This is a genomic window from Pseudoalteromonas sp. SR43-7 (assembly GCF_014163785.1).
GTDB classification, from domain to species: domain Bacteria; phylum Pseudomonadota; class Gammaproteobacteria; order Enterobacterales; family Alteromonadaceae; genus Pseudoalteromonas; species Pseudoalteromonas distincta.
In genome coordinates this window covers 1-57,671 of the sequence record NZ_JACJDY010000018.1, presented here as the reverse complement: position 1 = coordinate 57,671, position 57,671 = coordinate 1, and the positions used below count along the sequence as shown (strand labels likewise).

Sequence of the window (57,671 nt, the reverse complement as noted above, 5' to 3'; positions counted from 1 at the left end):
CACCTACTCTTGTTGGTGTTTTAGGCGGGGTCGGCCAGTTAAATAGTTCACCAAAGTCACAGTCTTTAAAGTAATTCTTATCAAACCCTACTATGAAAACGCGCTCTCGGTTTTGAGGGGCGCCAAAATCACCCGCCCTAAGTACTTTATAATCAACCCAATAATTTAACTTCTCTGATAGCGCATGTCTTGTTTCTTCACTTAAAGGCACATCTTCTGGAATTTCTAAATCAAAGTTACCTCTTAAAATATCTAAGATAGTATTTAAAGTACGGCCTTTGTCATGCCCCTGAAGTTGCTTTACGTTTTCAAGAACGAAAGCTTTAGGCTTTTTCTCAGTGAGTATCCTTTGAATTTCAAAAAACATGGTTCCACGGGTATCACTAAAACCTTGTTTGAGGCCAGCTTGAGAAAAAGCTTGGCAAGGGAAGCCACCTAAAAGTATGTCATGATCAGGAATATCTGATGCAGCGATTTGAGTAATATCGCCATTAGGCATTTCCCCAAAATTAGTTAGATATGTTTTTTGCGCAAACTTATCCCACTCAGAGGTAAATACACAGTGTCCACCGAGCTTTTGGAAAGGCAATCGGATCCCACCAATCCCTGCAAATAAATCTATAAATGTAAATTCAGATTCTGATAAAGGTTTCTGTTTAAAAGGTGCATTGTCTAAATGAGATTTTAACTCTGACTCTAGGTTAAGTATATCAGTTAGTTTTTTTGCTGTAGGCTTGTGTTCACCAGTTTCCCACCCTCTAACTGTTCGCTCACCGGTAGAAGCCATGCCAAGTAAGTTCGCAAATTCTGTACGTCCTAAACCTAAGTTTTCTCGTATACTTTTGATTTGTCTTGCTATATCGTTATTCATTGAAACAGTACTCATTATGCTGTTTTACTTATCCGGTTTTAATCCTGGTAGGATAGCACTGTATAAATGATCAGACAATATGTGAGAGGGAATTTTGCTACAAAATCTCAATACCTTAATTGATAAATGTCAAAATCAATTCACCAAATTGAATTATTCTAGTGATGTTCAAATCGATGAAGAGCTAAAAGCACGACTAATAAAAGCTCTCGGCAATGTTGATTCGTCTGGAACACACGTCATAAACCCATTCTCAATCACGTTTATTGGGAAGGCAGGCCTACGTGCAGATGTACCATCGTCTGGGTTGTGGTATGCCCTTTGCTTTAGTGACTTATATGGTGCTATTTTTGAGTATAAAAGTGTTATAGATGAGATCAAAAAAGGTTTAAGAGCAGAAGGCTATAACGCAAAAGATATTGATACCTACTTGAAACAATTTCCAAGTGAGCTTTGGGGGAGTCAAGGTTCAGAAATAGAGAAAGACTTTATCGAAATTTTGGATACCCTCATCACTAATACAGATGAGAAAGACTTTTTTATAAAGTTTATGTCAGATCGTGATTGGTGGATAAAAACTGGTCGTAAGTCTGAGGCTGCCAAAGGTAAAACTTTAGATCGTAGTGATGTTTATGAATCAAGTATCGCATTAGCTTGTAATTTAGTAGTAGCTAACTCGTCAAAGCTTAAAGTCCTTATAAATGCCTTTAATCAAGATATAGATGTAAAGACATACTTCTCGAAAATGAATGTAGAAGAGTTTGAGATCAAAGATAATACCATTACAGAGTTACAAACAACTTATACAACTAATAACTTAAAAGCCATAAATAAAATTTACTATGGTTCGCCAGGGACAGGGAAGAGTCATCGTATAAACAAAATAACTGAGTACCATTGTCGCTACACAACGGTTTTTCACCCTGACACACAGTACAGTGATTTCGTAGGCGCTTTAAAGCCAGTTATGATAGATTCGAATGGTGAAAAAAAGATTTCTTATGAGTTTAGACCTGGGCCATTCACTAAGGCATTGATAGAAGCCTTAAATGATACGAGTAAACATGTTTTTCTTGTAATTGAAGAGCTTAATAGAGCACCAGCAGCAGCTGTTTTTGGTGAGATATTTCAGCTACTAGATCGAGATATGAATGGTGAAAGCCAATATAAGATAGAAGCTTCTGATCCCGATATGTTGCTTCATATTAAAGAAAATCTAAAAGAATCAGATAAGTTTAGTGAACTTTACTTACCTTCCAACCTGTCAATTCTTGCCACTATGAATAGTAGTGACCAATCAGTCATGCCAATGGACACCGCCTTTAAGAGGCGTTGGTTATTCGAATACTTACCTATAGACTTGAATCAGGCAGGAGATGGCAGTTTTAAACTCACGTTTGCTGATAGTTCTAAACCTGAAGTGCCTTGGAAAGTATTTGCTGAAGTTGTTAATGATACTTTGTCTTTTTTGCAAGTACCGGAAGATCGTCTTTTAGGCCATCGCTTTGTTTCCGATGAAGAGCTTACTACTATTGAAGAAGCTAATAATACTCTAAAAGGTAAAATATTAGTTTATCTCTGGGATGATGTACTTCGTCATGGAAAGCGTGATGTGATTTTTAATACATCAGTGGCAGGTACTTTCGGTCAGCTGTCACATCAATTTGGAGAAGGTAATCCTATCTTTTCTGAAAGTTTTGAGGCTAAGTTATTAGAAGCATTAACCGAAGCGCAAAAAGACCAAGAAGTTGTCGCAGATGAACAACCAGAATAGATGTAATTAAAAATGCGTAAATTACATCTATTTGAAGATAGGCAAAACATTGTTAAAGCTATGCCCAAGAAGCTAGTTCAAAATTTGAATAAGCAGGGGCTACTTTACGGTAATGGACAAAAAGTTATGTTTTGCGGCTTAATTAACTTTGATGATCAAATTGCTGTATTTCTTCCCCGAAATAGTGACTATGAAGAAATCAATGAATCAACCTCGAAGAAGGTATGTGCAACTTTATTGAAAGCACTTAAACGTTATTTAGATGATAAAGACAATGCTATAAGTGCTGATGAATTAGTTGATGAAGGCATTCATGGGCAAGAGTACCTAGGTTTAATATTTGCTTTATTTGAAGACTACTTCAACAACGGCCTTTTTACACGTCGAGTATCTGAAAGGAAAGTAAACTCAGGGAAAGTAGATTGGAACCGTACGATTAAGCAATCTATACCGTATACGTCTGGTGATAGTCCTGTTTACTTAGAATTAGCAGGTTATATCAAGCGAGTATATTCCAACTGTGAGACCGCGAAAATTCATGCGGAGGTTTTACGTAATTTAGATCAGAAAGTCGGCTGGTTAATTAACGATGATGAAGCTATAACTAAGCAGCTTATCAATGTTCCTGCCTCATTAATGGATAATGATGGGAAGATTTATCACCTAAACAATGAGTTAACACGTGCTTACTCTGACCGTGATATCTATCTGATTAAACAATTAATTAGCTATCTTAAATTAGAAAGTATGTCACAACAAAGTGATTTTTCTATAGGAATAAAAAGGTTTGAGGGTATGTGGGAGCATATGCTATCAAAAACGCTGAAAAACGTTTTTCCTATTAATAAAAAACTAGCTAAACCAGTATATAAAATAAATGGTGAATTGAGGTTAGCGAGTAGGAAAGGGCAAAGAACTGATATAGTCCTTAGAGATCCCGAAACAGAACATTTTACAGTTATTGATGCTAAATATTACGCTGCGAAAAGTTTAGAAACAGCGCCAGGTTGGCCAGATTTAGTTAAGCAGTTTTTTTATGCTAAAGCTATAAAATCAGTTTATCCTGAAAATAAAGTCTCCAATATGTTTATTTTCCCTGGTAACTACGGAGTGATTGAGTCAGCCCATATGGCTGAACCAAGTAAACATGGTATTCAAGATAAAGATTTGCTTGCAGCCTACGGTGATATTAATTGCTTATATAAATGCCCATTGGCGATACTTGATTTATATAATAAAAACCAAAAAGAGGACCTTAATAGTGTAACTATTATCTAATGAGCTAGCGTATCTTTTTAGAAATACTTCAATTCTAAGTCTGTATTCTTTCTAATTTCGCTGAACCATGTTAAATCATCAGTGAACGGTGAATTACTACCAACAATCCATATTCCACTACAATGTTCAGTGCCCAGATATAAAGGATATCGGAGTAATTGACCTATAGCGGCTTCAATATCTTCTTTGCATTTAATCACTCAATTGTATTACGGTTGATTAGTATTTTATTTTTAGAAGCACTATACCTCTCTTCTGTAGTAAACTTACTTATTATTACGAAAAGTACAAAAGCATAGTTTTACTTTTAGTACCCATATTAGTACCAATAGGCTGCGGCCTTTAATTAAAGGTCATATAAATCAAATGAGTAGAGCAGGAATACAGTGGTTTCCTGGGCACATGAATAAAGCCCGTAATGAAATTAAAGAAATAATGCCACAAATGGATGTGATCATTGAAGTGCTTGATGCGCGCATTCCCTACAGTAGTGAAAACCCGATGGTGGCAACCTTGCGTGAAGGTAAGCCGGTCATCAAAATTTTGAACAAAGCTGATTTAGCTGATCCTAAAATGACTCAAATCTGGAAAGATTATTTTGAGCAAGAAAACGGTGTTAAAGCGATTTCTTTTGGTCATGATAAAGCAGCTGAAGTAAGTCGTATAAATGAGCTTTGTAAAAAGTTAGTGCCGCATAAAGTGGGTGCCGATAAGCAAATTAAAGCCATGATAATGGGTATTCCTAACGTGGGTAAATCTACGTTAATTAATGTACTGGCTGGACGTATAGTTGCAAAAACAGGTAATGAGCCTGCTGTTACTAAAGCACAACAACGCATTAAGCTTGAAGACGGTATTATGCTTTACGATACGCCTGGTATGTTGTGGCCAAAAGTAGAAAACGAAAACTCAGGTTATCGTTTAGGCGCTACCGGTGCCATTCGTGATACAGCACTTGAGTATGAAGAAGTAGCAAGTTATACCGCTGAGTACCTATTACGTGCATACCCTGAGCTTTTAAAAGCGCGTTATAAAATAGATGAATTACCAGAAAGTGATTGGGAATTTGTTGAAATGGCGGGTAAAAAACGTGGCTGTATTCGTGGTGGTAACCAAATAGACACATACAAAATGTCTGAAATACTAATCAACGAATTACGCGACGGCATCATTGGCCGTATTACTATGGAAACTCCGCAAATGCGTGAGGAAGAAGAAGTAATGGTTGCTGGTTTACGCGCTGCAGCAGAAGCTAAAAAAGCAGCTAAAGAAGAAGAGAAAAAACAACGCCGAGCACGCGCACGTAAAAACCGTCGTTAATGGTTGAATTTATGTGAGTATGCGACTCACTAAATTACAGACATAAAAAAAGCCCGTAAGGGCTTTTTTAGTTTCATATCTACCGTCACCGATATGAGCAATGTAGCAAGTAAAATAGTAGGGCGGTTACTCATCATCAACATCAAGGGGCGTTGCGGTTCATAACAAGTAGCCATAGCTGTTTACGTGCGCCACACGTTGTTTCAGGGTCGAGAAACAAATCAATTCATTCCTTAACAAGTGGTATGCAATCCGTCTTGTTGATATTGATTATCAGTTAGATCTAACTATCTGTCAACACCTAAATGCAAATAATTCTTATTATTGTGATGCTTGTTTTTTATTCATATATAAATCGGTTAGTTAGCACTGCCATTTAATAAAAAATAGATGCTTAATACTTATTAAATAATTTGATGTGGATTTTTATTATAAAAGCATCGCTTGGAAAACCTTAGCCCCTAAAGATCAACAGCCTTTAATTTATGGCTAAAAATATTCGTACTTAATTGGATATTTTAAGCCACTAACGCACTTTATTTGCTGTTATACGTAAATTAATCTGCTCCACTAGTACTTTATCCTGCTTGTTTAGACGCCCTACAATGAGCAAGAAATCACTACCGTCAGTTTTTATTACTTTAATACTTGTGTTATCAAGTTTAGTTTTACCGTATGTGGTTTCTATTTTTTCTATGTCTTTAAAATGACTAAGATCTGATTTAAGCTTACCGTCATCGTTTTTGTAGTAACTAAAAATATAGTTCTCGGTTATTCCGTTACCGTCTTCTCGGTAATCAAACATTGTATCGCTATAAAAATAGAGTATTTCTTCGTTTTCAGGTGTTAGGCGATTACGTTTTAAAAAGTGTACTTGGTAAGGCCATAAACTATCGCCTTTTATAATTGCAGCATTGGGTAAAATATTTACTTCTTGAAGTACGCCTAAAAATAATAGAGGTGCAAACGCAAGCGAGATTAAATACTGCCTAATTCGCCAGTGCGAGTTGTAATGTAGGGCTTCTTTACTTGTATCGGTTTGTTCAATGTAACTAACTAGAGGCAACCATAAAAATGGCATTATACAAATCACTATGGTTGCGTATTCGTCCATACGATAAGCAAAGGCGCTGGCGAGTACCATTAGCCAGAGTGTTAAGGCAGTCCAGTTAGGCATTACTCTATTTTTGTTTAACTGTTGTTGGCTGTGCTCTGCAAGTGCAAGATACAAAGGGTAATACCATAAAAAAGCAAATATACCTCGAGCAATAGGCATAATACTTGAGTTATCGCGCTCTTTAATGGCTTTAAAGTTACGATAACTCCAGTAGTTAACAAATATGCCTAAACTTAAAATACTGTAAATAATAAACTTACTTATAGATACTGCATAAAATGGACTATCTTCAAATTTCACTTTTTTTGCTGACTCTAATCGCCAATCGGCGAAAAAGAATATGAGTACTAAAATATAGCCAGCCAACACATATTTAAGCCAGCTATAACCAAAGCTATCTAGCACATCAGCTGTTGTTTGAGACGTTTCGCTCGCCTTTGCATATTTTAGAATAGGGTAATGAGTTGCTGATATTAACTTTTTACGCTGTGCTAAATAATCATCTATTTGAGCGGCTTTAATATGATCTTGTTTTGCGTAATAGTCATAACTCAGTGTTAAAACATTATCATTAAATTCAGTAGTTGTTTTTAAGTTGAAGTAGTCGTTATCAATTTCTTCTTGATCGCTATCAAATCCCCAACCTTTTTCTGCAAAATGCAGTTTTATTGTGGTGTTAATTATATTGGGGTAGCCAAAGTAGAGTGGGTCGGTGCGATTTACCTGCTTTGGTTCGTAAACGCTATTTTGTATTTCATTCGCGTAAAAACTAGCTTCGTAGCCTTCGTCTGTTTTTTCCCAAAATTCACTAATTAAATACGATTCTTTGGTTATTAGTTTACCCGTTTGTTCTTGTTCACTAATAGTCATTGCTTCATTGATTGATAGACCATTTAAAAAGCCTTGGTAATACTCGAAATAAGATTTAGCAACGATATTTAGACCACTGCTGGCTATATTACTTCTTCGGTTAATTGCTTCAAATTCAGCATAAGTATACTGGGTTTCAAAACGTGATGGCTCGGATACTTTTTCAGCAATAAAAAAGTTATCTTCTACAGATACATTTGTATGTACAGGCTTTTGCGCCATTGACGTTAAAGCGCTTTCACCTTTATCAATTATTAGGGCATAGCCATAGTCAGGCTGTGCTAAATATTCGAGAGTACCTCGTTGGTAGCTGACCGTAGGATCGAGCCAGTAGCGCTCTCCATTTTGCTTTAGCGTAACAATTACGTGATTAAATACACTTGCTGAAGGTGGAAGTTCTTTTAAACGTTTGGTTTCCTCTGTATCAACTAGCGCAGGGAAGGCCTTAATATCCATCGCTCTTAATAACGAAATAAGCAGTACTGTTTTATCTTTACAATCGCCGTACCGTAGCGAAAGCGTTTCTGAAGCTGACGTTGGTTGATGCGAGTTAGTGCCCATTTCAAGCCCTAAGTATCGAATTTCGTCTTGGCTAAAGCGCAGTGCTGCGGCAATTTTATCTGATGTTTTTGTGTGTTTTGCTTTTATTTTTTCAGCTATATCCAAAATGCTGTTTGGGGTTTCTATGGCTGATTGATAAAGCGGATATGCCCAGTTAACTACCTGACCCCAATCGTCAAACTCAGAAAAGTAAACTTGTGTATATGGGTCGTACCATGTTGGAGTTTGAGAATTTTGCTCCAGTAAAGGTTCTTCAAAAAGAGTTATAGAATAATCTTTACCATATTTGTTAAGCGTTTCTTGAATATCTGCTGTGCCGTTTATTGTATTTATATGTAGAGGTGTTTGTTTACCCCAAAGTACACGCATATTTTGTTGCACTACGGGTACCGACCAGTTTAGCGTGCGTCTTGTACTAAACTTATTAGCATATATAGGGTTGCTGCCTGTGACTGTGTAGCTGTAATCGAGTATGTCGCCACTGCGCATATCATCAATAATAATATTGAGTGATAAGCTACCATTATAAATCCGCTCAGCTAATTCAGATTCACCCTGTATAACCTTCATTTTCGCGCTATCAAGCTTATCAATGCGCTCATTATTTCTGATAATCGTTAAGCTATTTAGCGTTAGCGACTCGTAACTTGGATCAAAATCAAGATTAAGCTGGCTTATATAATCAACACCACTTTGATTTAAAGCTTTCATAACCAAGTGTGTATAGCGTTGCTGTTTTTGCCTGCTCGGTATATAGGATTGGTTATCGAGTAATAAATAAAGTGTGCCGTCACGTACTTTGGTTATGTCGGAATTCTTGGGTTGCTCAATAATATGTGTATTAACCCAATTAGCTGGTTTATCTATTTTATATTGCTGCGCAAAAATATTATGAGAGAAAATTAATAAGGTAAGTGCAATTAGCCAAGGGCTGAGTCGAAGGAAGTTCCATTTCATTGTAGGGTCTTATAGTTGTTTTTATAAATACTATTGAAGGAATAATGTACCAAATTTAGGCTTTTTTGACAATGAGATGTTAACAAATTCATTGTTGAGCAGTTAATTAATAGTGTATAAATAAACTGCTATGTAAGTGCGAAATGCTTATCCCCCCCTTAAATGTCCCTGAAATGATTTTTTAGTTGTATTGCTAAATCATAATTAGTTAAGCCTACTTTATTGTGGGCTTTGTTAGATCTGCAAAAATCTTATCTGTTTATTCGTATGGTAATCATTCAAACCTTTAAAAGTGTTTATAAATCAAAATATAAACAGTAACTGCTTTTGCTCTTTTTGTTCATGAATTTTATGAGCAAAAAGCACATAACGATCATCAATGCACCTTACCTTCTAAATATTTAGTTAATTTCACGTTAACAATAAGCTGCGAGTTAGATAGCAGTTTGTCGTCGCTTATCTACCTGACAACAAATACACAAGCGTGGAGAGAATAATGAAAGCAAGTAACACACAACTCGCTTTGGCAGTTGCTGCCGCACTAGCAAGTACATCCGTTTTAGCCGATAACGATACGCAAAAACTACAAGAGCAATTAGATGCGTTACAAAAAGAAGTAAGTGTACTAAAAACAACCAGTGGTTTTAATTTAGAGTTTGGTGGACGGGTTCAGCTCGACTACAACTATTTTGATGGCGCTTACAATGCCGATAATGAGGGCTCTGGCGGGAGCGACTTTTTCCCGCGACGTATTCGTACTTACGTAGAGAGTGAGCATGGAAATTGGGATCATAAGCTATTACTTGAGTTTGGCGAAGGGACCGCTGAAATAGTGATGGCGCGGGTTCGCTATGCGTTTGATAACGGTCTTAAAGTTAAAGTCGGTAAAATTCGCGAAGATATATCGTTAAATGCATTAACCAGTTCAAAGCACATTAATACGATTGAGCGCAGCTCGCTTGCCAATACTTTCTCGCCCTTTTTTCGTTGGGGTGCTTCTGCCTATCAATATTTTAAAGACTCAGGCTTTCGTTACGCGATAGGCGTTTATAAAAATGATGCATTTGGTGCAACAGGTAGCGATGAAAACGACAAGCTTACTCTTGCCATTACTGGGCGTGCTACATGGTCGAGTGTAGCACCTGGCGATGTAATTCATTTAGGCGTGTGGCATTCATATCGCGATATGGGTGGCAATGAATTGGGCGCACGTTTTGCGCGTGGTGAAGTGCGTGAAGCGAATACTCGACTTGTTGATTACGCTGTTGGTGGTGTAACAAGCCCACTTGATAGTTTATCGCAAACCGGTCTTGAGTTTGCTTATCAGGTGGATTCTTTAACGCTTGAGGCTGAATATGCAAGCCGTTCGCTTGATGCAGTTAACAGTGCTGACTTTTTAGATGGGGAACGATTTGATGGTTTTCATGTATCGGCAAGTTACTTTTTAGGTGGCGAGCAGCGTCAATACAAAGCGAGCTCTGCATTATTTGTACAACCTAAAAATATTAAAGATGCATGGGAGTTGGTGGCACGTGTTTCAGAAGTAGATGCTACAAGTAGCTTACAAGGCACAAAAGCGACAACTTATACATTAGGTACATCTTATTACGTAAGTAGTGATATTAAGTTTATGGGTAATCTAATTTACAGCGATGTAGAAGGTGCCGGTACTACTGTGCTGGTTGGCGACGAAGACTCTGGTATGGGCTTTAGTGCACGTATGCAGTATTTGTTTTAAAGGGACACACAATGAAATTATTTAAATCATTACAAACGACCATACTTGCAGCATCGTTAGTACTTAGCAGTCCATTGGCAATAGCCGATACTCACTTTTTAATCCCAGGCGGACCTGGCGGTGGTTGGGATACAACAGCCCGTGGTATAGGCGAAGGTTTAGTTAAGTCGGGCATTGAAAATAATGCATCTTTTCAAAATATGTCTGGTGGTGGGGGCGGTCGTGCTATTGCGTATTTAATTGAGTCGGGTACTAAAAAAGGCGATATTTTAATGGTTAACTCAACGCCTATCGTATTGCGCGCGTTAAGTGGCCGAATTCCATATAGCTATCGCGATTTAACACCTGTAGCCAGTATGATTGCAGATTATGGCGCGTTTGTAGTGCGTAATGACTCTCCATTTAAAACTTGGGAGGATGTTATTACATCAATAAAAGAAGATCCAAGTTCGGTAAAAGTGGCGGGCGGTTCTGCTCGCGGCAGTATGGATCACTTAGTGGCGGCTCAAGCAGTTAAAGCTGCGGGTATAGATGGTCGACGCCTGCGTTATATTCCTTACGATGCAGGCGGTAAAGCGAAGGCTGGGTTGCTTTCAGGCGAAGTGAATTTACTTTCTACTGGCTTAAGTGAAGCGCTTGAAGTCGCTAACGGTGGTCAAGCACGTATTTTAGCGGTTACATCGGGTGAGCCCTTACCTGATTACCCAAAAATACCCACACTTAAGTCACTAGGTTACGATATGGAATTTGTTAATTGGCGTGGTCTTTTTGCGGCACCTAATTTACCCCTTGAAAAGTTAGCACAGTACACAAAAAAACTACGTGAGTTGCAAAGCACACCTGAGTGGGAAGCTGTAAGAGCTCGTAACGGTTGGCTAAATCTTTTTCAAGAAAAAGATGAGTTTATTAAGTCACTAGAAGCGCAAGAAGTGCAGCTTAGAGCTGTAATGGAAGAGCTTAGCTTTATCCGCACATTGCCGTAATCGAGGTTTAAAATGACGAATCGAGAATTAATAGGGCCAAGTTTATTCTTGGCGCTATTTACTTTATACGCTGTGGTTGCATGGCAAATTCCGCTACTACCGTTTGAAGAATACGAAACGGTTACCTCAGCGACACTTCCTAAAGTATATGCCGGGTTTGGTATTGTGGTGTGCTTACTTTCTATAGGGTCGACATTAATCAAACCTAAAGAAAAAACAAATACCAATGATGTTCTTGAGAAGTCGCACGTGCTGCACACTATTGGTTTGTTGATATTAATGGTGATTTATAGCGCTGCACTTGAGCCATTTGGTTTTTTAATCTCGACCAGTGCATTTTTGCTAGCGGGCTTTTTTGTGATGGGGGAAAGACGTAAGGGAATTTTGCTATTTGCATCGATACCGGTTGCGGTGATTTTTTGGTTTTTGATGACTCAAGTATTAGGTATTTACTTGGTTCCGGGCAATTTGTGGAGTTAAGTTATGTTTGATGGAATTATGCTTGGTTTGTCGACCGTGCTCGACTTTAATAATTTAATGTACGTTATAGCTGGCTGCTTGGTAGGTACTTTTATAGGTATGTTACCAGGATTGGGGCCAATTACCGCAATTGCCTTAATGATCCCAATTACTTATAGTATTGGCGCCGATTCGGGCATGATTTTAATGGCGGGTGTTTATTATGGCGCTATTTTTGGTGGCTCTACGTCATCTATTTTAATTAATGCGCCAGGCGTAGCGGGTACGGTAGCTTCCTCCTTTGATGGCTACCCGCTTGCTAAACAAGGGCACGCAGGTAAAGCATTGGCAATTGCTGCTTATTCCTCCTTCATAGGCGGAACGATTGGCGCCATATTATTAATGGTAGCTGCACCTTTATTAGCAAAAGTGTCATTGAGTTTTCAATCCCCTGATTATGTTGTGCTGATGTTTTTAGGCTTAACAGCTATTGCAGCATTTTCAAATAAAGGGCAATTTTTAAAAGCAATGATGATGACGGTGTTTGGCTTGATGCTAGCAACGGTTGGAATTGATCCATCATCAGGTACTGACCGATTTACCTTCGGGCAACCTGATTTACTCGATGGAATAAGCTTTTTATTGGTTGCTATGGCAACATTTGCATTAGCCGAGGCGCTTGTAAATGTTGTAAAACCAGAGAAAAAAGATGCTAAAAACATTAATGACTCAGACACACCGCAAATAGGTTCAACCAAGTTAAACAAAGCCGAGATTAAAGAGATAGCACCAGTGATTGGTCGCTCGTCTATTTTAGGTTTTATAGTGGGAGTGTTACCGGGTGCTGGTGCAACTATTGCGAGTTTTATGGCTTATGCAACAGAGCGAAATTTAGCGCCCAAAGGTTTAAAAGAAAAGTTTGGTAAAGGCTCATTACGTGGTTTGGCTGCCCCTGAGTCGGCAAATAATGCGGCGTGTACAGGATCGTTTGTTCCACTGTTAACGCTTGGTATTCCGGGCTCAGGTACTACGGCAATTATGCTAGGTGCTTTGATTGCTTACGGCATTCAACCAGGTCCAATGCTTATGCAAGAAAACCCAAGTGTATTTTGGGCGGTTATTGTAAGTATGTATTTTGGCAACATTGTTTTATTAATTTTAAACCTGCCACTCATTCCTTATTTTGCAAAAGTATTGGCAATGCCAAAGTCGGTACTCACCGTGATGATATTATTTTTTAGCTTAATTGGTGTTTATTTAGTGTCCTTTAATACCTTCGACTTATTTATGATGGTTGGGTTTGCGGTAGTTGCGCTAGTATTGCGATTACTGTCGTTTCCTATGGCACCATTATTATTAGGTTTTATATTAGGGGATATGATTGAGCGAAACTTCCGTCGTTCAATGATGATTTCTGATGGCTCATTAAGCTTTTTATGGGATCGTCCGCTAACATTGAGCATATTTGTAATTTCAATTTTAGTGCTGTTGTTTCCGTTAAAAGATTATTTAATGCAACGCCGTGCAGACAAAGAAAATGCATAATTGAGAATGAAATGAAAAACACCAACAAGCTAAATCCATTGCAAAACATGGTCACAAAACCTAAGCGATTAGAAACACGATTAATTATTTGGGTTACAGGATTGTGTGTATTGCAGGCTTTATTATTTGGCGCGTTGGTGTATCAACTTACAGCGCAAAGCTTACATAACCATATTGGCGATAAAGCACTCGCTGTGGCAAGCAGTATTGCCACACGCGCTGATATAATTAATGCACTGGAAATACCAAGTGACTTAACTACCATTAACATGCAAATTGAAAATTTACGACAGTTTGTAGGTGCTGATTTTATTGTTGTTGGCGATGAAAATGCGCTTCGCATTGTGCATCCCGATGAAGATAAAATTGGCAAAAAAATGGTTGGAGGTGATAGTCAAGCTGCATTAAAGGGAGAGCGCTATATTTCGGTAGCTCATGGTAGCTTAGGTGAATCAATTCGTGGCAAAGTGCCGGTGTACGCAGGTAATAATGAAATAGTAGGCGTTGTATCGGTTGGTTTTTTAGTACAATCAATCGATCCGCTTATCCTCTCTCGTAGTAGTGAAATATTAATATGGGGCTTAATACTTGTAGGTTTAAGTATACTGGCGGCTATTTATATTGGACAACGTGTCAGAAATGCTATTTTTGGTCTGCAGCCAGATGAAATTGCACGTTTGTTTTCAGAACAAGATGCAATTTTAAATACCGTACGCAGCGGTATTATTGCACTCGACCCAGACGGAAAAGTACGAAAACTCAATCAACGCGCCTGCGAAATATTAGATAAACCAACTTCAATTATTAATCAGAATCTCACCTTAAACGATTTATTACCTGAACATGCAGGGTTTTTATTGCGTAATCAGCGACGTAAAATAGTGGGGTTTGAATTATTTGCCGCCGATAAACGCCTTATTTTATCGAGATTTTCTTTGCAGGTGCAAGGGCAGGCTGATGGTATCTTACTGAGTATGCGCCCCTCTGATGAACTTGAGTATTTAAGCCAACAACTAACTAAAGTCCAGGCTTTTGCAGAGCTTTTAAGGGTACAAACTCATGACTACTCCAATAAGCTCAATCTAATTGGAGCGTTAGTGCAAATGGGGAAAAATGAACAAGCTATAGAAATAATAGGACAAGAAAGCCAAGGCTCTCAGGCACAAATTCATAACTTGTTAGAGCGCATACAAGACCCTGTGCTTGCTGGTTTGTTGGTAGGTAAATATCATAAAGCAAGAGAATTAAATGTTGCGCTTGAGCTTAACCCCGACAGCCTACTTGGTGTTATTGCACGTAAAGATATGCTTGAGCGGGTCGTGTCTATTTTAGGTAATCTTATAGATAATGCGATTGAGGCAGCTATTAGATCATCGAACTCTCGCTCTGCAAAAGTACGGGTAACCGTTGATGAAACCAGCCAAACCCTCTTATTTGATGTAGAAGATACAGGCTTTGGGTTAGGTTCTGACCATGATGTTATTTTTACCCCTCAGTACAGCTCTAAATCAGGAGCAGAGCATGGTATTGGTTTATATTTAGTAAAAACAAATTTAGACTCATGCGGTGGTACGCTAGAAATTGGTGAGTCAGACCTACTTGGCGCAAGACTAAGTGTTTATATTCCAAAATAATAAGAGCATTAAACATGACGTATTCAGTAGTAATAATTGAAGACGAAGTAGAGGTAGCACAGCTATTAGCGCAGTACTTGTTATTACCAAATGGTATTGCAGGCAATCAAACGCCAAAGCAAAGTTTAAGGCAAGCACAGTATCAGGTAGTGGGCATTGCAGGTAATTTAAGTACGGCAACGGCTTTACTGCATGCAATTGAACCCGATCTGATTTTACTTGATATACATTTACCTGATGGTAACGGACTTGATTTATTGACCGACTTACGACGCCGAACGATTAAAAGCGAAGTTATGCTACTCACTGCTGCAAAAGAGGTCGAAACCCTTGAAAAAGCAATGCAGTTAGGCGCATGCGACTTTTTAGTAAAACCATTAATGTTAAGCCGTCTTGATCAAGCACTTGCACGTTTTGAATCACGTCAGCAATGTTTTTCTGATGCAAGTGAAGTAACGCAGTCAATGGTTGATACGTTATTTGGCTCAAAGCAGCAAACCAACACGTCTGTTCGTTTACCTAAAGGGGTCGACCAACTTACCCTGCAAAAAATACATGATGCTTTTGTAGATCACGCAACCACTACATTTACTGCTCAGCAAATGGGCGATTTGGTTGGTGTTAGTCGCTCTACAGCACGCCGTTACTTAGAGTATTTGCTTGAATCAGGTAAGTTAACAGCGGATCAAAGTTACGGCAGTATTGGCCGCCCTGAACGTTGCTATAAAATAGCGAAGTAACTTGGTGTATCTGAAACTTAAGTATTAAACGCTATTAATTTCAATGCCTTGCGATTTTTTTGTTATGTTTGATATTTAATAGATTCTGACGATAAAAAAAATATATTGAATTGATTGCATTTTAAGCGGCTTGTATGGTGATGTTCGCATTAAGTGATGTTATACTCCTGCCGAATAATTTATCGACTTTATTAAGAGTAAAATTAATGGCAGATTTATCGAAGTACAGAAACATTGGTATTTTCGCGCACGTTGATGCGGGTAAAACCACGACTACTGAGCGTATCCTAAAGCTTACTGGTCAAATCCATAAAACAGGTGAGGTTCATGATGGTGAATCTACTACTGACTTCATGGAACAAGAAGCTGAGCGCGGTATTACTATCCAGTCTGCGGCTGTAAGCTGTTTCTGGAAAGATCACCGTTTTAACGTTATCGATACTCCTGGACACGTTGACTTCACAGTTGAAGTATACCGTTCACTTAAAGTATTAGATGGCGGTGTTGGTGTATTCTGTGGTTCTGGTGGTGTTGAACCACAATCAGAAACTAACTGGCGCTATGCTAACGAATCAGAAGTTGCACGTATTATCTTTGTAAATAAATTAGACCGTATGGGTGCTGATTTTTACCGTGTAACTGAGCAAGTACGTAAAGTACTTGGCGCGACTCCACTAATCATGACTTTACCAATCGGTATCGAAGATGAGTTTGTTGGTGTTGTAGATGTTTTAACTAAAAAAGCGTACGTATGGGATGACACTGGTCTTCCAGAAAACTACGAAATCACTGACGTTCCTGCAGACATGGTAGAAAAAACTGATGAATACCATGAAATGCTTATCGAAACTGCTGTAGAGCAAGACGATGACCTTATGGAAGCGTACATGGAAGGTGAAGTACCTTCTATCGAAGATATCAAGCGTTGTATCCGTAAAGGTACTCGTGACCTTGCTTTCTTCCCTACGTTCTGTGGTTCTGCTTTCAAAAACAAAGGCATGCAACTAATCCTTGATGCTGTTGTTGACTACTTACCTGCTCCAACAGAAGTTGATCCTCAACCTCTTATGGATGAAGAAGGTAACGAAAATGGCGAATTCGCAATCGTATCTGCTGACGAACCTTTCAAGGCGCTAGCATTTAAGATAATGGATGACCGTTTTGGTGCATTAACTTTCGTACGTATCTACTCAGGTAAGCTTAATAAGGGTGACACTATCCTTAATGCGTTTACTGGTAAAACTGAGCGTGTTGGCCGTATGGTTGAGATGCAAGCAGATGACCGTAACGAATTAACTAGCGCACAAGCTGGTGACATCATTGCTATCGTAGGCATGAAAAATGTGCAAACTGGTCACACTCTATGTGATCCTAAGCACCCAGTAACACTTGAGCCAATGGTATTCCCAACTCCAGTAATCTCGATTGCTGTACAGCCTAAAGATAAAGGCGGTAATGAGAAAATGGGTGTTGCTATCGGTAAAATGGTTGCAGAAGATCCATCTTTCCAAGTTGAGACTGATGAAGATTCAGGCGAAACTATCCTTAAAGGTATGGGTGAGCTTCACTTAGATATCAAAGTTGATATCCTTAAGCGTACTTACGGTGTAGACCTTATCGTTGGTCAACCACAGGTTGCTTACCGTGAAACTATCACTCGTGAAATCGAAGATAGCTACACGCATAAGAAACAATCTGGTGGTTCTGGTCAGTTCGGTAAAATCGACTACCGCATCAAACCAGGCGAAGTTGCTTCAGGCTTCACGTTTAAATCATCAGTTGTTGGTGGTAACGTACCTAAAGAATTCTGGCCTGCAGTTGAGAAAGGCTTTAAGTCAATGATGGGCGAAGGTGTTCTAGCTGGCTTCCCAGTATTAGACGTTGAAGTTGAACTTTTTGACGGTGGTTTCCATGCCGTGGATTCATCTGCAATCGCGTTCGAAATCGCTGCTAAAGGTGCTTTCCGCCAATCGATCCCTAAAGCGGGCGCACAACTTCTTGAGCCAATCATGAAAGTTGACGTGTTCACTCCAGAAGATCACGTTGGTGACGTAATCGGTGACCTTAACCGTCGTCGTGGTATGCTAAGCGACCAAGAAGCTGGTTTAACTGGCGTTCGCATTAAAGCTGACGTTCCGTTATCAGAAATGTTCGGTTACATTGGTTCACTACGTACAATGACATCTGGTCGTGGTCAGTTCTCTATGGAGTTCTCACACTACGCACCATGTCCACAAAACGTAGCTGACACAGTAATCGCTGCAGAAAAAGAGAAAAAAGCTGCTAAGTAATTAGCTCCTTAACTCTTTAAAAAAACCCGCACATGTTGCGGGTTTTTTATTGCCTATAATTTGGTTTTATTTTTTATAGTTTTTTATAACTGCTCTTTATTATTAATTAGTCCTATATTTTTAATTAATAAAAAGGTACTAGAGCAATTTATATATAGTTACAAAAAAGGGGTTTGCTATACACGTATATGCACAGAGCGTTATATCAATAGTGAGGAAATTACTGTTGTATCATTTAGCTCGTTTTTTCTTTTCACTATTTTTAAGTAGAACTGGAGAATTGTAAGGTTTTTCATTTTTATAACTGGCAACTTGATGATGAAGCGCAATCAGCTATTTCTAAAATGTACTGTAATAAGTTAGCTAAAAAAGTAGAAAATATTGGCGGTAAATGCAGCGCGTGATTTTTAATTTAGATAGAAAAAAGGAGCAATTAATTGCTCCTTTTTTGTTTTTATTTTATAACGCGCTAATTAAACTTTTTTATAGCCTTAGCTTTTAGCGCTTTCATCTTTAGCCTGCGTGGCTTTTTAAAAGATTGTATAGGCATTGATACCATATGCTCTTGTGGCAGTGCCGGAATTGTTTGTGGGTAAGTTCCTTCCTCTGGCACGGAAATCTCTTTTAGATGTACTTTAAGCGCCTCTAGAGTTGAGTCGTTATCAACTTCACTAGGGCAAATAAATATACCTAACTTTCTTAGTTGTACGCCGAGTTTGATACTACTGGTATAACGGATAATTGGAGCACCTAATACTAAACCTAATAATATAGGTGATAGCCACCAAAAGAAGACAGGTGTGAAGTAGTAGGCTGTGCTGCCCCATGCTATAGCCACAATAGTAGAGAATAACGTATAACCAAACGCTTCTTTCCACGGAACCATACGACCTTCGCGCGGTTGTGCATCCCACTTCACTTTTTTACCTAAAAATACGCAAAGTACAAAGTAAGCATGAAATACCATCATTAATGGTGCAACAATAATAGCAAATACAGTTTCAATAATTGAACCTAGAATTAATTTAATTGAACCACCAAAGCGTTTGTTTCTATGTATTAGGGTGACTATTACGCCCATTAATTTAGGCATTAATAAAATAACAATAGTTAAATACAAGAGTGAATCAATAAGATCGGTTTTAGCTATTTGCCATGTAGGAAATAATTGATAAACACGATTAAAGTACACATCACTATTTAATGCGCGCGTTACTGCATCAATAGTACTTAGCGCTAGCATTGAGAGCCAAATTAGTGATGAAATATAAGCGGTTGCACCTAATAGGAAGTGCAGCTTACTCATTAATTTTAACTTAGATGACGATAGTAAACCTAAGTGCTGTATATTACCTTGTACCCAGCGTCTATCGCGTACAGCATAATCGAGGATATTACTTGGTACTTCTTCGTAGCTGCCTTCAATATCTGATAGTAATAGTACATCCCAACCTGCACTATGAAGTAGTGATGCTTCTACAAAGTCATGACTTAAAATCTCACCGCCAAAGGGTGCGTTACCTTTGAGTGTTGGCAAGCCACAGCACGTTATAAATGCTTCAACTCTAATGATTGCATTATGACCCCAGTAGTTGGCTTTATCTGTTTGCCAAAATGCTGAGCCAGTAGCGAGCATTGGGCTATATAGCACTGACGCAAACTGTAAAAAACGACCAAAAAAGGTATCTTGACGAACAGGGATTGGAATCGTTTGGATCAGGCCTGCTTGTCGGTTGTTTAGCATGCTTGTAGTAAGTTCTAACATACATTTACCGGTCATTACGCTATCTGCATCAAGCACAATCATATGGTCGTAATTACTTCCCCAGCGCTCACAAAAGTCGGTTAGGTTACCTACTTTGCGGTGTTTGTTATCTTCGCGACGACGATAAAAAACATGCTTTGCTGTATCCCCTAAACGTTCGCACAATGCATGCCATGCACTTAGCTCGTTTTTAACTATTTGAGGGTCTTGTGTATCGCTTAATAAATAAAAATCAAAATTATCAAGCTGACCAGTTTCTTTTAACGATTGTAGACTTACTTCAAAGCCCGCGATAACACGGTGGGTATCTTCGTTATAAATAGGCATTACAACGGCGGTTTTCTGAGCGTTAATTGCCTCGTTATTGAATTCAATTGGTTTAATACGTTTTAACGTAAGCGGGTCAATTCGAAACAACTGTAGTACAAAGCCGATTGTGCCACTACAAAAGGCCGTTACAATCCAAGCAAATGTGATTGAGAATAATACTAAAAGAGCATACTCAAGTAGTGTCATACCGTTTGAGCTTAAAATCTCAAACATAATAGATATGCCGTAGCCAGATGTGCCAAGTGCCGCAATGGCAAATAGCCATACTCTTAGTGTTTTGAATGGCATTGGAGTGCCCCTACCTTTATTACTTGATGTCATTTGGGTACCAAACATAGCTCCATACCTCGCTAATTTCTTTGTCACGTAGTTTTAACGATAAACGCATATCAACGGGTTGATCGTCCTGTGGTGCAATTTTAAAGGCTACACGCCATCCACGTGAATCCGGAAGTTTTTGTACATTCACGTCGGTTACTTCGCCTGTTGTAAGTTGAATGTCGGCATCTAGTTTTAACTGTTTAGACAGTTGATTTATTTCTGATCCAGTAAAATCAACAGTAAATTGGCGGTGGCTTTTTGGTGGTGGGTTGTCCTCACCTGGTAATGCGGCGCTACCAATTCTTGTACGTAGTACACGTGCTTTCTCGTGCTGAGTTAAAACTGAATTAAAGGTCGTCATTTTGTAGCTTAATTTTAATGAATCTCCGGCCTTCATTGGTTTTTCTGGTACCCAGTAACTTACGATATTGTCGTTGGTTTCTGTATCAGTCGGTATTTCTACAAGCTCTACACGACCATTTCCCCACTCACCCTGTGGTTCAATCCATAGACTAGGGCGGTCGTGGTAATGTGCTTCTGTGTCTAGATAGTTATTAAAGTCTCGGTCTCGTTGAGCTAACCCAAAACCTTTTGGGTTATTGTACGAAAATGAAGTAACGCTGAGTTGTGATGGGTTGTTAAGAGGACGCCATACCCACTTGTCATCAGCAGATTGAGTTAATAGGCCATCCGAGTCATGAACTTCAGGGCGATAATCATCAAAAAATTTGGTGCTATTTTCGCCGTGATAAAACATACTCGTTAATGGTGCTACACCCAGTTTTTTAATATCTTTACGCGCAAAAATCTGCATATCAACATCAACTAGCATATTAGTTGTAGGGTCGACGCTAAATTTGTACGCACCAGAAATAGATGGACTATCCAATAATGCAAAAATGGTGATTTGTGTTTGCTCTGGCTTTGGTTTAACTAACCAAAACTCTTTGAACATTGGAAATTCTTCACCCGAATTCTCAGCAGTATCAATGGCAAGGCCTCTTGCTGATAAGCCATAAACTTGTTGAGGGCCAACAACTCTAAAATACGATGCTCCCTGAAATACCATTACTTCGTCTTTATACTCGTTAGTATTTAATGGGTAATGTAAGCGAAATCCAGCATGGCCTAGTTGAGTGCCCGCCACACTTTTAGCTATTTCTTCTTGTAGTGGTGCAGCAGTGCCATCGTATTGGTAAAAGTCGGTGCTGAAAGGTAAGCGGCTACGTTTAGAGTCGCTATCAACAGTATTTATTGTTACAGGTGTTTTATATAAAAAACCAGGGTGGAATAATTGCAGCTCGTACAGGCCTTCATCTTTCCACACCGCTTTGTCTTTTTTAAATCGAATTGAACGGTAGTCTTGATAATCAATATTATTTAGCGCTTCAAGCTCGATGTTTTTAGGTGAAACATATTCTTCGCTTGCTAACTTTTTAGCGCGAGCGCTAATTACATCAAATAAGCTACTTTGTGGAATTGCTACATCAACAGTTGCAGCAATCGCTTGGTTGCTATTGCCCCAAGTCGAAAAAATAATAAGTAGACCCAGTAGTGGTGCTGACTTTTTTTGCCATTTAGGCAAGTTTTGGGTTAGTTGTTTCATTCTCATTCCTTTATAAAAACACGACTTATTTTTACGTTTAGGGTAAATATTGATTTTGTTTTGTAAGTATCTTCTAATTTACTTAAAGCAAAATGTGAACCCTTATAAAAGTTCATATTTTTCAATAGGAAAAACCAATATACGTAACTCACTGAGGCTTTTTTGTGTAAAATTCACTCAATCTTATGTAGTTGTTACTGATTAATTACTAGAAGACTCACTAATCGTATGAACATATTACGGGGAGTTTAATGAAGCTTGTCTGAATTACATTTGTATAAAATAAAAAAGCCGCAAAAGCGGCTTTTTATATGTTTAGATTTTACTTAATTATTTCTTTTTAAATCGACGCACTATTGATAGTGGTGCTAAAAGAAGTGATAACCATAATAATGAACCTGCATCATTATCATCATCTGAGCGTAAGTTATTTACCTTAACGGCTACTTTTTCAATGTTTGATAAGTTACCAGCACTATCTTGAGCTTGTACTGTTAAAGTAATACGATTTTCGAATTCGTAATCAATCTCTCCAGCAACAATTAACTGCCCCTCATTGTTAATAGAAACGCTGTCATTATCAGATGTAATAAATTTAACAACAGGTGATTCATCGGCATTTGGATCACTAAAATCGAGCGTGCCGATAATTGTGCCAATTGCGCTGTTTTCATCGATTGCAAAAACTTGATCGGCTGCAATTACAGGTGTTTGCTCTTCAGGCGTTAAAGTAATTTCAGATTTAATGTCAATAATCACAGGGTCATGGTCTGATGCGCGGTATGCACTTTCAGAGTACAAGCTAGATTGTTGACCTTCGCTTTTAAACTCTACATTGTAATCAAGTGAAATAGGTTCATCTGCGTTGATATGCCAATCTGTTGCAGCGACAACTTTGCTAAGTAATGATTGTGTAGCTACTGCATGGTCTAAACTTCCTGCACGACCAGAAAAGCTATAAGAATAACCAAGTGTATCACCATCAATTTCAGCAACTACATTTTTGTAGCCTTTATCAGCAAATGCACGTATTGGATCTTCCATTGCGTAAGCATTCATATCGCCGACTAAAATAGTATCTTCGTCATCAACACCGGTTGGTTTGCTATCAAGCCAATCTGCGAATGCATTAGCACCTTGCGTGCGTATTTCATTCCAACAGCCTTGGCCATCACCTAAATCTGCATTATTTCCAGAAGCACTACCACAACTTTTAGATTTAAGATGTGACACAGCAACAGTAAATACTTCATCAGTTTCTATTGATTTAAAGCTTTGTGCAATTGGAGCACGGTTACTAAAATCAAATGGAGCCTCAGTTGTAATGGCTGCAGTGCCTACTTCTTCTACTTTGTTAGCACGATAGATAAGTGCGGTAGTAATTGCATCGGTACCAATTTGATCTACGTTAAAATCAACAAATGCATAGTTGTTAGCACTATCTGCATCATTTAATGCATCTACTAAGCTAGCAATTGCACTAAATTCGCCAAAGCCATCATTCTCAATTTCCATTAAACCAACAACATCGGCCTCAATAGCGCTAATAGCACTTACAATTTTAGCTTCTTGGCGAATAAATTCAGCTTCAGTATCTGCACCTCGAGATGTAGGGAACCCTCCGCCTTGGCCATCACCATTGAAGTAATTAAGTACGTTAAAGCTAGCTACACGTAAATCTGCTTCAGCATTAAGTTCAGGCGCATCTTCACGTGCATTTGTTGCAATAAACGAAGGCGCTAAAGTTGGGTGAATTCGGTAAAGACCGAAGCTATAAGCAAGTGCCCCTGTAACAGTATTAACAGTATCGCCAGTTCGTAATGTATTTTCTGCCGATAAGCCTGGAGTTGGATAAGCTGTAGGGTCTAAGTTTTGTACTGTAGAGCCATCATCTATTAAAATCTTTTTAAGTAGATTTTCAGTTTCAACTGCATTAGCAGCATCGCCAGGTAACGCAACCTGAGTACCTTGGTACAAGCGCTCTGTTGCTAATTCAACTTCACCATATCGACCAAGACCAAAGTTATTAGTCACTACTAATGGTTGCTCTAATGTGACTAACATACCTTCAAAAGCTTCTAAATCAGTTGTATTAGCTAAAGGTAAAGTGATTTTTGTAGCTGCTGCAGCTAAACCAGTGCCACACACCGCAACTTGGCTAACACTGCCAATTTGTGTTGCATCAAAATATTCTTCAACAGTACCTTGTACACGTACATGGTCGCCTACATTCACGTCAGTATCTGCAAAATATACAAATACACCTTCAGAGGTAAGTGGATTTGCATCTATATCAGCAGCCAGTGAGTTAACAAAAAAGCCTTTTAATTGTTCATCACCTTGAAAATCGGCGCTTACAACACCTTCAAATTCTACTAATGTACCTACAAGTGGGCTAGCAGAGCCGTCACCTTGAATAGCATTTATTAGTGTTTTTTCTGCACCACAAACTAGTGGTTCAAGTGGCTCTGGTTCTGGAATTGGTTCAGGTGTTGTTCCACCATTACCTGCATGTGAACCTAAGCCATCAAAATCATCTTGATCGAACTGTACCCATTCTTCACTTGGGTTGAACTCTGCGTCAGGTGTTGTTCTGCCTGCGGTAATACTATCTTTTCTACGAAGTGTTTTATTTTGTGTTTGTACTGCGCCTTCAGACCAAAACGAACCGGGATCTACACCGCGCTGGCCGAAGCTATCGACTACGGTACTACCTTGCATTAGGACTAATGCATCATCACCATTAAAGCTAGCAACACTATGTTCTAAATCGGCTTTTTCTTTTAGTGCATCATTTGAACTTGAATGAACGATAACAAAGGTACTGTTAGCTGCCAAAGTACCAGACAAATCAAGAGTTGATTGAATTGTAGTTTTGCCATTTACATACAAACTTAGTGAGTATTGATCAAGAGAAAGCTCCGTATCAGCATTATTATAAAGCTCAATTGCTTTATTATTACTGCTTCCCTCTATATATTCTGAAATGATTAGATCAGCGGATGCTGGTGCACTGAGACTTGCTATAACAAGTGCGAGTGGTGTTATTTTTGTTTTAAACATTTTTTTATTATTCCCGTGTATTAATCCCAAAATGGGACACCAGTTTAGAGAATAAATATGACGGAAATAATACAAAAATGTAAATGAATGTAAACGAAAGGCGGTTTAACCGCCTTTTAATAAAAAATTACTTTTTAGCTAGATATTTTGCAGCTTGCTTAGCAAAGTAGGTTAATATTCCATCGGCTCCTGCACGCTTAAATGCAAGTAAAGATTCCATTATTGTTGCCTCTTCACTTAACCAACCGTTATCAATTGCTGCTTTGTGCATTGCATACTCGCCACTTACCTGATATGCGAAAGTAGGTACACCAAATTCGTCTTTAACACGCCGTACAATATCTAAATAAGGCATACCGGGCTTTACCATAACCATATCAGCGCCTTCTTGTAAGTCTAATGCGACTTCACGTATCGCTTCATCAGAGTTTGCTGGATCCATTTGGTAAGTTTTTTTATCAGCACCTTTTAAGTTACCAGCAGAGCCTACAGCATCTCTAAATGGGCCATAGTAGCTAGATGCGTATTTAGCAGAGTAGGCCATAATTCGAGTATGAATAAACCCATCAGCTTCAAGTGCTTCGCGAATAGCGCCAATACGACCATCCATCATATCAGAAGGAGCAACAACATCAGCACCAGCTTCTGCATGGGAAAGTGCTTGTTTAACTAAAATTTCAGTAGTGACATCATTAATAACATAACCTGAATCATCAATAATACCGTCTTGGCCATGCGTAGTGAAAGGGTCAAGTGCTACATCAGTAATCACACCCAACTCAGGAAAAGCTTCTTTTAACGCTCTTACGGTACGTTGCGCTAAGCCATCATCGTTATATGCTTCTTCGGCAAATAATGATTTTTTATCCGCAGGCGTTACCGGAAAAATAGCAACGGCAGGTACGCCAAGTTCAACGAGTTCTTTTGCTTCAACAAGCAGTAAATCAATTGATAGGCGCTCAATACCAGGCATTGATTCAATTACCTCGCGGCGATTTTTACCATCAAGTACAAATACAGGGTAAATTAAATCATTTACGCTAAGCTGGTTTTCAGCCATTAAGCGGCGAGAAAAGTCGCTGCGGCGCATTCTGCGCATGCGAGTATATGGGAAAAGGTCTAATCCTGATTGGGCCATATTAATATGCTCCTACTGTGGTAATGGAAAAGTGATTACTTGATTACGGCCATGCTGCTTTGCGTAATAAAGTGCTTTGTCGGCGCACTCAGTAAAAATTTGAGGGTTGCTAACATCATCAGCAATACTGGTGTATACACCAGCGCTAATAGTAAATTGAATATCATTATTGGCAACCGTTACTGTACTTACTGAGATATCAGCTCGTATTTTTTCAGCTATGTCTTGTGCGCCTTCACTAGGGGTATTAGGTAATAGCACAACAAATTCTTCACCGCCATAACGGGCAACTTCATCGAGTGGTCGTTTTAAATGGTCTTTTATAAGGTCAGACACTGCTTTAATAACTTGATCGCCAATGATATGGCCGTACGTGTCGTTGATATTTTTAAATCGATCTATATCAAGCATAACAATGCTAAGCGGCGTTTGTTCTCGACGAGAGCGACGAAGCTCCATTACCAGTTTTTTATCAAAAAAGCGTCTGTTTTTTATTCCAGTCAATGCGTCTTCAGTATTTAGTAACTCAAGTGAGCGGTTTTTTTCTTCAAGCTCTCTAAGCGTCACTTGTAATTCAAAGGTACGCTCGTCCACCTGAGATTCAAGTTCTTGGCGAGTTTTTTCTTGTAATTTTAAGCGCTCTTTAAGTAGTGTATCTTGTGCTGTGTTTTCAGCAATCAAGGTTTGTTGGGCAATTACTTCTTCATCGCGTTGTAAAATAAATAACTTCATTACGCTGTAGCATAAGCAAAAAGTGCAACCAAAAAAGCATGCAAATACAAATGCGAGCGTACTTTTGTCAAAGGCGTGTAGGCCCATTACTGCAACAATAAAATAAAGCATTACCACCAAGAAAAAAACCAATACAAGTAATAGTGCTTTGTTTGGTTTAGAAGGCGTTAAACGCACGCACATAAGCGTAGTTACAATATAAAAGCCTAAAACGATTGGAGTAGTGATTAAACAAAATAATGTAACTATGTTGTTTGGAAGTAGCCAAATAAATAATAACGAAATGGCTAAAGCGTTAACTACAACTTTTTGAATAGTTAGCAGAAGTGAGGGCCTTGGATGGCAAACTTGCTTTTGCAAAGGCAAAAACATTAAAGTGATAAGCGTAAGTAATATAGGGATCATAACTTGCTGTAATGCAGGTAAATTAGGATGAACGTACCTTAAGCCAAAACCACAAAGGTAGGCTAATACACTACCTAATGTGAGAGATATCACCCCAGCATAAACAAAATAACCTTTACGTGAAAAACCATATAAAACTATGCAACTCACACCCAAAGAAAATATAAAACCAATCAATAAGCCATAGAGTAAATTGAGTTTTCCTTTGTGTGCCAAATAAGCTTCTGGTTGCCACAGTGTTAAAGGGACTCGCAAGCCTGAGCTATTCGCCACTTTCATTATAATAAGCGTTTCGCTATTTGCAGGGCTGAGCAGTTTAACTAATAAAGATTCACTTTTAATTGTGCGCTTATATAAGGGGTAGGCATCACCAATTTGAGTATAAGAAAGTAATTGCGAGTTATGTAATTGATATACTTGAACGTCGTTTAGCAAAGGATTGTTTAGTGACAATATTTGCTCAGTATTATAACTAAGTGTGTTTTTTATTTTAAATTTTATCCATACAGGACGCTGCTCTAGTCCTAAATTAAGGGGGGTTCCTGTGTTTTTTTGCCACTGTATATGGCTGCTTTGTTGTGCACTTAATAGCGACGTTGGTTCAAAAGAGTAATACAGGTTATTAATGTTTTGAGAGTTAAAATCGTGTTTTATTATTACTGGGTTTGCGAAACAGCAAAAAGTGCAAAGGAATACTAATAGGCTTAAAAGTGCCTTTGCATAGGCCATTAACGATCTTCTAAACCAAAAACACGGTGAAAGTTTTCTGTAGTTTTACGGGCCACAACTTCTTCATCTATTTGATAAAGTTGTGCAACCGTTTGACAGATATAAGGAAGCAGGGCAGGTTCATTTTTACGTGATTTAGGTTTTGGTTTAACTGTTCGTGGAATTAAAAATGGTGCATCAGTTTCTATTAATAATCGATCTAGAGGAATGCTAGGCACTAGCTGTTGTAAATCTTTTCCACGCCTTTCATCACATACCCAACCCGTTATACCAATATATAGACCTAAATTTAAATATTGCTTTAGAGCTGCTGAGTTACCCGTAAAGCAGTGGAGTACACCGCGAATATTAAACTCTTTTAAAATACTTAACATGTCATCACTTGCATCACGTTCATGCAAGTAAACAGGTAAATCTAATTTTTCAGCAAGTGCTAATTGGCGCCTAAAAACACTGCGCTGTACATCGCGAGGCGAAAAGTCGCGGTTATAATCAAGGCCACATTCACCAATAGCAATAACATGCTTATTATTTGCAAGTACAGTTAGTTGTGCTTCTAGCTCATTAGTGGCTGATTTTGCATCATGTGGGTGGATACCCGCCGTAGAATATTGAAGATGCTTTGTTGCAAGTTCAAGTGATTGCTGACTGCTTGCAATATTACAACCAATAATAAGCATATTTGTAACACCCGCTTCATTGGCACGGGTAATTACATCAAGGTGCTGCTCATCAAATTGATGATTAGTTAAGTTAACTCCAGCATCAATTAACGTATATGACATTACTTAGTACGTTTAACGCGAATAGAGCGGTTTTCACCGTCAATTTTAAGTAAGAATGAGTTAAAAACACCACGGCTAATTACAATCGTATCGTTCTTTTTCAAGCGCATGCTGTCAGAGCCAATTTGACGCCATTGTTGACCGTTATCTAGCGAAATAATTAACTCGCCGTAAGCAGCTTCTTCAACTGAAGCAACCATCGCTTTAATTTCAGCGTCTTTCTCTGTTTGTGATTTTTTGTACTCTAACCCAAACTCATCAGCTGTTTTTTTCACTTCTGTTGATGTTGTGGCTACTGCCTGAGGTACATTATTAGCTGTTGGTGGTGTGAGCGTTTTTGTTACTGATGGCTTAACCAGTGACTTACCCGCGATGGTATTATCGTAACAAAGTAAGCGGTTAAAATCGTTTTCAATAAAGCTACATGCTTGTAACGCTTGAGTATTAAACTCTGTTTGCGCAGCAAAAGTCGGTGCGCTTAATAAAACCAATAGTGAGAGTAGTTGTTTTTTCATTTTATTCCTCAGATTCTTTTTGTGGTTTAGCGGTATAAAACTTTGCTAAAATTAGACCTAGTTCAAACAGAAGAAGCATCGGAAATGCTAGCAATGTTTGTGATAATACATCAGGCGGTGTTAAAAACATCGCGACTACAAAAACACCCACGACGATATAAGGGCGCTTTTCTTTTAAGCTTTTTGTTGTTGTTGCGCCACTCCAGCATAGCAACATAATAGCCACTGGAATTTCGAAAGCGACGCCAAATGCAAAAAACAACTTTAATACAAATCCTAGATAACTACTTATGTCAGGTGCAAGTGTCATCATTTCGGGACCGGTACTTGTAAAAAATCCTAAAATAATTGGCAGAACTACAAAGTAACAAAAGGCTATGCCGCCATAAAATAATATTATACTTGAGGCGAGAATAGGCATGAGCATTTTCTTTTCGTGCTGATATAAACCCGGCGCTATAAACCCCCAAACTTGATGCAATATCCATGGAATCGACGCAAATAAAGCGACAAATAAAGTAAGTTTGAAAGGTGCAAAAAAGGGAGCTGTTACATCGGTTGCAATCATGGTTGCAGTACTTGGCAAATGCGAGACTAACGGCTGTGCAACAAAAGCATAAATATCATTCGCAAAATATACTATGGCAATAAAAATAACAAAAATGCTTAGTAGTGCTTTTATTAGCCGATCACGCAACTCAATTAAATGAGCTACAAACCCTGATTTTACTTCCTCAGCCATTATTTTTTATACCATGTAGTAAGTTGACCACAAAGTGAGAAATAAATTTCACTTTTTCTCATCAAGTTGTTGGTTATTTGATGTATCAGATTGTTGTTTCTTGTAGCTGTGAGTAACTGATTCAGCCGCTTTTTGTAGCTCTGTTAGTGAGCTTTGTAACTCAGGGCTTAAATCTTTTAATTCTTGCTGTTCTGCTTTTTTAAGGTTTTCGTGCAGCTCATGAATGCGAAGCTCTTCACTTACTTCGGCTTTTACTGAGTTGGCAAGTGATTTAGCGGTTTTAACCCATTTACTCACTGTTCTAATCGCAACAGGTAAGCGCTCAGGGCCGAGCACCACTAAACCAACAATAAAAATAACAACAAGTTCCCACATGCCCATACTAATTAAACCTTATTGTTATCTTTGTTTTTTTCAGTATCGGTTGAGTTGTCAGCAGTGTTTTTTTCTGATTGTTGAATTTGCTCGGATTTCTCTTTCTCGCTCATTTGATCATCTGACATTGCTTTTTTGAAGCCCTTTACAGCGCCCCCAATATCGCCACCCATACCGCGTAGTTTTTTTGTGCCAAAAAGTAAAACTATGATCGCTAAAACAATTAATAATTGCCAAATACTAATACCACCAAAACCCATGGTTTTCTCCAATATATAAAACGGTTAAATGTTTATTTTAAATACTAATTATACGCTCACTAGCGCAAATAGCACCCAGTTTATGCGCTGCGCCATGCCGCTATAAAGCTAATAGCCGATAAGCTTATTGCAAGACTTGCAGCTATTAAATCGTGCTGTAAATAACAAAGTGTTGCCATAATCATTGTAGCACTACCAAATAAACTAAATATTAAAGGTTTATGAGATACCTTTTGTTCTTGAGGTTGAATGTGTGGTGCACGCTTTAAATTTTGGTAAATTAGATCCGGTAACTCGGGCATTTTTTCAGCCCAAAATGGCAAGTTAGCATACATTTGCTTCAGTACTGATAGCGGTCCAACTTGTTGCTTTACCCAGTCTTCTAAAAAGGGCTTAGCTGTTTTCCATAAGTCGAGTTGTGGGTATAGCTGACGCCCCAATCCTTCAACGTATAATAAAGTTTTTTGTAGTAATACTAATTGCGGCTGTACCTGCATGTTAAAACGACGTGCAGTATTAAATAGATTTACGAGTACGTGCCCAAATGAAATTTCAGCCAAAGGTTTATTAAATATAGGCTCGCAAACTGTGCGAATCGCAAATTCAAATTCTTCAATGCTAGTATCTGGTGGTACCCAACCAGAATCAACGTGTAGTTGTGCAACTTGGCGATAATCACGGTTAAAAAAGGCGATAAAGTTTTCAGCTAAATAGCGTTTATCTTCTTTGCTTAACGTACCAACAATACCGCAATCAATACCGATATACATTGGGTTTTCAGGGTGCTCTCGAGAGACGAAAATATTACCTGGATGCATGTCGGCATGAAAAAAGCTGTCTCTAAACACCTGCGTAAAAAATACTTCTACGCCACGCTCAGCAAGTAATTTCATATTAGTGTTTTGCGCCATAAGTGCATCGGTATCAGAAACGGGTATGCCGTAAATACGCTCCATTACCAGCACATTGCTACGGCTGTAATCACTGTAAACTGCAGGGATATATAATGAATCAGAGCCTTCAAAATTGCGTTTTAGTTGAATGCCGTTGGCACCTTCTCGCATTAAGTCGAGCTCGTCTAGGAGTGTTTTTTTATATTCTTTAACTACTTCAACCGGGCGCAGGCGTTTTGATTCGTTATGTACTTTTGCAAGTACCTTTGCGAGCTTTTCCATTAGCGCTAAATCGGCATTAATTTGCTCATAAATATTGGGTCTAATAACCTTAATTACGACATCTTGCTCAATACTCTGCTCATCAATCAGTTTTGCTGTATGTACTTGCGCTATAGATGCAGAAGCTAGTGGAGTTTGTGAAAACTCACTAAACAATTCACTTATGTCGTTAATTTCGAGCGCTTTTTCTATTATTTCTTGTGCAAGTTCGCCTTCAAATGGTTGAACTTGATCTTGTAAAAACGCAAGCTCTAAAGCGATATCATGAGGGAGTAAATCACGACGAGTAGAGAGCATTTGACCAAATTTGATCCAAACAGGACCCAGCTCTTGCAATGCTAAACGTAAACGAAGCCCTGCCGGCTTTTCTTTGTGCTGATTACGCAGCCAAAATAAACTGCCACGGGCTACTTTACCAAACCAAGGCACTTTATGCTTTGGAATTAGCTCGTCTAGTCCATAGCTAAGTAACGTTTTGGTGATGTTATACAAACGTGCAGTCGACACAAAAAATCCTTAGCGGGTGTTTGAAGGTAAAAAAGAGTTTAAGAGGACGTTAATGCGTTGCTCAACGGCAGCGACTTGTCCTTTGAGTTCTCTATTTTTTTGTTTAAATTGCTCAAGTTCTAATGGATGAATAGTAATTGCGAGCTCATCTTGGCATAAACTTGTAAGCATGGTACTTATTTTAGTATTGGTTTTGCTGCTCTTTTGTTTTAGTTCTTTTAAATGCAGGTATAACTGCTGAGCGGGGGCATCGCCAATGTATTTAGAAAGTTGTTCAGGCCAATCAATATCAATACCTGAAAATGCATTGCTATAAGTTTGCGCAATGTTTAAATCGCCTTGTAAGTCGAGCTTATCTTTGCGAATTAGTTGGGTAAGCATTGCAGGATTTTTGAGCGCTAAAAGTGTTTCTATATCTGCGCTGATCATACAATCTGCGTTTTCGTTACTTTGGGCACTGTATAAGTGTAATTGATCAGCACTATAAACGAGTTGGATGCTTTGTTGCCAATCTCTTATTTCAACCACTAAGCGCTTATGTTTAACGGCGTTTAGCTTTTGAGATAATTGTGGGTCCAGGCTAAGCGCTTGATTTAGTACACGCTCAATAAGCGAGAGTACAAAATTAGGTAACATAAAAAACTCAGATGACATTGCACCTTTATTGTTTTTTGTTATTTTTTCAAGCGCCATAACTGCTAGCCTTAATATTTAAAACCACGATGCAGTGCAACAATTCCGCCTGTGAGGTTTTGGTATGTTGTTTGTTCAAAGCCTGCATCTTCCATCATCGCTTTTAATGTGTCTTGATCTGGATGCATACGAATAGACTCAGCTAAATACTTGTACGATTCACTGTCGTTAGCAACTAGTTTACCCATTGTTGGCAATAAATTAAATGAGTAAAAATCGTAAGCTTTACTAAGTACGTCATGCTCTGGTTTTGAAAACTCTAAAACAAGTAATCTGCCACCTGGCTTTAAAATACGGTACATAGAGCGTAATGCTTTGTCTTTATCGGTAACGTTACGTAAGCCAAAGGCAATAGTGATCACATCAAAGCTATTATCTGGAAATGGCAGCATTTCTGCATTCATTTGTACGTAGTCAATATTGCCTACTAAGCCAAGATTATGTAGTTTTTCACGACCAACCTTAAGCATAGATGAATTTATATCGCCCAAAACAACTTGACCGGTCTCGCCAACTAATTGACTAAATTTTGCCGTTAAGTCGCCAGTGCCGCCGGCTAAATCGAGTACATGATGGCCTTTACGAACACCTGAGCTTGCAATAGTTTGACGTTTCCATAAACGATGCACACCAAAAGACATTAAATCATTCATTACATCGTATTTTGCAGCTACTGAGTGAAATACATCAGCAACCATAGAAGCTTTGTCGCCCTCGGCTACTGTTTTATAACCAAAATGCGTGGTCTTTTGTTCGGTTTCGTTCATGACTAATCTCTATCGTGACAATAGAGGTTAGTGTACTTTATTGTACGCAGTAGGTGCAATTTGAATATGATTTATCAGGTAATTTATTGCCCTGCAGTGTAGCTACTTTGCCCTAATGACCGCGCTTTAAAAGCCGCATGAGACGCTTTTTTAGCTAACTGGTTAAAATCATCTTCTTGTAGATGTTGAGCAATTCCTAGAGATAAGCCAATACTAGGTAACTTAATCCCTGTTTTTGAACTAACAAAGCGAAGCTTTTCGACTCCATTTCGGACTTTTTCAGCTATAACATTGGCTGTTTCTGGGTCTATATCGGCGAGTAAAACAGTAAATTGATCTTTAGCTGTGCGGCCAGGCAAGCCACTTTGAAAAACATATTTTTGCACTTGTTTAGCTACTTTATTCAAAATAACTTCACCAATAATATCACCGTAATTTTCAGTAAAGTGATCAAGGTTATCTATTTGAATCGCAATGGCGCAAATAGACTTTTTTTGATTAGTCCATACTTGAGTTTGTTGCGTTAAATAATGGCGTTTATAAAGCCCTGTTTGGCTATCAATAATATGTTGTTTACGAAGTTGATTTAGCTGCTTTTTTGTTTTTTCGTGTAGTTGTTTGGCTTTACTTAGTTCTTGCTTAAATTGCTTGTGTTGATTTAGTAATTCAGCGGTTTGATTATGAAGTACTTCAAGCGCTTGACGGCTTTGCTCTATGTTGTTCTCATTTAGTGAATGTACGCATTCGCTCACCTGACCCGCAAAACGAATTATCTGTTTTTCAGTAGCTTGAGAATTTTGAGAAAGTGAACTTATAACACCATCAACATTTTGAATCATGTTGACTTGCTCTGTGTGACCGGTATTTAAAAATTCAGCATGGAGCTGTTCAATTAAAACGCTGTCTATATTGTTTTCAACCGCAATAGCGCGGTCTAAGGCTTTGTTCAGCTCAAGGTTAGTTTGGCTAGTATAGGTATAAACAACTTGATAATTGAGCGGCGTAGGAGAAAGTGCATAGCGCTCTAAAAACACACACACTTTAGTCATCTTCTCTTGTGCAATAGCCATGGAATCATGGAACATCATTTTAAATACCAACTAAGTACGCATAAGTGCAAATTTTAAAATATCTCATTCCATGAGGCGGTTATGCGTCCGAGCTTTTTATTATTTTTTTATACAGTAATCATTATCCGCGCTATTTAAAAGCAAAAACGATAGTTAGGGAACTTAAATTTTACTTTAGCAGCCCAATCGCTGTTTTTCTCATCAATTCGGCTGGTTTTTACTTCTGTTAACGTATGTAGCATTATTTCAATATGCTAGTTTGTCTCATTTACTTGCTATTTCTTTAGCCTAAGATAGTTTTATGCAATCTATTGCATCATCAAGTTAAATAATAATGAATCTTTTTTTACCAAAAACGCTTCGCCAAACGCTTCTTGGCATAACTGCTTTATGTTCGTTAAGTGCATGTCAAATAACCACACCCAATGCGAATGAGCAGTTTACTCAAGTAGCACAATCTATTGTTCAATATAGAGAAAGTATAAACCCTTATAGCAGTTCAAAAGGGGTTGATGGTTACTTACTTGCCAATTTATCGCCAGAATTTTTAGCAGAGCAGTACAAAAGTAATACTCAATTATTAGCAGACTTAGATGCTGTAGATGCAACTAAGCTTAGTGACGAAAATCAAATTAACTTAAGTATTATTCGTGCTCAAGTGCAAAATAGCGTAGACGAATATGTGTTTAATGCGCATTACATGCCGCTTACATCTGAGTATGGTTTTCACTCCGGTCTGTCGTACATCGTTAACAGTTCCCAATATAAAAAAGAGCAAGATTTAGAGACATACCTTGCACGTTTAGCACAAATCCCCCGCTTTTTTGAGCAAAATATATATTGGATGAAAAAAGGGCTCGAAACAGGTCTCACCCAACCAAAAGCAGTTTTAGAAGGATACGAAGACTCCATAAGTACTTATATTGTTGATGATGTAACTCAATCAGAATTTTATAAACCGTTTTTAGCTAACACTGCCAGTTTAAGTGAGAGTGACTTTTATGCATTTCAACAGCGAGCTAAAGTTGTTTTAAAAAATAAAGTAATACCAGCATATAAAAGCTACTTAACGTTTTTTACTGAGCAATACCAACCGGGCGCCCGCACAAGTATTGGTATTTCAGAAACCCCTAATGGCAAAGCTTTTTATAAAAACCGTGCTAAGCATTACACCACTACCGACATGACACCTAAAGAGATCCACGAGCTAGGCTTAAAAGAAGTTGCTCGCATTCGAGGTGAAATGGAAGCTGTAATAAAAGAAGTTGGTTTTAAAGGCTCATTTGCTGAGTTTATTCACTTTTTACGTACCGACCCACAGTTTTACGCAACAACACCTGAGCAACTTTTGAAAGAAGCATCTTACATTGCTAAAAAAATGGATGCACAGCTGCCTAAGTTATTTCATACCTTACCGCGCAAACCTTATGGCGTGGCACCGGTACCCGCAAGTATTGCCCCTAAATACACAACAGGTCGGTATTCTGGCTCTAATCGAGATGATGAAGCTGGATACTACTGGGTAAATACTTACGCTTTAGATAAGCGCCCTTTGTATGTTTTAGAAGCATTAACGTTGCACGAAGCAGTGCCAGGTCATCATTTACAAATATCACTTAATGCAGAGCTTGAAAATTTGCCGAGCTATCGTCGTGATGCTTACCTTTCGGCATTTGGCGAAGGTTGGGGGCTTTACTCTGAATATTTAGGTTTAGAGGCAGGCTTTTATCAAGACCCATATAGCCGTTTTGGTCGCTTAACTTATGAAATGTGGCGAGCAGCACGTTTGGTTGTTGATACAGGGATGCACATGTATGGCTGGAGCCGCGAGCGAGCTATGAACTTTATGAGCGAGAACACCGCGCTTTCGCTGCATAATGTTAAAACAGAAACTGACCGTTATATATCTTGGCCAGCTCAGGCACTGTCATACAAAATTGGTGAGTTAACTATTAAACGTTTACGTGTTGAAGCAGAGCAAGCGCTTGGACCAAATTTTGATATTCGCGAATTTCATCATCAGGTTCTTCGCCATGGTTCAGTGCCCTTGTCAGTATTAGAAACACAGGTACGTTTATATATAAAAAATGAGTTAGCTAAGCTGCAAAATTAGCTTTGTAGGGCTTATAAACCTTGAACAAACAAAGGTGTTGTGTCATTTTGACCGCAACACCTTTTTTATACCACAGACCTAGTAATGTAGTTTATTTTAGCGACTCCAATCGTCAAAATATTCACATACTACGCAATAGGTATTATTTAAAAATATAGCCATCAAGGGGCCTTAGATGAGCAATTTCATTATGTTTAGTATTGACGTATTTGCGAGTATTTTTATTATCGCACTTGGGTTAATTGTGCTTACTGTTATTATTTTTTACTTTCGCGATATAACACAAACAAAACATGCTATTAGGCGTAACTACCCAGTAATTGGCCGCTTTCGATATTTTTTTGAACGCCAAGGTGAATTTTTCAGACAATACTTTTTTGCCCTCGATCGAGAAGAAATGCCATTTAACCGCGCTGAGCGCAGTTGGGTTTACCGCGCAGCAAAAGATGTCGATCGCACCGCTGCATTTGGTTCAACACAAAGCTTAGAAGTGACGGGTACGGTTATGTTTATGAACTGTGCTTTTCCTACTTTAGATGAAGAGGCACTCGACCCGAGTAATGTTACTTTAGGTCCATACTGTAAAACACCTTACACCACTAATTCGTTATTTAATGTGTCGGGCATGAGCTTTGGTGCGCTTTCAAAGCCTGCTGTGCGCGCTTTATCAAAAGGTGCTAAATTAGCGGGTTGCTGGATGAACACAGGTGAAGGAGGCTTAAGCCCTTACCACCTTGAAGGTGGCGCCGATTTGGTATTTCAAATTGGTACAGCTAAATATGGTGCCCGAGACGAGCATGGAAACTTAAGCACCGAGAAACTTAAAGAAATAGCAGCTCACGAACAAGTCAAAATGTTCGAGCTAAAAATGAGCCAAGGTGCTAAACCTGGCAAGGGTGGAATGCTCCCAGGGCGTAAAGTTAACGCCGAAATAGCTAAAATTAGGGGTATTCCAGAAGGGCAAGATTCGATTAGCCCAAATGGGCACCCTGAAATCAAAAAACCAGCCGACATTCTCGATATGATTGCCACTGTACGTAATGCCACAGGAAAACCAACAGGCTTTAAAGCCGTTATTGGTGATTACACATGGTTAGAAACGTTATTTGCAGAAATAAATCATCGTGGCATTGAGTCAGCACCCGATTTTATAACAATTGATAGTGCCGATGGTGGTACGGGGGCTGCACCGCAGCCGCTTATGGATTCGGTGGGTTTACCTCTTCGCGAAAGCTTGCCGCTTGTAGTCAATATGCTTGAAAAGCACGGGCTTCGAGATCGCGTGAAAATTATTGCATCGGGTAAATTAATCGTTCCTTCAAAGGTTGCATGGGCATTAGCGCTCGGTGCTGATTTTGTTGTATCGGCTCGTGGTCATATGTTTGCACTGGGCTGTATTCAGGCAATGCAATGTAATAAAGATACCTGTCCGACGGGTATCACTACGCATAACGAGCGTTTGCAACGCGGCTTAAATGTAGCTGATAAAGCGCAACGAGTAGCTAACTATAATAAATACATTCATTACGGAGCCGGTTTAATTGCTCACTCATGTGGTGTAACAAGTGCACGTGAATTAGGCCGTAAACATGTTCGGATAGTGCAAGAAAGTGGGCTTTCAGAGCCGCTTGATAAGATTTATGAAAACTACAAGTAAGCTTTAACTAACTGGAAGGCGCTTATAGCGCCTTTTTTAATGCTTGTTAGTTTAATTGGCTTATTAATAAACTAAAAAATGCTTCTTTGTTGTTGCATGTTTGTGCATTTAAAATAAGTTGCTCGCCTAGTGCTAATGTTTGTTTTTGCACTGTAAGGCGCGCATTGTCATCACTAATACTATCTATATCGCTTACGTGCGCAAGCCCTATAGTACGCCTAATTAACTCAGCGCCACAGTAACCAACAGCATCTTGCAATACGTTTTTCATAAAGTATTGCGCATAGCCTACTGGCGCTAATGATTCATCTAATGTTTTAGTGCGTATTAATTCAAGCCATTGCAGCTCAAATAAACTATAGGTGTCTACGATACAGCTAAGTAAATGTGTTTGGTAATTGCGACGTGCTACAAAGTCATCAATATGACCTGCTTGCGCGCAGTAATTCAATAGTAAATTACCAATAAAAGAGCCAATATCGAACCCAATAGGCCCAAAAAAGCCAAACTCAGGGTCAATCATCTTTGTGTTATTACAATCAACAAAAATGCTACCGCTGTGCATATCACCATGAAGTAATGTTTGCGGGTTAGATAAAAAATTAGCTTTTAGTTTTGCTATTTCTAATTTTAATGCGTTGTTTTTTTGTATTGCGTCAACTTCGTTTTGTAGTTGCTTAGGGTAGTTATTGCGTTCGTGCTCAATGTACGGATCGCTAAAAAATAAGTCTTCCGTGATTTGGCAAAGCTCAGGATTAGTAAATTGACTAACGAGCGCTTTTTTAGTTTGCGCGCTTAAGTAAAAATCTGAATTATAAAAGCCGGTGTGGCTTAAGTAGGTCGCTACATGCTGCGCCAATTTAGGAAATTGCTCCGCATTATTTTGTGCAGTACGCAATATTTGTAAATTACCTAAATCTTCTAAAATAGTCAGGGCTTGTATTTCACTATAATGTAAAACATTAGCAGTATAAGCAGGGCAAATAGCACCATGGTTAAGTAAAACTTGTGCTTCTATACGGGCTCTATCAAGTGTTAATGGCCACGACTCACCCACGCAACGCGCGTAAGGCAGAGCTTGCTTTAAAATAACACTATTGTTTTGCTCATCAGTAATTCTAAATACTAAATTAAGATTGCCATCACCAAACTCATATGCCGATAAGGTTTGTCCGGAATCAAAAAAATTACATTGTTTAGATTCAATTAATGTCGATACGTAATCGATAGCGCGCTGTGCATTAAAAGCAACATAGTTAGTCATGGTTTAAATCTCAAAAATCAGCTTTTAAGCATTCTATACTTTTAAATGTTTAGATGTCTATAAGTCTAACTTGAGAGTTATTCAAAGTGGTGTAAAATAACGTTACGCATTTTTAATACCTTAAGCATTATGCAAAACTTAATCGCAAGCAGTTTAAAATATGAAAACGGGTCGCTTAGTGTGCTCGACCAATATTTACTACCTCACCAGCAGGTATGGCATCAGTGCCATGATGTAGAAACCATGAAAGAGCTGATCATTAACTTAAAAGTGCGTGGAGCCCCACTTATTGGTTTAGGCGCGAGCTTGTTAGTGGCGTATTTAGCTGAGCAAGGGATAGTTAAAGGTGAGCTTGAAAAAGCAATCAATGAACTAGAAGCCACTCGTCCAACGGCGGTTAATTTAATGCATTGTATGGCGGCATTGCGAAAAGCTTTAACGCAAAGCGATTATGTTGCCGGTATTGTTAGTACTGCTGAGCGGTTGTTTATTGAAGATATTGAGCTGTGTGAACGAATGGCAAACCGTGGTGCCGAGCTTATAAATAGTGGCGACAACATATTAACTCATTGTAATACAGGGGCGCTTGCAACCGCTGGTATTGGTACTGCACTAGGTGTTATCTACAAAGCGCAGCAAAAACATGGCAACGTACATGTGTGGGTTGATGAAACACGACCATTATTACAAGGCGGCCGCTTAACTGCCTTTGAGCTTGAGCGCTGGAAAATTCCGTACACATTAATTTGCGATAATATGGCGGCAAGTTTAATGGCTGCAGGTAAGGTAGATAAAATAGTAGTAGGGGCTGATCGTATTACTGCCAATGGTGATTTTGCCAATAAAGTGGGCACCTATAATTTAGCCGTACTTGCGTATTTTCATAACATTCCATTTTATGTAGTTGCGCCTATTACCACGCTTGATACCAACACCGCGTGTGGTGATGATATAGAAATAGAGCAACGTAATCCTCAAGAAGTGCGCGGAGTTAGCGGTAGCTTTGGTGAGGCTTTATGGGCACCCACTAATGCTAATGTGTATAACCCTGCATTTGATATAACGCCGGCAAAACTGGTCACAGGGTGGGTGTTAGATACAGGTGTGTATAACCAGCAACAAGTATTAATGGGTAAACTTAAAGAGCTAACTCAATAATATGCGACTGAATTCTGAAAGAAACTCAGAGGTACTATTTAGGTAGTTGGGGTAGGCTTTTTCTATTGATTTCAAGTCGCTCCCTGCAACTAGAAGCACGTTATTGTGAGTTTGTTTTTCTTGTTCGGCGTAATGCGTTAGAGCTTCTTGCTTTTTATTTTCTGCATATAAAAAGACTCGACCCATTTGTGTTTCTGTGTTGTGAACGAGTAAAGCAAAGCCTGTATCTTTCGATTTATTTTTAATTTCGTCAACTTGGAATGCGCGATTAAATGCATCAAGCTTATGAAATGCGGCTAGCTTTTTATTTAGTGCCGAAAGCTCATCAACAAAGGCCTGCGATTGTTGTGAACTTAATTGATTTGAACCATCTTTGACTGCAAGAAACTCACCCATGATAAAAAATAATCGCTTCCAATCTGTGTCGGCTGCTTGGGGATTAGTTTTTAGTGTTTCTTTTTCAATAATATCTACAATTTCAACAGTAGTAGCCCAAAGGTGCTGAAGCCTAGTGCGCAACTGAACTTCAATTTGAAAGCCTTTATAATCGTGAGATTCTAAATTGTTATAACTTTTATAAACACGATGAATACCTCTGTAGCCCGTCGCTTTTGGGTTTTCAATATAATCATATGACTTAACGCTATGAACAGCTCTACTCGAGTCTAAACTGGCGTTGAGTTGATATAGATGCTCTAGATTATCTAAGATTACTCGGCAGCCACCTATATCGTGCATTCGCTTTAGATTTATTGCGTTTTCACTTTTACCATCCAACGAGGCTCTTTGTAACTTATCTATAATAGTTGGCAAGCGCTTTAAGCGTCTAACTATGGTCGCCGATTCTAGCAAATGAAGCTTTTTTACATGTTTCCATACGAGGTTTTTAATAATAGTCAGCGGATATAAATGTGCTGCACGATAGTTCTGTACAACCTCTATTGCAAAGTCAAAATCACCTTCATTTTTACGAAAAATACGACCAGCCTTTTCAACTTGCTTACGTGAGTAGGCTAGTTGTTGTTTAGACTTTTGATATTGTTCGTTCACCATTAGAAAGTTACTCTTTATCAGCTGCATTGCTAAAATAATATTACAGAGTTAAGTGATTGAAGTCATCCTGCAAATAGCATAAATACGCTTATAGAAAATATAGTTTAGGCATGCGTGCACTGAGCTTTATTAATCGAGCAAGGGAAATTGCTCTGCAATAGACGAGTCAGTGCTTTTTGCTACCCAGCCTTCTGTATTGTTAAATAAGCGAATGGCAGTAAACTCAGGGTCGCTTCCCATATCAAACCAATGCGGGGTAAGTTCAGGCACTGAAATTAAATCGCCTTGTTGGCAAAGTACCTGATAAACCTTATTGCCTAAATGTAGGCAAAATAACCCTTGGCCTTTTACAAAAAAACGCACTTCGTCTTCACTATGAGTATGTTCAAATAAAAACTTTTTGCGCAGCTCTGATGAGGCAGGATTACCTTTAGCTAGAGATATAACGTCTACTGTTTGATAGCCATTTTCAGTTTTTAACCGATCTATATCGTTTTTGTACGCACTAATAATTTGCTCATGGGTGGTGTGCTCATTAATACCTGCATTTGCTTGCCACTGTTCAAAGCGTACGTTTACTTTAGCTAGTTGATTTACAATATCATCAGCATTTGATGTGCTTACAAGTGCTTTGTTTGCATCGTTGTCGGCATATATTGTTAATTGGCTCATACTAATGGCTCCAATTTAAATTGGCTAAAGTCATTAATATAAGGGTGTGCTTTAGTGCTTGCTTGCCCATCACGAATTAAATGTAGTGTTTTTAAGCCCGCAGCTTGTGCGGCATCAAGCTCGCCGGCTACATCACTTAAAAAGAGTATTTCTGCTGCTTTAAACGGTAACAGCTCAACAATAGTGTTATAGGCTATTTGCTCTTGTTTTGCGCCAACTTTGGTGTCAAAAAAGTCAGTAAACAAGCTACGAATGTCGCCATAATCACTGTATTTAAAAAGTAGCTGCTGCGCTTTTACCGACCCTGACGAGTACACATATAAAGTAATATCGTTGTTGTGTTGAGCTTGTAAAAAATCAAATGCATCTGGGTATAAATGACCTTTAAAATCACCGTGTTCATACCCTGTTTGCCAAATTAAGCCTTGTAACTGCTTAAGTGGAGTGATTTTTTTATCTTCATCAATCCAGGTAAGTAAAGTGCTAATGACTTCTTCTATATCGGCGTTTGGCTTTTCGATAAGCGCTTTTACGGCATTAATTTGCTCGGCTACATCGGGCTTATTAGTATTGGCACGTACAAAGGTAGGTAACTGTTTTGCCGCGTAAGGAAACAACACCTCTTTAACAAACGAGATACGGGTTATTGTGCCTTCGATGTCGGTTAAAATGGCTTTAATCATTTAGTTACTCCCGCTTGAATACCTATTATTTTTAAGCGCTCTAGTTCGCAACTAAATAAAAACTCTAAGGCTTCTAAGTGGCGACGAACTTCATCAATATTACGTCCTACTGCATATAAACCATGGCCACGTATCAGTACGCCATGCTCTATCGGCGTGTGTAAATGATGGTCACTGACCAGTAGGCTTAATCGGTCAATATCTTGATCGTTATCGAAAATAGGAATGCTCAGCGTTTCTAAATGCGAAGTAAAGCCGCTCAGTGCTTTTTGCATTTCATAGCCTGTTAAATCAAGCTGATGCCCTTGGGTAATTTGCGACAGTACGGTAGCGGCTACAGAGTGAGTATGCAAAACACACTGCGCATCAGGTATTAGCTGATACAAACTTAGGTGTAATTGTGTTTCTGCCGATGGTTTTACAGCTCCTGCTAGGCGCTCGCCTTGGTGATCTAATTGCAAAAAATGCTCTTGCGTCAGTGAGCCTTTATCGTGCCCACTTGCTGTAACAACAAAGCCAGTGCTAGTACGAGCTGAAAAGTTTCCGCCTGTTGCGGGTACCCAGCCTTTTTGGCTAACCCATTTTCCGGCTTCAATAAGTTGTGAAATAGCGGTATTGTTTTGCATACATTCCTCACTAATGAGCGTAAAGTTAATTGTTTTTAGACGGCTATACTTCTGTTTTAAGCAATGATAGCATCGCTTTAAGCGCAAAACCATCATTAAGGGTATCACGTGTTTGAAAGTAAATTACCAAATTTAGGCGTTAGTATATTTAGCCAAATGAGTGGGTTGGCTAATGAGTTTTCGGCAATTAATCTCTCTCAAGGCTTTCCTGAGTTTGATGCTCCTGATCTTTTAAAAACGCAGTTAAATTATTATGTGCAGCAGGGCGTTAATCAATATTCACCTTCAAGTGGTGTACCACGATTACAGCAACAAATTGCTGATTTAGCAAAGCGCAAATATGCAGCTGATATAAACGCGGCTGATCAAGTGACTGTTACCTCGGGTGCAACAGAGGCATTGTTTGTGGCTATTCAAACAATTGTGCGCCCAAATGATGAAGTGATTGTATTTGACCCTGCATATGACTCTTACCAACCGGCAATTGAACTCGCTGGTGGAAAGTCGGTACACATTGCTTTAAGTGCGCCAAATTACACTATTGATTGGCAAGTAGTAAGCCAAGCTATTACTAAAAATACCCGTGCAATTATTATTAATACGCCTCATAACCCAAGCGGTAAAATATTACAGCCACAAGATATAAAAGCGCTTAAAGAGTTAGTTGGTACTCACAATTTGTATGTAATAAGCGATGAGGTATATGAGCACATTACATTTGATGAACAACCGCATTTAAGCGTATTACGCGATGATGAATTATTTGCCAAAAGCTTTGTTGTATCGAGTTTTGGTAAAACGTTTCACAGCACGGGCTGGAAAATGGGTTACTGTATTGCACCTGCTGATTTAGCTGTCGAATTTAGAAAAATTCATCAGTACGTTACGTTTTCAAGTTTTACCCCCGCACAGCATGCGCTTGCCGATATGCTCGAGCAGCAAGGTGAGCATATAGATGAGCTAAGCGGGTTTTATCAGCAAAAACGCGACTTATTAGCGAGTCATTTAAGTAACAGCCGTTTTAAAATTCTACCTAGCCAAGGCACTTACTTTTTATTGTTAGATTACAGCGATGTATCGGATTTAAACGATGTTGAATTTTGCCATTGGTTAGTTGAGCAAGCCGGTGTTGCGGCTATTCCGTTAAGTGTTTTTTATCAAAATCCACCAACCGACAAAGTAATTCGTTTATGCTTTGCTAAAAACGACAACACTCTCATAGAGGCTGCGCAAATATTATGTCAACTTTAACCATTACAGCATTGCAAAGCTCGCTTTATTGGCTTGATAAAGATGCTAATTTAGCCATGTTTAATAAGCAGCTTGAAGCAATTACGCATCAGCCCGATCTTATTTTACTGCCCGAAACATTCTCGACTGGCTTTGCCATTAATTTAGATTGTGCAGAGCCTGAAAACGGTAAAGTACTGACGTGGTTAAAGGCACAGGCTCATAAACATAATGCGGTTATTGCCGGTTCGGTACTTGTTGCACAAGGCGATAAAAAAGCGAATCGGTTTTATTGGGTAAAACCCGATGGTGAGGTGAGTTATTACGATAAGCGCCATTTATTTCGCTTAGGCAGCGAGGGCGATTATGTTGTAGCAGGGCAAGCGCGCAAAGTTTTTGAAATCAATGGTTTTAAACTATTACCGCAAGTATGCTATGACCTGCGCTTTCCGGTATTTCAACGTAATAATAACGACTACGATGTAATGATAAACGTAGCAAATTGGCCTGCTGTACGCCGCCATATTTGGGATACGTTACTTATGGCGCGTGCAATGGAAAACCTGTGTTACGTAGTAGGTGTTAATCGTGTGGGTGACGACGGTAATGGTGTGGCGCACAATGGCGGTACGGCAGTATACGACTTCAAAGGCGATGCGTTAACTAAAGCGCAAGATAACACTGAGCAACTAGTTACTATCACGCTTGAAAAAGCGCCACTGGATGAGTTTAAAGCAGCGTTTCCTGCCTATTTAGATGCAGACTCTTTTACATTAATATAAACACGTTAATTTAGCGCAGAGCCAATAAAGTGTTAAAATAGTCGCTGATATTTTTGTTGGCGGCTAATGTACATTATGAACACTTTAATCACTCCTGTAATTTTAGCAGGTGGCATAGGCTCTCGCTTGTGGCCGCTTTCTCGCCAAGCAATGCCTAAACAATTTTTACCACTACTAAATGAAAACACGTCATTGCTACAAAGTACGTTGGCGCGTGTTTCTAATGAGTTGTTTGATAATGCTATTTTAGTGTGTAACGAGCAGCACCGATTTATTGCCGCCGAGCAGGCTGAAAGCTCAATTCCTACTGCATTATTACTCGAACCTAAAGGTAAAAATACCGCGCCTGCCATCGCATTAGTCGCCCACTATGCGCTGCAAAATGGGATTACCGGCCCGCTATTAGTGATGCCTGCCGATCATCATATTAAAAACTTTGATGTATTAACGGCTAAGCTCCCTGAAGCTGTAAAACTTGCCGAGCAAGGAAAGCTAGTGACGTTTTCTATTACTCCTACAGAGCCTCATACTGGCTATGGTTATATAAAACAAGGCGCGGTTATTGTTGGAACGGGTTGTTACGATGTTGCACAATTTAAAGAAAAGCCTGACGTAGATACAGCGAGCCGCTATTTAGCTCAAGGTGGTTATAGCTGGAATAGCGGGATGTTTTTATTTACCCCTGCAGCCTATTTAAAAGAGCTCGAACGGTTTGCGCCAAAAATAGCAACGAGTGTCGCTGCAGCGGCGCAATTTACTAAAGATTTAGGGTTTACCCGCCCAAGCAACAGTGCGCTTGAACACTGCCCAAGCGATTCAATTGATTACGCCATTTTAGAGCGCAGTAATAACGTAGTTGTTATGCCTGTTGATTTAAAATGGAGTGATGTAGGTAGTTTTTCATCCCTTGATGCGCTTACAAAAAAAGATAAAAACGGTAATAGTTTAAACGCTAATTATATGGCTCAAAAAAGCACTAATAACTTAGTTATTAACGAGGCTGAACACACTATTGCCACGCTTGGAGTTAGCAATTTAGCAATTATTCATACTCATGATGCCACGTTAATTGCAAACCAAAATGAGCTAGATTCTCTGCCTTTGTTGCTTAAGAAAATTGCTACAACACAGGCTGATAAACTTAATCATCATCAAGTGGTTTTTCGCCCTTGGGGGAATTACCGTACTTTGGTTGAAGGCATTGGCTTTAAAGTTAAAAAAATTACTGTTACCAGCGGTGCTAAGCTTTCGACGCAGCGCCATCAGCATCGTGCTGAACATTGGGTTGTGGTTTCGGGTATTGCAGATGTGTGTATTGATAAGCAAGCGTATACGCTAACGCACGACCAATCGTGTTATATCGCGGCTAAGCAAATTCATAGTTTGGCTAATAATCAAAAAGAGCCGTTAATTGTCATTGAAGTGCAAACCGGTACTGTACTTGATGAAAGCGATATAGAGCGATTTGATGATAAATATGGAAGGGGTTAATCATTAGCTTTTTTAAAGCTAATTCACTATTACTCTAACTGCCCACGCACAAACTTTAAATATTGCTCTAAGCTGCGTTGCCACAGATCTAATGCTTCATCAAGCATGTCGTTATGTGGCTTTTTATCGAGTAAACGGCGCTCTATTTTTTTAAGCTCAATACCATAGCGATTAAAACCAAGTTGCAGAGCGGTACTTGCTTGGCGATGTAAAAGTTTAATGCATTGCTCTGGTTGTTGGTCAATAAGCTTTTGACAGCGAATTAGCTTGTTACGCGCCGAGAGCACAAACTCATTATAAATCGACGATACTTCATCTTCACTAAATGAGCTGGTGAGTGTTTCGGCCGCTGTTTTGTCATACAAGGTATCAATAAGTTCTACTGCAATACTCGCAGTTTGATTAGATTGGGAGTCGCTAAGTGCTTGGCGAAGCTTTTCATGCTTAATAGGCTTGCCTACAATGTCTTTTATTCCTAATTCTAAATACTCTTTTACTTCGTCAGGGCTAAGGCTTGCAGTAAATGCGAGTACTGGCGTTCGTTGATTTTTATGATCTATGCGCTTTAGACGTTTAAGTACTTCTTGGCCTGTTAAATCAGGTAGGTTCATATCAAGCAAAACAACATCGAAGTGGTGAGCTTGCATGAGCTCTATGGCACTTTTCCCATCTTTTGCGAGCTTAATTTTGTGTTCATCGTCGGCCATAAATTCTATAGCAATTTTTTGATTTAAATCTAAATCTTCAACCAGTAATACATCAAGACCTGTTAAGTAATCTTTAGTTTGATGGCGCTGCTCTACAAGGCTTAATTCACCTAAAGTAAAAGTAACGGTAAAGCTAAATACACTACCAGTACCAAGCTGGCTGGCTATTTCGAGTCGACTACTGAGCTTTTCAAGCAGGCGGCTAGTAATAGCTAAACCAAGGCCGGTTCCGCCTTTCTCTTTTCCTGCACTACTTTGTACATAAGGTTCTGTTAAGTAGGCTATCTCGTCATTTTCTATACCTGGCCCTGAATCTTTTACACTAATTTTTATCGTGTGCTCAAGTTGTTTTTCTAATACTAAATCAACCTGAATTTTAACGGTTCCGTGATCTGTAAACTTAATGGCGTTACCGACTAAATTAATAATTATTTGTCTAAGTTTTTGTTGGTCGCAGTAATAACAGGCTTGCTCAGGAATATTATAGATCAGCTCAAATTTTAGCTGCTTTTGCTCGGCCATTGGGCTTAGTAATAAACATAAATTATTAAGCCATGTTTTAAATTCTACATCTTCTTCGTAAAGCGCTTCGTCACTTTGATCTAGGCTCGCGTAATCAAGGACCTTATCTACCAACAAGTTAAGTGATTCGGCAGAATTTATAATCGCCTCGCAATAGGCTTTATTGCGGGTATCACTTGTTTGGTTCATAACAAGTTGGGCGCTGCCTAAAATACCGTTTAGTGGGGTGCGAATTTCGTGGCTTATTGTTGATAAAAAGAGCCCGCGAATTTCTAAATCTTTTTGTGCTTTATCGGCGAGTTTATTGAGGTGCTGCTCTCTGCGCTCATTACATAATAACGCCATACCTGCAGCATAAAACATGGGTGCAATTACGCCATTTAAAAATAGCAAAGAGCTAAACCAGCCGTTTACTAAAAGATTTTTTTGTTCAATGTTATCCATAAATAACGAGCGGCCAATAAAGCTCAAAGCAACAAGCGTTAAAATGGTTATGTATACAATGCTGCCATTAGGGTAGGGTTTGCGCGCGTACTTAATAAATATAAAGAGTAAAAAGCCGGCCTCTGCTATGTGCTGTATATCGGATGCAATCACTCTTTCGTGTAAAGATGGGTCAAAAAAGGTGTAATAGCCAAGCATTACAGTGCAAAAAGCGGTCACTGAGCAAAGTAATTTAAAACCAATACCGTGATAATTTAAAAACTGACTGAGCGATAAACAATGCACTATTGATGCGGCAAACATCATGCTACTAGCAGCGCTAATAATCACTAAATTATGTGTATCACCAACAAGAGTAAAACCAATAACAGAGCCTAATATCAATATGGGATAGAAAATGTATAGCAGCGTGCCCGATATTTGTTTGTTTGTTCGCCATGTTAAAAAGTTAAGTAAGGTCATTACAACCATGATGGCGATGCTGGCAAAATAAAGAGTGAAAGAGTCGAGCATTAATATTCCAGCAAAGTAGTTTTAAACTAAGATTATCAAAAGTATACACTTATACCAATTATCAAAACAGATCACTTAGGCAAGCAAATTGGTATTCAATAAGTGTGTAACACATACAAAAACAGACACCTAAGTGTCTGTTTTTAATTTTAAACTAAATATATGATTAACGAATTTCATCAGGGATATTTTGTTGTGCCCAAGATAGGAGCTCAATACGGTTACGACATTTAGTTTTTCTAAATGCGCTATATAAATGTGTTTTAACTGTGTGTGGACTGATACTTAAATCTTCTGCGATTTCTTTATTCTTCGAACCTTTACTCATTAATGAGATTATTGCTTTTTCTCGCTTAGTAAGTTTAACAGGCTCAATATCGCCTTCGGTTAGTTTATGCAGCGCATCTTTATTAAATTGCAGCATACGATTTAATGCATTACACATAATATCGCGACGGTACCAAAGCTGATCTTCAAGTAGTAAGCGAATACCTTTCATTAATACATCGGCGTTATCTGTTGTGTAAAATACGCCACGAATACCGCTCAACAATGCACGATTAGCAAGCTCAGGGTTCTCGTCTAGATTAAATAATATGATATCGCATTTAATACGTAGGTTTACTAGTTGTTCTTTTAGTTTTCCCCATGCATCCTTGCTAGATGTTTCGATAAACAAAAGTCGAGTCCCTTCAGGTATATCTAAAATATTAGTACCCGTGGTTACGTCAAGGCCTTGCGTTTTTAACAAAGGTTCTAAAACGTTAATACCAATAGTGTTAATTGGCTCTTGATCTAATAACAAAAAGGCTGAACTGCTCATGTTTTTATACTCTTTTATAAAGCTGACTGTTTAAGTTTATCACGACTTCCGCACCTTTTGTATTAGAAAGTCGCTGAAGCACTCAATAACAAATACGATTTTACGATTATTTAAACATAAAATGTTGCAAATAAGTAACTATTTATTCTTTATAACCATGAAAAATCATAACATTTGTAATTAGTTGGTTGAGCAGAATAGTTAGATAAAAATCTTTAATTAATTTACTTTTTTTACATTTTGGTAAGGTGGCCATCCCATTTCTTTACCGCCAAGCATATGTAAATGTATGTGATAAACGGTTTGTCCACCATGTTCGTTACAGTTCATGACTACGCGGTATCCGTCCTCAGCAAAATTGTGTTGCTTAGCTAATTTTGCCGCAACAACGTATAAATTGCCTACTAAATGTGAGTTTTCAGGGTTTATATCATTTATAGTAGCAATTGCTTTTTTTGGAATAATTAACACGTGAAATGGTGCTTGTGGGTTTATATCTTTAAATGCGAGGGTGTCTTCATCTTCGTAGACAATGTCGGCCGGAATTTCACGATTAATTATTTTGGTAAAAATAGTCTCTTGGCTCATAGTGTGTTCCTAATTAAGTGTTATGAATTTTAAGCTCACTAATGACAAACTTTCAAAGCAGTGTCAAACTGAAATCAAATAAAGGAGTTAATATGCTTAAACCAATTTTAATAAGTAGTGCAGTTGCATTACTACTTAGTTTTTCGGCTAATGCTGAAAACATTCACTTTCCAGAAGAAATTGTACCACTACAAGTGGGCGATAAAATGCTAGAAAGCTCTTTGTTTAGCCGTATTGATGATGTAGAGCTTGCGCCAGGAACTTACCAGCTTAGGCTAAAATATACCGATTTATATGAAGATGATTATGACACGCATGAAGTTGTGGAGTCGGAACCATTTTGGGTAAGTGTAACTGTTGAAGCAGGTAAAGATTATACCTTAGTGTTTAATCGTGCTGAAAATGCAGTATCTGCAAAAGTATTTGCAGAAGCACCACAAGTTAGTTTAAAAGCAAAAAGTAGCGCTGTTGCTAAGCCTTTAAGTGTTATTTCTAACACGCAGCTAGCAAGCAATAAACCGGTAATGCAAAATACAATGCCTGCAGGACCTTCTCGTCCTAGTCAGCCAATAAAGCCGATAGCACCAATTACAGGTAAAGGCATGCCAAGTGCGCCGCAAATGCTTGATTTTTGGTGGCAACAAGCCACAACTGCAGAGCGTAAAGCTTTTTTAGAAAAAGTGACAAAGTAGAAAAATAGCAAAACAAAAGGGCCAAATTTGGCCCTTTTTAGTTTCTAGTTAACGCTATTTATTCAAATAATGCGTCAATAGTACCTTGTGCAAGAGGGTGATACCCAGGGCGTGCTTTTAAGTACACGCTTTGTGCCCACTCTTTTTTACCGTTAGTGATAAGGGATTTATATAATGGGACAATTAATTTACGACGGCCAATACCTGATAAGTGCTTATCAAGTGCAGGGTAAATTGGTTGATAACCATTTCCTACTGCTAGCATAAACCAAGCAAATGCACGTTCAGCATTAGTTGACTGTGTTAGGTTAAATTCTGAGTCAAGCTCTACCATGTGCTCTTGGCTTAAATCACGTGGTAAGTTATTTAAAAAGTGTAGCCACTCATGCACAGACCAATCAGCTGTTGGCAGTTGAGCTGCAGTTGTGTCGCCTTTTAGCCATGCTGCTGTTGCAGTATCTACTTTATCAAATGCATCAGAAGTAGGGTTTGGCGCATCATTTGGTAATCCAGGTTCAAAAATCCATTCGTTTACTTTATCCATGCTTACAACACCAGGATACTTTTCAATTAAGTTAGCTTTTAAGTAAGTAACAAATTGCGCGGTAGTAAGTGATTTAAACGAAAACTCTTTAAAGTACGCTTTTACAAACGGGTCAAACTTATCGCGACCATATTTGTTTTCTAGGTAAATTAAAAATAATTGACCTTTAGTGTAAGGCACTGAACTGAATGCATCGTCTGGGTCGCGGCCGTTAAGTTTTAAATTAAGGCGTGTATCTGGTGCATCAATTGTTTTAAGTTGTGCGCGTAAAGACGCTGAATCAAGTGCTTGTTCCATAACCGCACGGTCACGGCCAAATACTTCTTCCATAATGCGGTTTTCAACGTACGAGGTAAAACCTTCGTTTAACCATAAATCTTCCCACGTTGCGTTAGTTACTAAGTTACCTGACCAAGAATGAGCAAGCTCATGAGCAATAAGGTTAACTAAGCTTTTATCACCGGCAACAACCGTTGGAGTAATAAATGATAAGCGTGGGTTTTCCATGCCACCAAACGGAAAACTTGGTGGTAGCATTAATAAGTCGTAGCGACCCCATGCATATTCGCCGTACATCGCGTTTGTTTTATCGATCATGGCTTGGGTGTCGTCAAATTCAGCAACTGAGGCATCTAAAATTGTCGGTTCAGCAAATATGCCTGTTTGATGCGACATTGATTTAAATTCTAAGTTACCTGCGCCAATAGCAATTAGGTAAGGTGAAATTGCTTGTGGCATATCAAAAATGTAGTCGCCATCTTTATAAAGCGCATCTTTGTTATCTGCACTCATTACAGCACGTATATCTTTTGGTGTATGAATTCGTGCAGAGTAAGTTACACGCATTGCGGGTGTATCTTGCACTGGGATCCAACTACGTGCATGAATTGCTTGCGATTGGCTGTACATAAATGGATGCGTTTTACTTGCCGTTTGCTCTGGTGTTAACCATTGCAGGCCTGAAGCTTCTGGGCGACTGTTGTAATAAATACGAACTACTTCAGCTTGGTTTTTAAACACAATAGTAAGCTTTGAACCTTTAACGTCATCTCGCTTAGCTAAATCAAAAGTCGCTTTTTTCCAGTTGCCGCTTTGCTCTTTGTACATTACTTTATCAATGTCTAAGTCGCGGGTATCAAGTACGAGAGTTCTACTTTTGCTGTTGTTCCACTGAAGAGTATGCTCTACAAAACCTTCTAACTGCTTGTCGGCAAAATCGACATCTAAATCAAGGTTTAAGTGAGTAGTAACAACATCATCAAGGTTAGCATACGAGTTTTGGTCAATCGCATTAGCCATTGCTTGCGAACACATACCCGCCATAGCGAGGCTTAAAAAAAGAGGTTTAATTTTCATCATTACTCTGAACACAAATAAAAAAGTGCTGGTTTTATATCACGATTGACACGGCGGGTTGAGTGATTTTTACAATCTAGTGCCACATTTGCGACGATGAGGTAAACTATTGCGATTAGTTACCGGTATTTTTAGAGAGCTTTGTGGCGCATTCATTACACTCCTTACATACATTCGCATTAAACAGCCAATGCCAAAATTTTGTTGAAATTACTCAGCTTGAGCAACTTAAAACGCAAAATTTTAGTGCACCGTTTTGTTTGCTGGGCGAGGGCAGTAATACCGTATTTTTAAATGACTACATGGGTACGGTTATAAAAATAGCTTTAAAAGGTATTAAAATTACCGAGCGCGAGAACGACACACTAATAAGTATTGCCGCAGGCGAAAACTGGCATCAACTAGTTAGCTATTTATTAGAGAAAAATATACCAGGGCTTGAAAATTTAGCACTTATACCGGGCACTGTTGGCGCATCGCCGGTACAAAATATTGGTGCTTATGGTGTTGAGATAGCTAAATTTGTTGAGTTGGTAGAGTACTTTGATATAACCACTAACACTATGTATTCATTAAATAACGAGCAATGTGAATTTGCTTACAGAGACTCAATATTTAAACATGCCCTTAAAAATAAAGCGGTGATCACGCAAGTACACTTAGCGCTCCCAAAAAAATGGCAACCAGCATTAAGTTATGGCCCTTTGCAGCAGCTCTCAAGCATCACCCCGCAAGCTGTATTCGATCAGGTTATAAAAACGCGTAATAGCAAATTACCTAACCCATATACACTTGCCAATGCGGGCAGCTTTTTTAAAAACCCTATAATAACCAACCAGCAGTTAGCTGAACTATTAAAGCAATTTGCCGATTTACCTCATTACGAATATGGGCAAAGTCATCACAAGGTCGCGGCAGGTTGGTTAATCGATCAAAGTGATTTAAAAGGGCACCGCGAGGCAGGTATAGAAGTGCATCAACAACAAGCTCTAGTACTTGTTAATCACGGAAATAGTGAAGGCAGCGACCTAATAAAAATGATTAAACACATTCAGCAAGTTGTTTATACGCGTTACAACATTATGTTAGAGCACGAAGTACGTTTAATGGATGCACGCAGCGAATGCCATATTTACGCGGAGCCTAAGTAATGAAAGCACCTGATGGAAACAAACTCGCTATATTAAATGCACTCAACCAAGGAGGCTTTGTATCTGGCCAAGCCTTGGGTGAAAAGCTAGGTATTAGCCGAGCTGCGGTAAGTAAACATATTAAAACGTTACAAGAAATGGGCTTGGATATTTTTAAAGTGACTGGCAAAGGCTATTGTTTGAATAGTCAGGTGGGCCTTTTAAATAAAACGCAAATTGATCAGCACTACAAAGCGCTAGGTGCAAATACTGCCGATGTAGAAGTACACCCTATTATTGATTCGACCAACAGCGAGCTTATGCGCCGTATACAGGCCAAAACAACGCTTGAGTCTGGCACTGTTATTGTTGCTGAAATGCAGCAAGCAGGACGTGGTAGACGCGGCCGTGTTTGGCAGTCCCCATTTGGCGCTAATCTGTATTACAGTTACTTTTGGCGTTTAGATGACGGCTTACAAGCTGCAATGGGCGTATCAATTGCAGTAGGTCTTGCTGTTTATGATGCTATTAAAGCGTTATACCAAGTTGACGTAGAACTTAAGTGGCCTAACGATATTTATATAAATAAGCAAAAACTTGCAGGTGTATTGGTTGAATTAGATGGACAACCGCAAGGACCTTGTCAGTTAGTGATTGGTATCGGTATTAATTTACAAATGCCTGAGAGCTTTAGTCAGCATATAGACCAAGCGTGGACCGACTTAAATCAACATACTCAAAAGCTCGATAAAAACCAACTTGTGGCTTCTCTTACTCACCATTTAGAGCAGCGTTTAGCGCAGTATCGTCAAACGGGTTTGCAAGCTATGTATCAGCAATGGAATTCGCTCAATGCGTTTGCTGGTGAATATGTTGAACTAAACACAGGGCACCGAAGTTGGCGTGGAATATGTGAAGGTATTGACCCACAAGGTGGAATACGAATTCGCCAAGACGGGGAGGTAAAAAGTTATTACGGTGGGGAAGTCTCCCTTAGAAAGGCGCAATTATGAAATTATTGATCGACGTAGGAAATACATCATTAAAAGCTGTGTTGTGGCATAACGAGCAAGCACAACCGGCAGATATAAATAACCTGCCTTGGTTACAAATAACCGAAGTGATTTATGCATGTGTAGGGCGCAGTGATTTACTAAACGATATTCTCGCGCAAGCGGCTAGCAATAATATTATTTGTCTTGAAGCCAAGGTAACCAAAACGCTTGGAGATCTTGTATGCGCTTACGAGCATGTAGCTAACTTAGGCATAGACAGGTGGCTTGCGCTTATTGCTGGATTTACGTTATATCCAAACACAGCATGCATTGTTGTTGATGCGGGTACTGCGACAACAATTGATGTGCTTAGTAGTGAAGGGTTGCATTTAGGTGGCTGGATTTTACCTGGGCTTGATTTAATGACCTCATCACTTACACAAAATACTCAACGTGTTTTTGATGATGGTAAAACTCCATTTACCAATGAACTGGGTAAAAATACGCCTAATGGTTTAAAAAATGGTGCTTTAGTAGCAACCATTGGAGCAATTGAGCAAGCTAAGTTGCACTTAACGGATAAAAAAACAGAGCAAAAAGTACAAATAATTTTTGCTGGTGGCTATGGCTTGCTTTTACAACAGCAATTTGAGGGAAGTATTTTTGATTCATTACTCGTAATGAAGGGGTTAAATTACTGGCACCAGCTAAGCAAAACAACATAAAAAAGTGCAAAAAACGTGTTTTCGCGTGAATATTGAGCATTTAAACTAAAAATTTACACTTTTTTTAATTTTATAGTTGCATCCCAATAAACCTTACTCTAATATCTCGCCCCGTACTAAAGCAGTGCCGACTTAGCTCAGCTGGTAGAGCAACTGACTTGTAATCAGTAGGTCAACCGTTCGACTCGGTTAGTCGGCACCACTTTCCTTTTACCGGAAGTGAATTAGTAGAGAATTATCGTGGAGGGGTTCCCGAGCGGCCAAAGGGATCAGACTGTAAATCTGACGGCTCAGCCTTCGCTGGTTCGAATCCAGCTCCCTCCACCACTTTATTCTTGACGGTTAGAGGTAGTTTAAGAACAGATTTTTATGCGGGCATCGTATAATGGCTATTACCTCAGCCTTCCAAGCTGATGATGCGGGTTCGATTCCCGCTGCCCGCTCCAGTTCTTGTGTTGCTGATATAGCTCAGTTGGTAGAGCGCACCCTTGGTAAGGGTGAGGTCGGCAGTTCGACTCTGCCTATCAGCACCAGTCCTAAGAATCTCCTTGATTACTTCCTTTATCTGTCAGAAAATACTATTTGAAAAAGATTAACTTAATCTACCTTTGGTGGATTATTTTCATATGTAATTTAGATACACAAAACTGATAGGTTCCGTCATGGCAAAAGAAAAGTTTGAACGCGTAAAACCGCACGTAAACGTTGGTACAATCGGCCACGTTGACCACGGTAAAACTACACTAACTGCAGCAATCACTAACGTACTTGCAAAAGTATACGGCGG

The 57,671-nt window shown here is 38.9% G+C and carries 46 protein-coding genes and 4 tRNA genes (1 of these 50 running past the window's edge); 25 read left to right on the top strand and 25 right to left on the bottom strand.

Going from position 1 to position 57,671, the window contains the following annotated elements:
• A protein-coding gene (dcm, locus tag H5087_RS14090) for a DNA (cytosine-5-)-methyltransferase (RefSeq protein WP_182672449.1) crosses the window boundary here: on the bottom strand, nt 1-886 show its 5' portion. 398 nt of this gene lie to the left of the window's left edge; the window shows 886 of its 1,284 coding nt (coding positions 1-886); the start codon lies at nt 884-886; its stop codon lies beyond the left edge, outside the window.
• Between the two features lie 79 nt (nt 887-965).
• Here dcm and H5087_RS14085 point away from each other — a divergent pair, with 79 nt between their 5' ends.
• The 3 genes from H5087_RS14085 to ylqF all read left to right on the top strand — a co-directional run bounded on the left by H5087_RS14085 (nt 966) and on the right by ylqF (nt 5,243).
• Nucleotides 966-2,645, top strand: coding sequence for an McrB family protein (locus H5087_RS14085; RefSeq protein WP_182672447.1), 1,680 nt, complete (start codon nt 966-968; stop codon nt 2,643-2,645).
• 12 nt (nt 2,646-2,657) lie between these two features.
• On the top strand, nt 2,658-3,923 hold the full coding sequence (locus H5087_RS14080; RefSeq protein WP_182672445.1) for an LlaJI family restriction endonuclease: 1,266 nt from the start codon (nt 2,658-2,660) through the stop codon (nt 3,921-3,923).
• A 366-nt stretch (nt 3,924-4,289) separates the two neighbouring features.
• The gene (ylqF, locus tag H5087_RS14075; protein ID WP_182672444.1) at nt 4,290-5,243 is read left to right on the top strand and encodes a ribosome biogenesis GTPase YlqF; all 954 of its coding nucleotides are present in this window, start codon (nt 4,290-4,292) and stop codon (nt 5,241-5,243) included.
• Nucleotides 5,244-5,769: 526 nt separating this feature from the next.
• On the opposite strand, the gene H5087_RS14070 is transcribed toward ylqF, so the two are convergent.
• Nucleotides 5,770-8,748 (bottom strand): DUF3857 domain-containing transglutaminase family protein, encoded by a 2,979-nt coding sequence (locus H5087_RS14070; protein ID WP_182672442.1) that lies wholly within the window; start codon nt 8,746-8,748, stop codon nt 5,770-5,772.
• Nucleotides 8,749-9,244: 496 nt separating this feature from the next.
• On the opposite strand from H5087_RS14070, the gene H5087_RS14065 reads away from it, so the two are divergent.
• The 7 genes from H5087_RS14065 (at nt 9,245) to fusA (ending at nt 18,138) form a co-directional block, all read left to right on the top strand.
• A complete protein-coding gene (locus tag H5087_RS14065; protein WP_182672440.1) occupies nt 9,245-10,486 on the top strand; it encodes an OprO/OprP family phosphate-selective porin in 1,242 nt (413 codons plus the stop codon).
• An 11-nt stretch (nt 10,487-10,497) separates the two neighbouring features.
• Nucleotides 10,498-11,469 carry a tripartite tricarboxylate transporter substrate binding protein gene (locus H5087_RS14060; protein ID WP_182672439.1) on the top strand — a complete coding sequence of 324 codons (972 nt, stop codon included), beginning with the start codon at nt 10,498-10,500 and terminating at the stop codon, nt 11,467-11,469.
• A 12-nt stretch (nt 11,470-11,481) separates the two neighbouring features.
• A complete protein-coding gene (locus H5087_RS14055; RefSeq protein ID WP_182672437.1) occupies nt 11,482-11,949 on the top strand; it encodes a tripartite tricarboxylate transporter TctB family protein in 468 nt (155 codons plus the stop codon).
• 3 nt (nt 11,950-11,952) lie between these two features.
• The gene (locus tag H5087_RS14050) at nt 11,953-13,473 is read left to right on the top strand and encodes a tripartite tricarboxylate transporter permease (RefSeq protein ID WP_182672435.1); all 1,521 of its coding nucleotides are present in this window, start codon (nt 11,953-11,955) and stop codon (nt 13,471-13,473) included.
• 11 nt (nt 13,474-13,484) lie between these two features.
• A complete protein-coding gene (locus tag H5087_RS14045; RefSeq protein WP_182672433.1) occupies nt 13,485-15,107 on the top strand; it encodes a sensor histidine kinase in 1,623 nt (540 codons plus the stop codon).
• 14 nt (nt 15,108-15,121) lie between these two features.
• Nucleotides 15,122-15,847 carry a response regulator gene (locus tag H5087_RS14040; protein WP_182672432.1) on the top strand — a complete coding sequence of 242 codons (726 nt, stop codon included), beginning with the start codon at nt 15,122-15,124 and terminating at the stop codon, nt 15,845-15,847.
• Nucleotides 15,848-16,053: 206 nt separating this feature from the next.
• A complete protein-coding gene (gene fusA, locus H5087_RS14035; protein WP_004334977.1) occupies nt 16,054-18,138 on the top strand; it encodes an elongation factor G in 2,085 nt (694 codons plus the stop codon).
• A 469-nt stretch (nt 18,139-18,607) separates the two neighbouring features.
• On the opposite strand, the gene mdoH is transcribed toward fusA, so the two are convergent.
• From mdoH to H5087_RS13965, 14 genes are all read right to left on the bottom strand, one after another.
• Entirely contained in the window at nt 18,608-20,569 is a 1,962-nt protein-coding gene (mdoH, locus tag H5087_RS14030) for a glucans biosynthesis glucosyltransferase MdoH (protein WP_182672430.1), read from the bottom strand.
• Nucleotides 20,541-22,160 carry a glucan biosynthesis protein gene (locus H5087_RS14025; RefSeq protein WP_182672428.1) on the bottom strand — a complete coding sequence of 540 codons (1,620 nt, stop codon included), beginning with the start codon at nt 22,158-22,160 and terminating at the stop codon, nt 20,541-20,543. Before H5087_RS14025 ends, mdoH begins: the two co-directional genes overlap by 29 nt.
• 330 nt (nt 22,161-22,490) lie before the next feature.
• Nucleotides 22,491-25,223, bottom strand: a complete 2,733-nt coding sequence (locus H5087_RS14020; RefSeq protein ID WP_182672426.1) for an ExeM/NucH family extracellular endonuclease — start codon at nt 25,221-25,223, stop codon at nt 22,491-22,493.
• Between the two features lie 127 nt (nt 25,224-25,350).
• Complete coding sequence (gene hemB, locus H5087_RS14015) at nt 25,351-26,361, bottom strand: porphobilinogen synthase (RefSeq protein WP_024597079.1); 1,011 nt, start codon at nt 26,359-26,361, stop codon at nt 25,351-25,353.
• Nucleotides 26,362-26,373: 12 nt separating this feature from the next.
• Nucleotides 26,374-28,227 carry a diguanylate cyclase gene (locus H5087_RS14010; RefSeq protein ID WP_182672424.1) on the bottom strand — a complete coding sequence of 618 codons (1,854 nt, stop codon included), beginning with the start codon at nt 28,225-28,227 and terminating at the stop codon, nt 26,374-26,376.
• Nucleotides 28,227-29,012, bottom strand: coding sequence for a TatD family hydrolase (locus H5087_RS14005; protein WP_182672422.1), 786 nt, complete (start codon nt 29,010-29,012; stop codon nt 28,227-28,229). The genes H5087_RS14010 and H5087_RS14005 overlap by 1 nt, the downstream gene beginning before the upstream one ends.
• Nucleotides 29,012-29,527, bottom strand: coding sequence for a hypothetical protein (locus H5087_RS14000; protein WP_182672420.1), 516 nt, complete (start codon nt 29,525-29,527; stop codon nt 29,012-29,014). The genes H5087_RS14005 and H5087_RS14000 overlap by 1 nt, the downstream gene beginning before the upstream one ends.
• A 1-nt stretch (nt 29,528) precedes the next feature.
• Nucleotides 29,529-30,269, bottom strand: a complete 741-nt coding sequence (gene tatC / locus H5087_RS13995; RefSeq protein WP_004334958.1) for a twin-arginine translocase subunit TatC — start codon at nt 30,267-30,269, stop codon at nt 29,529-29,531.
• Nucleotides 30,270-30,317: 48 nt separating this feature from the next.
• A complete protein-coding gene (gene tatB / locus H5087_RS13990) occupies nt 30,318-30,650 on the bottom strand; it encodes a Sec-independent protein translocase protein TatB (protein ID WP_024597077.1) in 333 nt (110 codons plus the stop codon).
• 5 nt (nt 30,651-30,655) lie between these two features.
• Nucleotides 30,656-30,904 carry a Sec-independent protein translocase subunit TatA gene (gene tatA / locus H5087_RS13985; protein WP_004334954.1) on the bottom strand — a complete coding sequence of 83 codons (249 nt, stop codon included), beginning with the start codon at nt 30,902-30,904 and terminating at the stop codon, nt 30,656-30,658.
• 80 nt (nt 30,905-30,984) lie between these two features.
• Nucleotides 30,985-32,586, bottom strand: coding sequence for a ubiquinone biosynthesis regulatory protein kinase UbiB (ubiB, locus tag H5087_RS13980; RefSeq protein ID WP_182672419.1), 1,602 nt, complete (start codon nt 32,584-32,586; stop codon nt 30,985-30,987).
• Between the two features lie 9 nt (nt 32,587-32,595).
• Nucleotides 32,596-33,279 carry an SCP2 domain-containing protein gene (locus tag H5087_RS13975; RefSeq protein ID WP_182672417.1) on the bottom strand — a complete coding sequence of 228 codons (684 nt, stop codon included), beginning with the start codon at nt 33,277-33,279 and terminating at the stop codon, nt 32,596-32,598.
• An 11-nt stretch (nt 33,280-33,290) separates the two neighbouring features.
• Complete coding sequence (gene ubiE, locus H5087_RS13970; protein WP_024597074.1) at nt 33,291-34,046, bottom strand: bifunctional demethylmenaquinone methyltransferase/2-methoxy-6-polyprenyl-1,4-benzoquinol methylase UbiE; 756 nt, start codon at nt 34,044-34,046, stop codon at nt 33,291-33,293.
• 83 nt (nt 34,047-34,129) lie between these two features.
• Nucleotides 34,130-35,116, bottom strand: coding sequence for a GGDEF domain-containing protein (locus H5087_RS13965; protein ID WP_182672495.1), 987 nt, complete (start codon nt 35,114-35,116; stop codon nt 34,130-34,132).
• A 334-nt stretch (nt 35,117-35,450) separates the two neighbouring features.
• Here H5087_RS13965 and H5087_RS13960 point away from each other — a divergent pair, with 334 nt between their 5' ends.
• Nucleotides 35,451-37,229 carry a DUF885 family protein gene (locus H5087_RS13960; protein WP_182672416.1) on the top strand — a complete coding sequence of 593 codons (1,779 nt, stop codon included), beginning with the start codon at nt 35,451-35,453 and terminating at the stop codon, nt 37,227-37,229.
• 175 nt (nt 37,230-37,404) lie between these two features.
• Nucleotides 37,405-38,886 carry an FMN-binding glutamate synthase family protein gene (locus H5087_RS13955; protein WP_182672415.1) on the top strand — a complete coding sequence of 494 codons (1,482 nt, stop codon included), beginning with the start codon at nt 37,405-37,407 and terminating at the stop codon, nt 38,884-38,886.
• Nucleotides 38,887-38,932: 46 nt separating this feature from the next.
• Here H5087_RS13955 and mtnK read toward each other — a convergent pair whose 3' ends face one another.
• On the bottom strand, nt 38,933-40,150 hold the full coding sequence (gene mtnK, locus H5087_RS13950) for an S-methyl-5-thioribose kinase (protein WP_182672414.1): 1,218 nt from the start codon (nt 40,148-40,150) through the stop codon (nt 38,933-38,935).
• A 129-nt stretch (nt 40,151-40,279) separates the two neighbouring features.
• Here mtnK and mtnA point away from each other — a divergent pair, with 129 nt between their 5' ends.
• Entirely contained in the window at nt 40,280-41,308 is a 1,029-nt protein-coding gene (gene mtnA, locus H5087_RS13945; protein WP_182672413.1) for an S-methyl-5-thioribose-1-phosphate isomerase, read from the top strand.
• Here the strand turns inward: mtnA and H5087_RS13940 are convergent.
• The 4 genes from H5087_RS13940 to H5087_RS13925 all read right to left on the bottom strand — a co-directional run bounded on the left by H5087_RS13940 (nt 41,297) and on the right by H5087_RS13925 (nt 44,342).
• A complete protein-coding gene (locus H5087_RS13940; RefSeq protein ID WP_007579871.1) occupies nt 41,297-42,361 on the bottom strand; it encodes a RelA/SpoT domain-containing protein in 1,065 nt (354 codons plus the stop codon). The genes mtnA and H5087_RS13940 overlap by 12 nt on opposite strands.
• A gap of 129 nt (nt 42,362-42,490) precedes the next feature.
• On the bottom strand, nt 42,491-43,033 hold the full coding sequence (locus H5087_RS13935; protein WP_182672412.1) for an acireductone dioxygenase: 543 nt from the start codon (nt 43,031-43,033) through the stop codon (nt 42,491-42,493).
• On the bottom strand, nt 43,030-43,716 hold the full coding sequence (gene mtnC / locus H5087_RS13930) for an acireductone synthase (RefSeq protein ID WP_182672411.1): 687 nt from the start codon (nt 43,714-43,716) through the stop codon (nt 43,030-43,032). Before mtnC ends, H5087_RS13935 begins: the two co-directional genes overlap by 4 nt.
• Nucleotides 43,713-44,342 carry a methylthioribulose 1-phosphate dehydratase gene (locus H5087_RS13925; RefSeq protein ID WP_004334937.1) on the bottom strand — a complete coding sequence of 210 codons (630 nt, stop codon included), beginning with the start codon at nt 44,340-44,342 and terminating at the stop codon, nt 43,713-43,715. The genes mtnC and H5087_RS13925 overlap by 4 nt, the downstream gene beginning before the upstream one ends.
• A 108-nt stretch (nt 44,343-44,450) precedes the next feature.
• On the opposite strand from H5087_RS13925, the gene H5087_RS13920 reads away from it, so the two are divergent.
• The 3 genes from H5087_RS13920 (at nt 44,451) to H5087_RS13910 (ending at nt 47,845) form a co-directional block, all read left to right on the top strand.
• The gene (locus tag H5087_RS13920; RefSeq protein ID WP_182672410.1) at nt 44,451-45,593 is read left to right on the top strand and encodes a methionine aminotransferase; all 1,143 of its coding nucleotides are present in this window, start codon (nt 44,451-44,453) and stop codon (nt 45,591-45,593) included.
• On the top strand, nt 45,581-46,354 hold the full coding sequence (locus tag H5087_RS13915; protein WP_149601945.1) for an amidohydrolase: 774 nt from the start codon (nt 45,581-45,583) through the stop codon (nt 46,352-46,354). Before H5087_RS13920 ends, H5087_RS13915 begins: the two co-directional genes overlap by 13 nt.
• Nucleotides 46,355-46,429: 75 nt before the next feature.
• Nucleotides 46,430-47,845: a mannose-1-phosphate guanylyltransferase/mannose-6-phosphate isomerase gene (locus tag H5087_RS13910; RefSeq protein WP_182672409.1), complete on the top strand. Its 1,416-nt coding sequence runs from the start codon at nt 46,430-46,432 to the stop codon at nt 47,843-47,845.
• Between the two features lie 29 nt (nt 47,846-47,874).
• Here H5087_RS13910 and H5087_RS13905 read toward each other — a convergent pair whose 3' ends face one another.
• The 3 genes from H5087_RS13905 to H5087_RS13895 all read right to left on the bottom strand — a co-directional run bounded on the left by H5087_RS13905 (nt 47,875) and on the right by H5087_RS13895 (nt 51,442).
• The gene (locus tag H5087_RS13905) at nt 47,875-50,031 is read right to left on the bottom strand and encodes a response regulator (RefSeq protein ID WP_182672408.1); all 2,157 of its coding nucleotides are present in this window, start codon (nt 50,029-50,031) and stop codon (nt 47,875-47,877) included.
• Between the two features lie 166 nt (nt 50,032-50,197).
• Nucleotides 50,198-50,854, bottom strand: a complete 657-nt coding sequence (locus tag H5087_RS13900) for a response regulator transcription factor (protein ID WP_004334929.1) — start codon at nt 50,852-50,854, stop codon at nt 50,198-50,200.
• Nucleotides 50,855-51,073: 219 nt separating this feature from the next.
• Complete coding sequence (locus H5087_RS13895; protein WP_004334923.1) at nt 51,074-51,442, bottom strand: histidine triad nucleotide-binding protein; 369 nt, start codon at nt 51,440-51,442, stop codon at nt 51,074-51,076.
• Between the two features lie 92 nt (nt 51,443-51,534).
• Between H5087_RS13895 and H5087_RS13890 the strand changes: the two genes are divergently transcribed.
• Nucleotides 51,535-52,134 (top strand): DUF2057 domain-containing protein, encoded by a 600-nt coding sequence (locus H5087_RS13890; RefSeq protein WP_004334921.1) that lies wholly within the window; start codon nt 51,535-51,537, stop codon nt 52,132-52,134.
• 58 nt (nt 52,135-52,192) lie between these two features.
• On the opposite strand, the gene H5087_RS13885 is transcribed toward H5087_RS13890, so the two are convergent.
• On the bottom strand, nt 52,193-54,034 hold the full coding sequence (locus H5087_RS13885; RefSeq protein ID WP_182672494.1) for a M1 family metallopeptidase: 1,842 nt from the start codon (nt 54,032-54,034) through the stop codon (nt 52,193-52,195).
• 143 nt (nt 54,035-54,177) lie between these two features.
• Between H5087_RS13885 and murB the strand changes: the two genes are divergently transcribed.
• The 8 genes from murB to H5087_RS13845 form a co-directional block, all read left to right on the top strand.
• Entirely contained in the window at nt 54,178-55,185 is a 1,008-nt protein-coding gene (murB, locus tag H5087_RS13880; RefSeq protein ID WP_182672407.1) for a UDP-N-acetylmuramate dehydrogenase, read from the top strand.
• Nucleotides 55,185-56,177 carry a bifunctional biotin--[acetyl-CoA-carboxylase] ligase/biotin operon repressor BirA gene (gene birA, locus H5087_RS13875; RefSeq protein WP_182672406.1) on the top strand — a complete coding sequence of 331 codons (993 nt, stop codon included), beginning with the start codon at nt 55,185-55,187 and terminating at the stop codon, nt 56,175-56,177. The genes murB and birA overlap by 1 nt, the downstream gene beginning before the upstream one ends.
• Nucleotides 56,174-56,884 carry a type III pantothenate kinase gene (locus H5087_RS13870; protein WP_182672404.1) on the top strand — a complete coding sequence of 237 codons (711 nt, stop codon included), beginning with the start codon at nt 56,174-56,176 and terminating at the stop codon, nt 56,882-56,884. Before birA ends, H5087_RS13870 begins: the two co-directional genes overlap by 4 nt.
• A gap of 126 nt (nt 56,885-57,010) precedes the next feature.
• Nucleotides 57,011-57,086: transfer RNA gene (locus H5087_RS13865), tRNA-Thr, on the top strand.
• Nucleotides 57,087-57,126: 40 nt separating this feature from the next.
• Nucleotides 57,127-57,211, top strand: a tRNA-Tyr gene (locus tag H5087_RS13860).
• A gap of 44 nt (nt 57,212-57,255) precedes the next feature.
• Nucleotides 57,256-57,330, top strand: a tRNA-Gly gene (locus tag H5087_RS13855).
• Between the two features lie 11 nt (nt 57,331-57,341).
• Nucleotides 57,342-57,417, top strand: a tRNA-Thr gene (locus H5087_RS13850).
• A gap of 129 nt (nt 57,418-57,546) precedes the next feature.
• Nucleotides 57,547-57,671 (top strand): GTP-binding protein (locus H5087_RS13845; protein ID WP_033023824.1); only part of this gene is annotated, 125 nt, incomplete at its 3' end.

Excerpts from the sequence above, each read along its gene's own strand:
- H5087_RS13940 (WP_007579871.1), bottom strand. The coding sequence starts at position 42,361 with ATGGTGAACGAACAATATCAAAAGTCTAAACAACAACTAGCCTACTCA.
- H5087_RS14050 (WP_182672435.1), top strand. The coding sequence starts at position 11,953 with ATGTTTGATGGAATTATGCTTGGTTTGTCGACCGTGCTCGACTTTAAT.
- H5087_RS14045 (WP_182672433.1), top strand. The coding sequence starts at position 13,485 with ATGAAAAACACCAACAAGCTAAATCCATTGCAAAACATGGTCACAAAA.
- H5087_RS13935 (WP_182672412.1), bottom strand. The coding sequence starts at position 43,033 with ATGAGCCAATTAACAATATATGCCGACAACGATGCAAACAAAGCACTT.
- H5087_RS13870 (WP_182672404.1), top strand. The coding sequence starts at position 56,174 with ATGAAATTATTGATCGACGTAGGAAATACATCATTAAAAGCTGTGTTG.
- H5087_RS13905 (WP_182672408.1), bottom strand. The coding sequence starts at position 50,031 with ATGCTCGACTCTTTCACTCTTTATTTTGCCAGCATCGCCATCATGGTT.
- tatA (WP_004334954.1), bottom strand. The coding sequence starts at position 30,904 with ATGGGTTTTGGTGGTATTAGTATTTGGCAATTATTAATTGTTTTAGCG.
- H5087_RS14000 (WP_182672420.1), bottom strand. The coding sequence starts at position 29,527 with ATGAAAAAACAACTACTCTCACTATTGGTTTTATTAAGCGCACCGACT.
- H5087_RS14080 (WP_182672445.1), top strand. The coding sequence starts at position 2,658 with ATGCGTAAATTACATCTATTTGAAGATAGGCAAAACATTGTTAAAGCT.
- mdoH (WP_182672430.1), bottom strand. The coding sequence starts at position 20,569 with ATGTTTGGTACCCAAATGACATCAAGTAATAAAGGTAGGGGCACTCCA.
- H5087_RS13965 (WP_182672495.1), bottom strand. The coding sequence starts at position 35,116 with ATGGCTATTGCACAAGAGAAGATGACTAAAGTGTGTGTGTTTTTAGAG.
- H5087_RS13900 (WP_004334929.1), bottom strand. The coding sequence starts at position 50,854 with ATGAGCAGTTCAGCCTTTTTGTTATTAGATCAAGAGCCAATTAACACT.
- H5087_RS13890 (WP_004334921.1), top strand. The coding sequence starts at position 51,535 with ATGCTTAAACCAATTTTAATAAGTAGTGCAGTTGCATTACTACTTAGT.
- H5087_RS13915 (WP_149601945.1), top strand. The coding sequence starts at position 45,581 with ATGTCAACTTTAACCATTACAGCATTGCAAAGCTCGCTTTATTGGCTT.
- H5087_RS14020 (WP_182672426.1), bottom strand. The coding sequence starts at position 25,223 with ATGTTTAAAACAAAAATAACACCACTCGCACTTGTTATAGCAAGTCTC.
- ylqF (WP_182672444.1), top strand. The coding sequence starts at position 4,290 with ATGAGTAGAGCAGGAATACAGTGGTTTCCTGGGCACATGAATAAAGCC.
- H5087_RS14055 (WP_182672437.1), top strand. The coding sequence starts at position 11,482 with ATGACGAATCGAGAATTAATAGGGCCAAGTTTATTCTTGGCGCTATTT.
- H5087_RS13955 (WP_182672415.1), top strand. The coding sequence starts at position 37,405 with ATGAGCAATTTCATTATGTTTAGTATTGACGTATTTGCGAGTATTTTT.
- hemB (WP_024597079.1), bottom strand. The coding sequence starts at position 26,361 with ATGGCCCAATCAGGATTAGACCTTTTCCCATATACTCGCATGCGCAGA.
- birA (WP_182672406.1), top strand. The coding sequence starts at position 55,185 with ATGAAAGCACCTGATGGAAACAAACTCGCTATATTAAATGCACTCAAC.
- H5087_RS13975 (WP_182672417.1), bottom strand. The coding sequence starts at position 33,279 with ATGGCGCTTGAAAAAATAACAAAAAACAATAAAGGTGCAATGTCATCT.
- H5087_RS14025 (WP_182672428.1), bottom strand. The coding sequence starts at position 22,160 with ATGAAACAACTAACCCAAAACTTGCCTAAATGGCAAAAAAAGTCAGCA.
- H5087_RS14005 (WP_182672422.1), bottom strand. The coding sequence starts at position 29,012 with ATGTCATATACGTTAATTGATGCTGGAGTTAACTTAACTAATCATCAA.
- H5087_RS14065 (WP_182672440.1), top strand. The coding sequence starts at position 9,245 with ATGAAAGCAAGTAACACACAACTCGCTTTGGCAGTTGCTGCCGCACTA.
- H5087_RS13910 (WP_182672409.1), top strand. The coding sequence starts at position 46,430 with ATGAACACTTTAATCACTCCTGTAATTTTAGCAGGTGGCATAGGCTCT.
- tatB (WP_024597077.1), bottom strand. The coding sequence starts at position 30,650 with ATGGGCATGTGGGAACTTGTTGTTATTTTTATTGTTGGTTTAGTGGTG.
- mtnK (WP_182672414.1), bottom strand. The coding sequence starts at position 40,150 with ATGACTAACTATGTTGCTTTTAATGCACAGCGCGCTATCGATTACGTA.
- H5087_RS14010 (WP_182672424.1), bottom strand. The coding sequence starts at position 28,227 with ATGGCCTATGCAAAGGCACTTTTAAGCCTATTAGTATTCCTTTGCACT.
- mtnA (WP_182672413.1), top strand. The coding sequence starts at position 40,280 with ATGCAAAACTTAATCGCAAGCAGTTTAAAATATGAAAACGGGTCGCTT.
- H5087_RS13895 (WP_004334923.1), bottom strand. The coding sequence starts at position 51,442 with ATGAGCCAAGAGACTATTTTTACCAAAATAATTAATCGTGAAATTCCG.
- H5087_RS13885 (WP_182672494.1), bottom strand. The coding sequence starts at position 54,034 with ATGAAAATTAAACCTCTTTTTTTAAGCCTCGCTATGGCGGGTATGTGT.
- ubiE (WP_024597074.1), bottom strand. The coding sequence starts at position 34,046 with ATGAACGAAACCGAACAAAAGACCACGCATTTTGGTTATAAAACAGTA.
- H5087_RS14060 (WP_182672439.1), top strand. The coding sequence starts at position 10,498 with ATGAAATTATTTAAATCATTACAAACGACCATACTTGCAGCATCGTTA.
- mtnC (WP_182672411.1), bottom strand. The coding sequence starts at position 43,716 with ATGATTAAAGCCATTTTAACCGACATCGAAGGCACAATAACCCGTATC.
- H5087_RS14070 (WP_182672442.1), bottom strand. The coding sequence starts at position 8,748 with ATGAAATGGAACTTCCTTCGACTCAGCCCTTGGCTAATTGCACTTACC.
- H5087_RS13960 (WP_182672416.1), top strand. The coding sequence starts at position 35,451 with ATGAATCTTTTTTTACCAAAAACGCTTCGCCAAACGCTTCTTGGCATA.
- tatC (WP_004334958.1), bottom strand. The coding sequence starts at position 30,269 with ATGGCTGAGGAAGTAAAATCAGGGTTTGTAGCTCATTTAATTGAGTTG.
- fusA (WP_004334977.1), top strand. The coding sequence starts at position 16,054 with ATGGCAGATTTATCGAAGTACAGAAACATTGGTATTTTCGCGCACGTT.
- H5087_RS13925 (WP_004334937.1), bottom strand. The coding sequence starts at position 44,342 with ATGCAAAACAATACCGCTATTTCACAACTTATTGAAGCCGGAAAATGG.
- H5087_RS14040 (WP_182672432.1), top strand. The coding sequence starts at position 15,122 with ATGACGTATTCAGTAGTAATAATTGAAGACGAAGTAGAGGTAGCACAG.